Origin of the sequence: Streptomyces thermoalcalitolerans, from assembly GCF_039525155.1 — a bacterium.
Taxonomy (GTDB): Bacteria; Actinomycetota; Actinomycetes; order Streptomycetales; family Streptomycetaceae; genus Streptomyces; species Streptomyces thermovulgaris.
In genome coordinates this window covers 170893-228563 of sequence record NZ_BAAAHG010000002.1, presented here as the reverse complement: position 1 = coordinate 228563, position 57671 = coordinate 170893, and the positions used below count along the sequence as shown (strand labels likewise).

At 70.5% G+C, this 57671-nt stretch carries 44 protein-coding genes and 1 pseudogene; 23 read left to right on the top strand and 22 right to left on the bottom strand.

Annotated elements, in window-relative coordinates:
• Positions 1-66: 66 nt before the first annotated feature.
• On the bottom strand, positions 67-984 hold the full coding sequence (locus tag ABD224_RS02425) for an NAD(P)-dependent oxidoreductase (protein WP_344046149.1): 918 nt from the start codon (positions 982-984) through the stop codon (positions 67-69).
• A gap of 398 nt (positions 985-1382) precedes the next feature.
• On the opposite strand from ABD224_RS02425, the gene ABD224_RS02420 reads away from it, so the two are divergent.
• The 3 genes from ABD224_RS02420 to ABD224_RS02410 all read left to right on the top strand — a co-directional run bounded on the left by ABD224_RS02420 (position 1383) and on the right by ABD224_RS02410 (position 4453).
• Positions 1383-2132: a DUF4142 domain-containing protein gene (locus tag ABD224_RS02420; protein WP_344046147.1), complete on the top strand. Its 750-nt coding sequence runs from the start codon at positions 1383-1385 to the stop codon at positions 2130-2132.
• Between the two features lie 250 nt (positions 2133-2382).
• Complete coding sequence (locus ABD224_RS02415; protein ID WP_344046145.1) at positions 2383-3351, top strand: LAETG motif-containing sortase-dependent surface protein; 969 nt, start codon at positions 2383-2385, stop codon at positions 3349-3351.
• A gap of 343 nt (positions 3352-3694) precedes the next feature.
• Positions 3695-4453, top strand: coding sequence for a hypothetical protein (locus ABD224_RS02410; RefSeq protein WP_344046143.1), 759 nt, complete (start codon positions 3695-3697; stop codon positions 4451-4453).
• Between the two features lie 29 nt (positions 4454-4482).
• On the opposite strand, the gene ABD224_RS02405 is transcribed toward ABD224_RS02410, so the two are convergent.
• Together ABD224_RS02405 and ABD224_RS02400 are read right to left on the bottom strand one after the other, a co-directional pair.
• On the bottom strand, positions 4483-5214 hold the full coding sequence (locus tag ABD224_RS02405; protein ID WP_344046141.1) for a GAF and ANTAR domain-containing protein: 732 nt from the start codon (positions 5212-5214) through the stop codon (positions 4483-4485).
• Positions 5215-5522: 308 nt separating this feature from the next.
• A complete protein-coding gene (locus tag ABD224_RS02400) occupies positions 5523-6866 on the bottom strand; it encodes a helix-turn-helix domain-containing protein (RefSeq protein WP_344046139.1) in 1344 nt (447 codons plus the stop codon).
• A 188-nt stretch (positions 6867-7054) separates the two neighbouring features.
• Here ABD224_RS02400 and ABD224_RS02395 point away from each other — a divergent pair, with 188 nt between their 5' ends.
• Together ABD224_RS02395 and ABD224_RS02390 are read left to right on the top strand one after the other, a co-directional pair.
• The gene (locus ABD224_RS02395; protein WP_344046137.1) at positions 7055-7225 is read left to right on the top strand and encodes a hypothetical protein; all 171 of its coding nucleotides are present in this window, start codon (positions 7055-7057) and stop codon (positions 7223-7225) included.
• A gap of 507 nt (positions 7226-7732) precedes the next feature.
• Entirely contained in the window at positions 7733-9172 is a 1440-nt protein-coding gene (locus tag ABD224_RS02390) for a DUF1254 domain-containing protein (RefSeq protein ID WP_344046135.1), read from the top strand.
• A 153-nt stretch (positions 9173-9325) separates the two neighbouring features.
• Here ABD224_RS02390 and ABD224_RS02385 read toward each other — a convergent pair whose 3' ends face one another.
• From ABD224_RS02385 to ABD224_RS02370, 4 genes are all read right to left on the bottom strand, one after another.
• Positions 9326-10714 carry an extracellular solute-binding protein gene (locus tag ABD224_RS02385; protein ID WP_344046133.1) on the bottom strand — a complete coding sequence of 463 codons (1389 nt, stop codon included), beginning with the start codon at positions 10712-10714 and terminating at the stop codon, positions 9326-9328.
• On the bottom strand, positions 10714-13374 hold the full coding sequence (locus ABD224_RS02380; RefSeq protein ID WP_344046131.1) for a vWA domain-containing protein: 2661 nt from the start codon (positions 13372-13374) through the stop codon (positions 10714-10716). The genes ABD224_RS02385 and ABD224_RS02380 overlap by 1 nt, the downstream gene beginning before the upstream one ends.
• A 4-nt stretch (positions 13375-13378) precedes the next feature.
• On the bottom strand, positions 13379-13741 hold the full coding sequence (locus ABD224_RS02375; protein ID WP_344046129.1) for an effector-associated constant component EACC1: 363 nt from the start codon (positions 13739-13741) through the stop codon (positions 13379-13381).
• 196 nt (positions 13742-13937) lie between these two features.
• Positions 13938-14999: a serine/threonine-protein kinase gene (locus ABD224_RS02370; RefSeq protein ID WP_344046127.1), complete on the bottom strand. Its 1062-nt coding sequence runs from the start codon at positions 14997-14999 to the stop codon at positions 13938-13940.
• 211 nt (positions 15000-15210) lie between these two features.
• Here ABD224_RS02370 and ABD224_RS02365 point away from each other — a divergent pair, with 211 nt between their 5' ends.
• Both ABD224_RS02365 and ABD224_RS02360 read left to right on the top strand, forming a co-directional pair.
• Positions 15211-15654: a hypothetical protein gene (locus ABD224_RS02365; RefSeq protein ID WP_344046125.1), complete on the top strand. Its 444-nt coding sequence runs from the start codon at positions 15211-15213 to the stop codon at positions 15652-15654.
• A gap of 183 nt (positions 15655-15837) precedes the next feature.
• Positions 15838-16773: a hypothetical protein gene (locus ABD224_RS02360; protein WP_344046123.1), complete on the top strand. Its 936-nt coding sequence runs from the start codon at positions 15838-15840 to the stop codon at positions 16771-16773.
• Positions 16774-16965: 192 nt separating this feature from the next.
• On the opposite strand, the gene ABD224_RS02355 is transcribed toward ABD224_RS02360, so the two are convergent.
• Positions 16966-19044 carry a PhoX family protein gene (locus tag ABD224_RS02355; RefSeq protein ID WP_344046121.1) on the bottom strand — a complete coding sequence of 693 codons (2079 nt, stop codon included), beginning with the start codon at positions 19042-19044 and terminating at the stop codon, positions 16966-16968.
• A 282-nt stretch (positions 19045-19326) separates the two neighbouring features.
• On the opposite strand from ABD224_RS02355, the gene ABD224_RS02350 reads away from it, so the two are divergent.
• From ABD224_RS02350 to ABD224_RS02340, 3 genes and pseudogenes are all read left to right on the top strand, one after another.
• Entirely contained in the window at positions 19327-21123 is a 1797-nt protein-coding gene (locus ABD224_RS02350; RefSeq protein WP_344046119.1) for a VWA domain-containing protein, read from the top strand.
• Positions 21124-21233: 110 nt separating this feature from the next.
• Entirely contained in the window at positions 21234-22850 is a 1617-nt protein-coding gene (gene metG / locus ABD224_RS02345) for a methionine--tRNA ligase (RefSeq protein WP_344046117.1), read from the top strand.
• A 125-nt stretch (positions 22851-22975) separates the two neighbouring features.
• Positions 22976-23333, top strand: a pseudogene (locus ABD224_RS02340) (PH domain-containing protein); the annotation flags it as partial.
• Between the two features lie 37 nt (positions 23334-23370).
• On the opposite strand, the gene ABD224_RS02335 reads toward ABD224_RS02340, so the two are convergent.
• Genes ABD224_RS02335 through ABD224_RS02325 form a run of 3 tightly spaced genes read right to left on the bottom strand, consistent with a single transcriptional unit; the run spans position 23371 to position 25498 of the window.
• Positions 23371-24474: a hypothetical protein gene (locus ABD224_RS02335; RefSeq protein ID WP_344046115.1), complete on the bottom strand. Its 1104-nt coding sequence runs from the start codon at positions 24472-24474 to the stop codon at positions 23371-23373.
• Positions 24471-25070 carry a hypothetical protein gene (locus ABD224_RS02330; protein WP_344046113.1) on the bottom strand — a complete coding sequence of 200 codons (600 nt, stop codon included), beginning with the start codon at positions 25068-25070 and terminating at the stop codon, positions 24471-24473. Before ABD224_RS02330 ends, ABD224_RS02335 begins: the two co-directional genes overlap by 4 nt.
• The gene (locus ABD224_RS02325; protein ID WP_344046111.1) at positions 25067-25498 is read right to left on the bottom strand and encodes a hypothetical protein; all 432 of its coding nucleotides are present in this window, start codon (positions 25496-25498) and stop codon (positions 25067-25069) included. Before ABD224_RS02325 ends, ABD224_RS02330 begins: the two co-directional genes overlap by 4 nt.
• 124 nt (positions 25499-25622) lie before the next feature.
• On the opposite strand from ABD224_RS02325, the gene ABD224_RS02320 reads away from it, so the two are divergent.
• On the top strand, positions 25623-28145 hold the full coding sequence (locus ABD224_RS02320) for an ATP-binding protein (RefSeq protein WP_344046109.1): 2523 nt from the start codon (positions 25623-25625) through the stop codon (positions 28143-28145).
• Positions 28146-28504: 359 nt separating this feature from the next.
• Positions 28505-29254, top strand: a complete 750-nt coding sequence (locus ABD224_RS02315; protein WP_425580900.1) for a hypothetical protein — start codon at positions 28505-28507, stop codon at positions 29252-29254.
• A 223-nt stretch (positions 29255-29477) separates the two neighbouring features.
• On the opposite strand, the gene ABD224_RS02310 is transcribed toward ABD224_RS02315, so the two are convergent.
• A complete protein-coding gene (locus ABD224_RS02310; protein WP_344046107.1) occupies positions 29478-30263 on the bottom strand; it encodes a glycoside hydrolase family 25 protein in 786 nt (261 codons plus the stop codon).
• Positions 30264-30615: 352 nt separating this feature from the next.
• Between ABD224_RS02310 and ABD224_RS02305 the strand changes: the two genes are divergently transcribed.
• Positions 30616-31635 (top strand): peptidoglycan-binding protein, encoded by a 1020-nt coding sequence (locus ABD224_RS02305; protein WP_344046105.1) that lies wholly within the window; start codon positions 30616-30618, stop codon positions 31633-31635.
• A gap of 266 nt (positions 31636-31901) precedes the next feature.
• Positions 31902-32480, top strand: coding sequence for a L,D-transpeptidase family protein (locus ABD224_RS02300; RefSeq protein ID WP_344046103.1), 579 nt, complete (start codon positions 31902-31904; stop codon positions 32478-32480).
• Between the two features lie 119 nt (positions 32481-32599).
• On the opposite strand, the gene aspS is transcribed toward ABD224_RS02300, so the two are convergent.
• The gene (gene aspS / locus ABD224_RS02295; RefSeq protein WP_344046101.1) at positions 32600-34363 is read right to left on the bottom strand and encodes an aspartate--tRNA ligase; all 1764 of its coding nucleotides are present in this window, start codon (positions 34361-34363) and stop codon (positions 32600-32602) included.
• Between the two features lie 311 nt (positions 34364-34674).
• On the opposite strand from aspS, the gene ABD224_RS02290 reads away from it, so the two are divergent.
• The gene (locus ABD224_RS02290) at positions 34675-36819 is read left to right on the top strand and encodes a SpoIIE family protein phosphatase (protein ID WP_344046099.1); all 2145 of its coding nucleotides are present in this window, start codon (positions 34675-34677) and stop codon (positions 36817-36819) included.
• Between the two features lie 221 nt (positions 36820-37040).
• Here the strand turns inward: ABD224_RS02290 and ABD224_RS02285 are convergent, their stop codons facing one another.
• Positions 37041-38018 (bottom strand): pirin family protein, encoded by a 978-nt coding sequence (locus tag ABD224_RS02285; RefSeq protein WP_344046097.1) that lies wholly within the window; start codon positions 38016-38018, stop codon positions 37041-37043.
• 165 nt (positions 38019-38183) lie between these two features.
• Positions 38184-38666 (bottom strand): SseB family protein, encoded by a 483-nt coding sequence (locus ABD224_RS02280; RefSeq protein WP_067398164.1) that lies wholly within the window; start codon positions 38664-38666, stop codon positions 38184-38186.
• 169 nt (positions 38667-38835) lie between these two features.
• On the opposite strand from ABD224_RS02280, the gene ABD224_RS02275 reads away from it, so the two are divergent.
• The 5 genes from ABD224_RS02275 (at position 38836) to ABD224_RS02250 (ending at position 46203) form a co-directional block, all read left to right on the top strand.
• A complete protein-coding gene (locus ABD224_RS02275; protein WP_344046283.1) occupies positions 38836-40662 on the top strand; it encodes an acyl-CoA dehydrogenase in 1827 nt (608 codons plus the stop codon).
• 110 nt (positions 40663-40772) lie between these two features.
• Entirely contained in the window at positions 40773-42077 is a 1305-nt protein-coding gene (locus ABD224_RS02270) for a M18 family aminopeptidase (protein ID WP_344046093.1), read from the top strand.
• A gap of 529 nt (positions 42078-42606) precedes the next feature.
• A complete protein-coding gene (locus ABD224_RS02260) occupies positions 42607-42945 on the top strand; it encodes a hypothetical protein (protein WP_344046091.1) in 339 nt (112 codons plus the stop codon).
• 181 nt (positions 42946-43126) lie between these two features.
• Entirely contained in the window at positions 43127-43711 is a 585-nt protein-coding gene (locus ABD224_RS02255; RefSeq protein WP_344046089.1) for a hypothetical protein, read from the top strand.
• 125 nt (positions 43712-43836) lie between these two features.
• Positions 43837-46203, top strand: a complete 2367-nt coding sequence (locus tag ABD224_RS02250; protein ID WP_425580902.1) for a hypothetical protein — start codon at positions 43837-43839, stop codon at positions 46201-46203.
• 65 nt (positions 46204-46268) lie between these two features.
• Here the strand turns inward: ABD224_RS02250 and ABD224_RS02245 are convergent, their stop codons facing one another.
• Positions 46269-48107 carry an NHL domain-containing thioredoxin family protein gene (locus ABD224_RS02245; RefSeq protein WP_344046087.1) on the bottom strand — a complete coding sequence of 613 codons (1839 nt, stop codon included), beginning with the start codon at positions 48105-48107 and terminating at the stop codon, positions 46269-46271.
• A gap of 125 nt (positions 48108-48232) precedes the next feature.
• Between ABD224_RS02245 and ABD224_RS02240 the strand changes: the two genes are divergently transcribed.
• On the top strand, positions 48233-48727 hold the full coding sequence (locus ABD224_RS02240) for an LURP-one-related/scramblase family protein (RefSeq protein ID WP_344046084.1): 495 nt from the start codon (positions 48233-48235) through the stop codon (positions 48725-48727).
• 125 nt (positions 48728-48852) lie between these two features.
• Here the strand turns inward: ABD224_RS02240 and ABD224_RS02235 are convergent, their stop codons facing one another.
• Positions 48853-49647: a carbon-nitrogen family hydrolase gene (locus ABD224_RS02235; protein ID WP_344046082.1), complete on the bottom strand. Its 795-nt coding sequence runs from the start codon at positions 49645-49647 to the stop codon at positions 48853-48855.
• 182 nt (positions 49648-49829) lie between these two features.
• Here ABD224_RS02235 and ABD224_RS02230 point away from each other — a divergent pair, with 182 nt between their 5' ends.
• Complete coding sequence (locus ABD224_RS02230; RefSeq protein ID WP_344046080.1) at positions 49830-50654, top strand: maleylpyruvate isomerase family mycothiol-dependent enzyme; 825 nt, start codon at positions 49830-49832, stop codon at positions 50652-50654.
• A gap of 97 nt (positions 50655-50751) precedes the next feature.
• Here ABD224_RS02230 and ABD224_RS02225 read toward each other — a convergent pair whose 3' ends face one another.
• A complete protein-coding gene (locus ABD224_RS02225) occupies positions 50752-52068 on the bottom strand; it encodes an MFS transporter (RefSeq protein WP_344046078.1) in 1317 nt (438 codons plus the stop codon).
• Complete coding sequence (locus ABD224_RS02220; protein WP_344046076.1) at positions 52065-52715, bottom strand: GntR family transcriptional regulator; 651 nt, start codon at positions 52713-52715, stop codon at positions 52065-52067. Before ABD224_RS02220 ends, ABD224_RS02225 begins: the two co-directional genes overlap by 4 nt.
• 217 nt (positions 52716-52932) lie before the next feature.
• Here ABD224_RS02220 and ABD224_RS02215 point away from each other — a divergent pair, with 217 nt between their 5' ends.
• Positions 52933-53835, top strand: coding sequence for a D-alanyl-D-alanine carboxypeptidase family protein (locus ABD224_RS02215; RefSeq protein WP_344046074.1), 903 nt, complete (start codon positions 52933-52935; stop codon positions 53833-53835).
• A gap of 136 nt (positions 53836-53971) precedes the next feature.
• Here ABD224_RS02215 and ABD224_RS02210 read toward each other — a convergent pair whose 3' ends face one another.
• The 3 genes from ABD224_RS02210 to pdhA are packed head-to-tail and all read right to left on the bottom strand — an operon-like array spanning position 53972 to position 57609.
• The gene (locus ABD224_RS02210; RefSeq protein WP_344046072.1) at positions 53972-55402 is read right to left on the bottom strand and encodes a dihydrolipoamide acetyltransferase family protein; all 1431 of its coding nucleotides are present in this window, start codon (positions 55400-55402) and stop codon (positions 53972-53974) included.
• A gap of 9 nt (positions 55403-55411) precedes the next feature.
• The gene (locus ABD224_RS02205; RefSeq protein ID WP_344046070.1) at positions 55412-56392 is read right to left on the bottom strand and encodes an alpha-ketoacid dehydrogenase subunit beta; all 981 of its coding nucleotides are present in this window, start codon (positions 56390-56392) and stop codon (positions 55412-55414) included.
• A 2-nt stretch (positions 56393-56394) separates the two neighbouring features.
• Positions 56395-57609, bottom strand: a complete 1215-nt coding sequence (pdhA, locus tag ABD224_RS02200; RefSeq protein ID WP_344046068.1) for a pyruvate dehydrogenase (acetyl-transferring) E1 component subunit alpha — start codon at positions 57607-57609, stop codon at positions 56395-56397.
• Positions 57610-57671: the final 62 nt, after the last annotated feature.

Below are 57671 nucleotides of genomic sequence, written 5' to 3'. Positions count from 1 at the left end.
CGGACCGGAAGGGCCGGAAGAACCGCAAGGGCCGCAAGGACCGCAAGGAACCACCGGCGCGGAAGGTCACGGTTCCGCCCGCCCCCGGTCCGCCCCGGCCGGGCCCTGGCCGGTGAAGCTCGCGAAGTACGCCGCCGCCATGTCCTTCTCCCCGTGCCCCTGGGCGGCGGCACGGGCGAAGCGTTCGGCGTTCGCGGCGGCCACGTCGAGACGGACGCCGTGGCACTCGCCGGCCCGGAGGATCAGCCGGGCGTCCTTCTCCGCGGTGGTCACCGCGAAGCTCGGCGGGAGGAACCGGTCCTCGAGAATGACGCCCGCCTTGGCGTGCAGGTAGCCCATGTCGAGCGGGCCCCCCGCGACGAGGTCGAGGAAAGCCCGCGGGTCCACGCCCAGCCCTTCGGCCAGGGCCAGCGTCTCACCGACCGCGGCGGTGACCGCGACGACCCAGCTGTTGGCCACCAGCTTCAGCCGTGTGGCGGTGCCCGCCGCGGCATCCTCGCCGGTCCACACCGTACGCGTGCCGACCGCCTCGAACACCGGCGTCACCGTCTGCCGGCCCTCGACCGGCCCCGCCGCCAGCACGGTCAGCTGCCCGGCCTCGGCCGGCTGCCTGGTGCCCAGCACGGGAGCGTCGTAGAAGACCACGCCGTGCTCGTCGGCGAGGGCGGCCAGTTCGGCGACCGACTCCACCCCCACCGTGGTCGACTGTGCCCATACGGCGCCCCGGCGCAGCGCGGGGGCGGCCTCGCGCATGACGTCCAGGACCGTGCCGCCGTCGTAGAGCATCGTCAGGACCGCGTCGGCCCCGCGCACCGCCTCAAGGGGACTTCCGGCGACCTCGGCGCCGTCGGAGGCCAGCGGCTCGGCCTTGTCCCGGGTGCGGTTCCAGACACGGACGGTGTGTCCGGCGCGCACGAGGTTGCGGGCCATCGCCGCGCCCATGATCCCGGTGCCCAGAACGGCCACGGCAAGCGTGTCGGTCATGTCTCCACCTCCTGGTCGGCGCCGACGGTGCGGCGGGGGTGCGCGGGGCCGGGCCCGGCACCCGCACGGGCGGCGTACGGGTGCGGGTACCCGCTCCCGGCCGTTCTCCGAAGGAATGCTCAAGGAATACTCTCCGAAAGGCCGTTCTCCGAAGGAGCGGAACCGGCCAGTCCGGACGCCGATCTGACCGGGCGTCACCGAAGGCGCCACCGTCACGTGAGCGGCGTCACACCCCTCGGCGGCAAGTTTTTACCGAATCAAAAGATTCTTTACGCTTCCCCGTACGTATCTGTCGGTGTCCGAACCGCCTGTTGGGCGGGAACCTTGACCGCGCAGGAGGCATGGTGCGTTTTTCGCGGAACGCGGCGGGAACTCTCTTCGTGGGTGGTGCCCTCAGCATGACCCTTGCCGCGCTCGCCTACCCGAGCATGCTCGGTCTGAACAAGGTCACCACCGACGAGGGCCGGGTCATCGCCCAGACGCAGTGGGGACCGCTGACGGAGGCGGACCGGGACTTCGTGGTCAAGGTGCGTGCGGCCGGACTGTGGGAGTACCCCCTGGGTCAGATGGCCATAGAGAAGGGGACGACCCCGGAGGTCGTCAACGCGGGTGAGCACCTGGTCGACGGTCACGCCGCGCTGGACGCCAGCTGCCGCAAGATCGCCACCTTGCTGAACATCCCGCTGCCGAACGCGGCGAGCCCGCAGCAGGAGGGCTTCGTCACCACGATCTCGAGCAAGAGCGGCAAGGACTTCGACTCCGAGCTGGTCAACACCATGCGCATGACGCATGGCTCGATCTTCAACACCGTCGCGAAGATCCGCTCCACGACCAAGAACACCCTGATCCGCCAGCTCGCCAACCAGGCCAACGAGATCGTCCTGGACCACATCACGGTTCTGGAGGACACCGGGCTGGTCAACTTCGAGCAGACGCTGCACATGCAGACGGCCCCGCCGAAGCTGCCCGCGGAGGATGTCACCCCGCCGCCCCCGTCCGGCCGTCAGCCCCAGGTCGTGCTCACCCCGCCGCCGACCGCCACGTCGAGCCCGCTGGTACTTCCCGGCGAGTCGAACCCCGCCCCGAAGTCCCCCGACCCGAAGCAGGCCCCCGACCCGCAGCAGTCGGCCGGCCCGCAGGTGGGGTGAGACGCGGAGCATCGGGTTCCCCTTGTGCCACGGGTACGGCGGAGCAGCAACTCGGTTCAGTGGAACCGAAGTTGACATGCTCCGACCGTACCCATGACCATGAGCGCACACTGTGGCGCGTGTGACCGACGGGCCCTGTGTACTTCCTCTGTCCTTCACGGGCCCTGACCTGGTCCGTGCCGCAGTCCTGCGACCAGTCACTCCTGTGCACAGAACGGTTCACCCTGTGCACGAGCACGATGGGATCCCCATGTCCATAGCCAGACGTGTCACCGCCGGCCGCCTGTGGGGAACGGGCGCCGCGACACTCCTCCTGTGTGCCGCCTCCGTCGCCGGTGCCTCCGGTGCCTGGGCCCAGAGCGCACCCGGCGGTGACGGCTGGGAGAACGGCGGCAGCTACCGGCCCGGCACGGGCGCGGGCAAGGTCACCGAGAGCGACCGCTGCCAGTTCTCGCTGGACGGCGAGAACTTCTCCGACGCCGTCAAGGTCGACGACCAGAGCCTGCGGCCCGATCAGGACGGCAAGGTCCACATCAAGGTCCGTACCGCCCGCGACGCCACGACCTGCACCGCCTCCCTGGCCTCCTACCTCGCCCACGGCCCGTCCTTCGCCACCTCCGGCGAGCAGGTGTTCGTCGACTTCGACACGGTGACGGTCAAGCAGGGCCAGACCGACTCCCTCGACATCGCCGTGCCGGACGCCGGCTGCTTCGCACAGATCGACCTGTACCGCGGGGCGGTCAAGTTCGACGGCAAGCTGGACGCGAACGACGGCTTCGAGCACGGCGAGCTGCCCAAGGGCCCGGACCGCCCGGTCATCAAGGACAAGCTGATCGCGGCCTGGAACGGCGGCACCAAGGACTGCACGGCCGCCGAGCCCGAGCCCGAGGCCCCGTCCACCCCGCCGTCCTCGGCCTCCGCCGAGCCGTCGGCCCCGGCCGAGCCGTCCGCCCCGGCCGAGGACACGACGTCGCCGGCCGGCGAGACTCCCGCCGAGTCGCAGAGCCCGTCGTCGGACTCGAGCGGCAGCCCGGCCCCGTCGGCCTCCGAGTCCACCGCCGCCCCGGCCCCGTCCCCGAACGGCGGCGGCGGCGACCTGGCGGAGACCGGTGGCGGCAGCAACACCGGCCTGATCGCCGGCGGTGCCGCGATGCTGCTGGCCGGCGGCGCGGCGATCGTGTTCGCCACGCGGCGCCGGACGGCGACCCGCTCCTCGTAAGGACGGTCCCGCAGGACGTACGGAGCAGCACGCACGGGGCTGCCCAAGCAGACGGCGGCTCGGCCCGCCGCACGGTGCTCGGGCAGCCCTGTCGCCTTCTCGGGGACGCCCCGGCGCACCCGGCCTCCGGGGCGCCGGGCCGGGTGCGCCGCCGCCCGGATCCGGATGCCAGGACCGCCCCGCGCCTCGACGGGACGGACGCCCCCGCGCACGGTTCCCCCGGCACCGCTCACCCGGACGGACCGGCGCGCTGGTGGACAAGGCGGCCGGGTGGTGCGGTGAAGAGTGACCAAAGAGTGAACAGGGTGCACAAAGCCGGCACTCGACCCTCGGGAGGCTCCGTATGCTCCGTCCCCCGGCTCGTGTCCTGCTCGCCCCGGTCCTGACCGTGGTCGCCCTGCTGACCGCGGCGGCCTGCGCCCCCGGGCAAGCCGGCCGGGTCACCGAGGCCGCCGCCTCCCCGTCGGCGGCCCGCCCGAGCGCACCGGCCTTCGCGTCCCCGGCCTCCGCGCTCACCCAGGAGCAGGCGCAGAAGGCCCTGCTCACCGAGGCCGACCTGGGTCCGGCGTGGGGCCCCACCCAGGGGGCGGCGACCTGGCGGGACGGCGTGCTCAAGGCGTGGACCGAGATGCCCGAGTGCCAACGTCTGCTGGAGGCTCTCTACACCGACGAACCGCTCGGCGCCCCCTCGGGAGCGCACGCGGTGGTCGCCTTCGACGACCGCTACGGCGAGGCCCAGCTGCGCCACCAGGTGCTCGCACTGCGCGCCGAGGACGTGGACCGCGCCCTGGCCTGGCTCGGCACCCTGCCGCGGACCTGCCCCCGCTTCACGGCGACGACCACCCGGTCCGGCGTCCAGAACGTCCAGGTCATGGACCTCGCCCTGCCGGACGTCGGCGACGCCCGGCAGGGCCTGCGGGTGACGTTCACCGGCGTCTCGGCCGCCCTCACCGTCGATGTGGCCGTCGTACGCCTCGGCGACGACGCCGTCGTCCTCACCACCGGCACCCTCGGCACCCCGCCGGAGGACACCGCCGAGTCCCTCCGCCGGGGCGTGGACCGTCTCATGGAGGTCCGCAACCAGGAACGGCTCCAGGCCTGAGGAACCGGCGGGCGGCTCCCGTCACGGCATCAGTCGCGGTCGAGCCTGGTCCTGTGCGTGATCACCTCGTGGGCCACGGCGAGTGCGGTACGGCCCTGGGCGAAGGCGGAGGCGCGCAACCGTGCCAGCGCCTCCTCGGCGCCCACTCCGAGGTGGGCCATGATCATGCCGATGGCCTGGTAGATCTCGTCCTGGTCCGTGGTGAGCCCGCTCAGCCAGGACGTTCCTCCTGCGCTCTCGCCGTCCTCCTCGTGGGGCAGGGACATCAGGGCCAGGGTCATCAGATCGGCCAGGTGCCGGGCGGTGTGCAGCTCCTCCCTGGTGAGCTCGTGGGGGACGTCGCCGTACAGGTCGAACATGCCCACGCAGACGGCGTCGTCGCCGAGCGGAAAGGAGTACACCGCCCGGACTCCGGCCTCGGCCGCCTGCTGGGCGAACACCGGCCAGCGCCGGGCGTCGCGGCCCGTGGTCAGGTCGAAGGCCAGGACGGGCGCGCCGATCTCCGCGGCGTACAGCGACGGCCCGTCGCCCAGGGTGGCCTGGATCTCGGCCATCCGGGCGGCCGCGTCGTCACTGGCGCTCATCCGTACGGGCATGCCGTTGCCGCGCAGCGAGACGCTCGCACCGGTCACCGGCAGCAGCTCGACCGCGACCACGCACAGCCGGTGCGGGACCTCGGCGGGCGCCTCGCCCCTGATGCCCTCGGCGATCGCGTCGACGGCGTTCACCGGGGCATGCGCGCGGTTCCGCTCCGAGGCCACCTCGATCCCGTGGTTCCTCCCGTGACGGTGAAGGCGGCGATCCCGGAAACAGCCGTCTTCCGGGCCGCGCCGGCCGGGTTCGTCGCCCGGGGCGCCGAGGCCGCCGTCCCTGAGCCGCACGGCCACCGCCTCCTCATCCCACTCGGCACCCCATCGGCGCGGTCATCGTCCTCCGCGGTTCCCGGGAGCAGAGGTGCGCCCGCCGTACGAGGAGCCGTCTCACCGCGGGCCACCTGCCCGGACCGGCCCGTCGGGTACCCGCGCCCCTCCCCCGAAAACCCACGGGAGCACCAGGTGCTCGCCCACCGTCACAGCGGCGGCTGGGCCGGGGCCGGGCCCAGGGTGGTCGTGCCGGGGGCCGTACGGTGGCCGAGGCCCGTGCGGTAGGCGTCCAGGGCCGCCTCCACACGGCCGGTGCGGCGGAGCAGATCGCCGAGGAGGCGGCACAGATCGGCGAGGTCACCGGCCGCGCCCGCGCGTTCCAGCAGGCTCAGCGCACGCACATAGTGCTCCTCGGCGGCCTCCGTGTCGCGGGCGTCCTCCGCGATGATGCCGAGCAGCCGGTGCGCGGCGGCGGCGTGGACGGCGCCCCGCTCGGAGGAGAGGTCCCCGAGGACCTGCCGGAGCAGTCCGGCGGCCTCCTCCGACTTGCCGCGCCGGTGCAGGACGTCGGCCAGCTCGACCGCGACCTGACTGGTGTAGAGCGCGGCGCGCTTGGCCGACAGCATGGTCTGCGCGATCCGCAACTCCTCCTCCGCGCGCTCCAGTTCGCCGTTCTGCGCACAGACGTAGCCGCGCATCCAGTGGCAGTTGGCGAGTTCGGTGCGCAGGTGCAGCTGCCGGTAGAGCTCGGCCGCCTTGGCGAGCGAGGCGTCGGCCTCGGCGATGCGTCCCTCGGCGAGCAGGGTGCGGGCCACCGACCGGTGCATCCGGGCCACCAGCGCCGGGTCGCCCGCCTGCGGGGCGAGCGCGAGGGCGAACTCGGCCGCCTGGGCGGCCCGCGCGTGCGCCCCCATGTCCATGTACGGCCCGATGACGCTCGCGTACAGCAGGAGCAGGGCGTCCGGGTCGTGCAGTCCGCCCCGGTTGAGCTCGTCGAGGGTGGACTCGAACAGGTAGACGGCGTACCGCAGTTCGCCCGCCAGGTAGTGGGCGACGGCCCGGCCGCGCAGCGCGGGCACCCGGGCGGGCAGCGGCGCCTCGGCGAGGATCTGCTCGGAGCGCTCGAAGAACCGCCGGCCGCTCTCCAGCTCGCCGGTCTCCAGGGCGCACTCGCCGAGCCCGAGCAGGGCCTCGGCCTGGAGATCGGTGAGCTCGTGCTTCTCGGCCTCGGCGAGCAGCCGGGCGTACTGCTCGGCCGCCTTCCTGGCCTCCCCGGTGGCCAGGGTGCGCTGCGCCTCGGTCAGTCCGAGCCGCAGATCGGTGGCGAGACGGGCGGGGCGTCCGGTGGCGAGTTCCTCGTAGGTGACCCCGAGCCGCTCGGCGATGTGCCTCAGCGCCTCGTCGGAGGGACGGACCCGGCCCGCCTCAAGGGTGGAGATATAGGCAGGGGTGTACGCCGGTTCCGCCAACTGCCTCTGGGTCAGGCCTCGTTCGCGTCGTAAGCGCTGTACTCTGCGCCCGATGGTCTCCGGGTCGTCCCGTTTCGCCATGCACTTCATCATGCCAGCCGGCCCGCTGGTGACGAGGGGTGCGCGTCGCCCGGGAACCGGCACCGGATCTTCCGCCCATGAGGGATCAACTCACCTCGGCGCTCTTCCCGTTGAGCCGTTCGACCCCCTAGTTTGGGACATGCGTTAAGCGTGCTTAATTCATCGCTGTCGTTGCGAGGTCGGTTGCCGTGCTCGGACGTACTGTCGCGCGCCAAGGGGTCGGATTCCTCTCCGCACGTCTCGTCAGGGGACTCGGCGCAGCCGTCATAGCCGTGGCGGGCCTCATCGCGGCGGCCAACGCGGGCCCGGCGCAGACCCCCGACCCGGTACCGGCCCAGGAGGTCGCCCAGAGCGACTGAGAACCACGGGACGACACCGGGAGCCGCTGGACGGAGAAGTCCGAAGCCGGTGCGTGCGGAAGGCAAAAGACGCGTCGGCCCGTCGGCGGCGACCGGCCTCGCCCTCCCTCCCGCCTGCGCCGCACGTGAAGGCCGGCGGCTCTCCGGCCCTCCGGCGGAACCGCGTCGACAAAGCCGCCCACCGCTCACCCTTCGGACCGCTCACCCTTCGGGCCGGTCACCGTTCCCGGGGACGACGCGGCGACGGGCGGCCACCCGCTCATGGCCGACCTCCTTCCCGCTGCCCGCACACGCACCGGAACCGGCGCCTCCCACACGCTTTCCCGCAGGACGTCACTCGAACTGCCGCACGACGTCACTCGAACGACCGTGCGCGATTGCTCCGCCCTGACGATCAATGCAGCGTGAGGCCGAGTGCGCGCCCGTCCCCGCGGGGAGCCGGCCGCTCGCTCTCGTGCCCGGGACCCTTCGGTGCCCGCGCCTCCCCGACCGAGGAGGAAGCCGTCCATGAGTTCCGCACAGCCCCTTCGCCTCCGAAGACTGCGGAAGAGCGCGATTGCCGGTGCGGCAGCCGCTCTGCTGCTCTCGGCCGGCGCCGTCGACGCAGGCGCCGCCCAGCAGGCGCCCTTCGGCGGCGCGTCCGTCGCCGCCGACGCGGTCGACGCCTACGTCTACGGCTATCCGCTGGTTCTGATGCAGGCCACCAAGCAGCTCTCCACCAATGTCACCCGCCCGGACTCCGCCACCATCCAGGCACCGGTGAACCAGTTCGCCAAGGCGGAGAGCATTCCCGGACCCCAGTCCACCACGGTGGTCTCGCCCAACGTGGACACCCTCTACACCTCGGCCTGGCTGGACCTGAAGGACGAGCCGGTGGTCCTGCACCTGCCGGACACCCACGGCCGGTACTACCTGATGCCGATCCTCGACGCGTGGACGAACGTCATCGCCTCACCGGGCAAGCGCACCACGGGCACCACGGCCGGTGACTTCGCGATCACCGGCCCCGACTGGCACGGCACACTCCCCGCCGGGGTGAAGCAGATCAAGTCCCCGACCAACACGGCCTGGATCCTGGGCCGTACCCAGCTCAACGGCCCCTCCGACCTTCCCGCGGTCCGTGACCTGGTGGCCCGGTACACCCTCAAGCCGCTCAGTGCCTACGGCCGCTCCTACGAGCCGCCTCCCGGACGGGTCGACCCGGCCGTGCCCGCCATGTCGCCGCCGGACCGCGTCAACCGGATGGACGCCCGGACGTTCTTCTCCCAGCTCGCCTCCGCCATGGCGGACAACCCGCCCAGCCCCGCGGACGCCCCCATGGTCGCCACCCTGGCCAGGCTCGGCATCAGCCCCGGCAAACCGTTCGACATCGACGCCAAGGGCCCGGCCACCGCCCAGGCGCTGCGGCAGGCCGTCAGCGCGGGCCGGCAGCGGATCCGGCAAGCCGTCTCCACCATCGGGAAGGACGTCAACGGCTGGCGCGTCGCGCTCGATCTCGGCCGCTACGGCACCGACTACCTGCGCCGGGCCGCCACGGCCTGGCAGGGCCTGGGCGCCAACCTGCCCCAGGACGCGGTGTACCCCTTGGTCCTGACCGACAGCGAGGGCCGGCAGCTGAACGGCGCGCACCGGTACACCCTCCGCTTCGCCCCGGGCAGCACTCCGCCCGCCAACGCCTTCTGGTCCGTCACGATGTACGACCAGAAAGGCTTCCTGGTGCCCAACTCCCTCAACCGGTACGCGATCGGCCACGCGGTCGAGCCCAGGGCCAACAGCGACGGATCGGTGGAGATCTACATCCAGCACGACCCGCCGCCCTCCGACAAGCAGTCCAACTGGCTGCCCGCGCCCACCGGCCGGTTCAACATGATCCTCCGCATGTACTGGCCCCAGCAGGCCGTCCTGAACGGCACATGGTCCCCGCCCCCGGTCACCATGGCCGGCTGAGCACAGAACACGGAACACACAGCACAGAACACGGAACGAGGTCCGGGTGACGCCGCCGGTCCGTGACCGCCTCGCGGGCCGGCGGCCTTCGGGCACTCACCCGCGCAGTGCGGGGACAAGCACCGGCGGTGACGCGGGTCCCGTGTCCCCGGCTCAGTGCGGCAGTGCCCGCCGCAGTGCCCTGTCCAGCCGGCGGGCCAGCTCCGCGTCGCCGGCCGGATCACCGGCGAGCAGGTCGTCCAGCTGCGCGGTGAGGGTCTGGGTGAAGGCCCCGTAGAACGGGGTGCGGGGACGGGAGACCGCCCGTTGCAGGGCGGGGAGCAGGATGGTGCGGGCGTAGCCGGGCCGGCCGGCCCTGTCCCGGGGCATGTGGTCGGTGCGCTCGTCGGTGGACGACGCCGGCGGTGCGCCCTTGGCGGCGGGCACCGCCGTGCACCGGACCCGGTCGTCCTGGTACGCCGAGACGCGCGTCGCGGCGAATCCCGCGTCCAGCAGACACCGTTCGCTCTGGGGACTGGTCAGGAATGCGATCAGCTCGGTCGCCTTCCGGGCCCGCTGCGAGGACCGGGTCACCGCCAGGTTCTGCCCGCCGAGCACCGCCCGGCCGGGCAGCGGGGCCACCCCGAGCTGCCGGGGGGTGAAGGTCTGGTGGAGCGTGCCGTAGGCGTACGGCCAGTGCCGCAGGAAGGCCGTGCGGCCGTCCGCGAAGTCGCTGAGCGAGGCGGCCTCGTCGGAGCTCGTGGCACGGCCCAGGAGATACGGCGAGTCGGTGCGGCGCCGCAGCTCGGCGATGCCGTCGGTCAGCTCCCGCAGACCGGCGGTGTAGCGGCCGGAGGAGTCGGTGAGCGTGAAGTCCTTCGTCGCCGAGGCGAAGGCCTCGACGGCGTTGACCGTGCGTCCCTCGTAGGCGGCGAGCTGGGTGGTCCACAGCTTCTCGTACCCCCGGGGCGGACGGCTGTCCAGGATGTCGCGGAATTCGCGCAGCCGCTGCCAGGTGACGTCGGTGCCGAGGTCGGTCTGCTGCACTCCCGCCTCGCGCAGATGGTCGCGCCGGTAGTAGAGCAGCCCCACGTCGCTGTTGAACGGCACCGCGTGGACCCGGCCCTTCCAGCGGGCCGTGCCGGCCACCGACGCGATGACGTCGCCGTCGACCAGGTGGTCGGGCAGCGGCCGGATCAGCCCCGCCTCGGCGAACTCCGGCACCCAGGTCACGTCCAGGTTGACCACGTCGTAGTCGGCGCTGCCCGACTGCAGGGCGCCCAGGAGCTGGCTGCGCTGCTCGTCGGCCGAGCCCGGCAGCTCCACCAGCCGGGCCCGGTAGACGGAGTTCTGTTTCTGCTGCTGCCGGTTCCAGGCGTCGATGAGCTGCCGGCGGATGCCGTTCTTGCCGGTCACGTCCCGGCCGCTGGCCACCACGATCGTGCCGGGCACATCGGGGGGAGCCGGCTCCGGCTCCGGCGGGCCACCGGTGCAGGCGGTGGCCGTCAGCAGCAGCGGCAGCACCAGCAGACGTGCGAGCGCCGCCGCCGGTCCTCGGGCCATCACTCCTCCTTCATCCCCACCCGTGCGACCTCGTCGTACAGGCCCCTGCCGAGGTCCTCGTCCGCGTCCAGGCAGCGGCCACCGCTCGCCTCGGCGATCCGGGCGTCCGGGCGGCCCGGGTCGCAGGAGCCGGCGACCAGCGAGACCATGACCACCGGCACCCTCACCTGCCGTGCCCGGGTCAGCACCTCGTCCAGATTCCTGCCGGTCAGCCGGTTGTTGTCCTCGTCGTCGGTGATGTGGACGATCAGCCGCGGCCGTTCGTCGTCGGCACCGCGGCCGGCCATGTCGTCGAGCGCGGCGAGCAGGGCCGCGTGCGGGTCGGCCTCGGCGTCCCGCACCCCCGCCCCGGCCTCGACGACCCGTGCGGCCTCGGCGCGGCGATGGTGTCCGAAGGGCAGCAGGACCTCGTACGGCCGGGCGCCCAAGGTGCCGTACACCGCCCACACCCCGTACTCGTCCCGTGTGCCGAGCCCGCCCAGGGACTGGCTCAGGACGCCGGGGCCACCGCCGGGCCCGTCCCACCCCCGGGCCCCCTCCTGGTCCATCGAGCTGGAGCTGTCGAGGAGGTACAGGACCCGGCCGGGTCCCCGGGCTCTGCGGTACTGCTCGAGCGCCGACTCCACCGACGTCCGCTCGGCGGGGGCCGGCAGCGGGCGGGGGAGACGCAGCACGCCCGTGCCGACGTGCTCGTCGTCGAGCAGCGGATAGCCGAATTCCGTCGCGTGCCGAAAGCCCGCCTCGCCGAACACGGCCCGGCCCTTTGTGCCGGTCAGCCAGGTGCGGAACCGCTGGACGGCGGCGTCGCGCGCCGCCGCGTCCCGGTCGCCGTCCTGCCAGCGGACCCGGACGAAGGTGGGCACCAGCGCCGGTACGTCACCGGGGTACTCGGCGGTGCGCGGCACCCGTGTGTTCCGGGCGCAGTCCACCCCGCTCTTGAGCAGGAACTCCGGGACGAGCACGGCGGTGCGGGCGTCCGCGGCCCGGTCGGCCGGCAGGGTGCAGAGCAGTTCCGCCGCGGTCGGCGAGAGCCGCCCGGCGGGACGCACGCTCTGCTCGGCGGTCCGCGGATCGGCGGTGCCGCTGTACAGGCCGACGGTCGCCAGCAGGGCGGAGTCGGTGAACTCGGGGTCGGGACGCAGCACGCGGGCACCCGGGTCCCTGCGCCGCAGATCCTCGATCAGCCGGGACAGCGGAAGCCCGACGCGCTCCCCCAGGCCCTCCCCCGCGAGGTCCTGAGGGACGGCCAGCACCACCGGGGAGTACGCCAGCGGCTCGCCCTGCTCGAGCACGACGAGGCTGCGGGCGGCCTGGTCGGCGATGACCCGGAACGCCTCGGTGGCCGAGGCGGGGATCCAGACGTCCGGCTGCGGCCCGATGTCCCGCTGCGGATTGAGGTCCTCCGTGGAAGGGTCCTGCCAGGCGTCGGTGTGCCGGCGCAGCGCGGTGACCACACTGCTCATCTTCGCGCTGTAGACCGTGATGCCGGTACGGCGGCAGCCGCGTTCGGTGGTGTTGGCGTCCGAGACGAGATACCGGTCGGCGGCGGCGCGGACCGTCGGCTCCAGTTCGGGATCGGTCAGCAGGCGCAGTTCGAGCGGCGGCGCGCAGGAGTGGTCGTCGCCGGGGCCGATGAGTTGGTAACCGCCGAGTCCGAGGCCGGCGAGCGCGAGCACCAGCAGCGTGCTCACCGCGACCCGGACCCGTCTGCGCAGCCCGCCGAACCAGCGGACGACGGTACCGGCCCGGTCCCGGAGCCGGACGAGGCGGATGCCCGGACCCCGCGGCGGACGGCACGCGTGCGGGCGCGGGCTCCCGTCGTCCTCCGGCACGGCCCCGCCGGACGCGGCGGCCCCCTCCTCCGATCCGGTGTGCGACAGCTGTCCGGAAAGCCGCGCCGGCTCTTCCTCCCGCGCCGTCCCCAGCAGCACGTCCATGCCCGGCTCACCGGCGAACTGCGGCTCCCACGGGTCCTCGAGCGTGGTGACACGGCCCGCCTCGGCCATCGCCCCGCGCACCTGCTCGAAGATCTCGAGAAGCGACAACTCCCCGCCCGAGTCGAGGAGTCGTACGAGCTCTTCGGTGAACGGGGTCGCTCTCGTACCGTCGCCGGAATCGATGAGCCGATTGGCCTGCACGCTCATCAGCAGCAGGATCTTCTGCCGGCCGCCGGTGAAGTCGTGCCACACCTTGGCGGCGTTGCCCGCGTAGCAGCAGTCGAGGATCACCACGATCCGCTCGGCACGGCTCCCGGCGAGCACGGTGAGCACCGCGCTGAACGCGTCCGCGCCCGGGAACACCGCCCGGCCGCCCGCGACCACGCGCGCGTTGCGCATCTGCAGGAACAATTCGTCGCCCGCGCTCGGCACGGCACCGTGTCCCGCGAAGTAGCACAGCAGCAACCCCTCCGCCCGGTGGGCGGCGGTGTGCAGCTCCTCGCTGAACTCGTCCAGGGAGGGCGAGCGGCAGACGGTGATCCCGTCCTCGCCGAACAGTCCGCCGCGCCGCAGTACGTCCTCCAGCCGCTCCAGGTTGTGCCGGACGGCGGGCAGATCGCCGGGGACGCCGTCCGACTCGGCCGGTTTGGTGTGGTCGTACTCCGAGACACCGACCAGCAGGGCCCGGTTCACCCGCCCGCGCGGGTCGAAACGGCCGTCCACGGGACTATTCCTCGTCGCGGTGCACCGGATCGACGCGGGCCTCGGGCGCGTGTCCGGGCTCCACCCGGCGGTGGTTCTCCAGCCAGGCTTCCACGGCCCGTCTGGTCTGGGTCAGCAGCTCCCCGGCCAGGGCCTGGGCGCCCGCGCCGATCAGCACCAGCAGAATCTCCATGCCGGCGCCCATGTGGCCGGGCGGTCCGTCCGAACGCGGCCGCTCCAGAATCCGCAGCCGTCCGTCGCGGACGAGTTCCTCCAGCGGTCTCTCCCGCTCCAGCCACGCCTTCAGCGCGCCGATGTCCTTGTTGCTCGCGTTTCCGTCCAGCCGGACCCGGATGTCGGGGCCGACCACGCTGTCCCCCTCAGCCATAACGCGCCATTCTGGCATCACGGCAAGCACACACGGGAGGGTGTATATCGGCCATACACCACCTTCCGTGCGCCGTGTCCCACACCCCGCGCGCGCCGCACACCTCGCGAGCACCGTGGGCGCTGTATGGGTCGTGGGCGCTGTATGGGTCGTGGGCGCTGTATGGGTCGTGGATGCTCAAGCGCCATGGGCGCTGTCAGTCCTGCGCCTGCAACTGCCGCAGATGCTGCCGCACATGGTCCAGCGCACCCCGGCGCCGGCCGGGCACCCGCTCGCGCAGCTCCGCGAGCACCGGCCCGAGTTCGCGGGCCGTCCCGGGATCGGTGATCCGTCCCCACTGGTGGTGCGCCCGGTCGACGGCGGCCTCGACCTCCGGGGCGTCGGCGGGCTGTCCCATGGCCAGACGGGTGGCGGCCACGGTCAGCCAGGTCCGGCAGCTGCGGACCGCGTCGCCGGCGAACATCGCCAGGTCCGCGCGGACCTCGGCCCAGTGCAGCGCCTCCTCGGAGGCGGCTCCCCAGGCGCGTACGGCGGCCTGCTCCCAGCGGGCGGCGAGCGCGTCGGCGTCGCCGTGCCGCCCGGCCCGGACACAGGCCGTGATGGCCGCGTGCGGGTCGGCCGGCGCCGACTGGGGGGCGGTGAACACGAGCCCGGGCCCGACGCCCTCGTCGGCCAGCCGCGCCAGCGCCTGCTGGTGCAGCTCCTGAAGGGGCGGCCGGCGGCCGCTGCGCAGAATCGTCGCCACCGCCCTCATGTACGCCGGTGTCGCCACCGTGCGCCGGGCGGGCGGCGGTGCGAGACGGCCGTACACGGCAATGTTGCGGCCCGAGTCCAGGGGGTGGCGCCGCAGCAGGTCCCAGCTCTCCGCGTCCGCGTGCAGATCGGCCACGATCGTGGTCGTGCCGTCCGGGCGCAGCCGCAGCTCCTCGCGCAGCCAGTGCCAGGGCAGCCCCGTGTAGCGGACGGTCGCCGGGGTGGTGCGGGCCAGCGCCAGGTGGGGCAGGCGCTGACGGCGGTCCAGCTGGAGCTGGCCGGTGACGAACACGGTCAGCGGGCCGGGGGCCGCCGCGACGGCGCGCAGCCGGGTGAGCACGGTCTGCGGCTGGACCGGGTCGGCGAGTTCGACGACGGTCGCGCTGTCCGTGCCGGACAGCACCGAGGGCGGTACGGCGGCCAGCACGGGAAGCACGGACGCCGCGTCCACCAGGCGCCCTCTGCCCACAGGCGCGGCCGCGAGCAGCAGCACGGTTCCGAACATCGTCCCCCCGCGTCGGTGATCCGGTCGCCTGTGTCCACACACGGTAGGCACACGGTAACGGCTTCATCGAGTTGCCAGGGCCTCTTCTCCGGTGTGCTCTGGTAGGCGAGAGACAAGGGTGGGGCAAGGGTGAGGGGCGAGAAAAGGACGGAAAGAGGACGAGCAGAGGACGAGAAGAGAGCGAGCAGAGGACGAGGAGAGGAGCAGTCCCATGGCTCACGCGGCATCCACGTACAAGCGCATCCCTCGTGACGGCACCCGCGACCTCAACCTGTTCAGCCCGCGCGTCCACGCCGTCGGCCGGTGGGCGATCCCTCTCGTGCTGGGGCTGATCTACGGCTGCTGGGCGGCGACCAACCGGCGCTACGGCGGACCGATCACGACCGGGAACCTCGTGTTCGGCTTCGTCACCGCCCTCGTGTTCGCGGTGCTCATGGCGGGCATCCTGATGCTCGCCCCGCGCCTGCGGCGCGAGATGCGGGCCCTGCTCTGGTTCGCCTTCAGCGGCGCGGCGCTCGGCTTCCTCCTCAGCCAGACCAGCCACTCGCCCCTGTTCATCGTCGTCCTGTCCCTGCTGACCGGCGCGGCCGTGGGACTCGGCTGCCTCTACTGGTTCTCCATGCACGAGGACGCGCAGGGGAACCGCCCCACCTGACCGCACCCGGCCCGCGCCCTGTCGCCCCCGTACCCCGTCATCCTCGTCCCCGCATACCGTCACCGTCGTCCCCCATCACCCCGTCGCCCTCGCCCCCCGTCACCCCGTCACAGTCACCCTCGCCGTCACCCGAATGCCCTTGCTCCGCTCGCGAGGCCCCTGCGGGCGGCCTTGGCTGGACATGTGTCCCGACGACTGCGAAGCGGCCTGTCGGCCGTACTGATCGTCCTCTCGTGCCTGTTCACACCGCTCGGCGTGGTGTCGGCCTGGGCGGCGTACGACCTGGCCGACACCGGCCGTTACGTCACCACGATGGCGCCGCTCGCCGACGATCCGGACGTGCGCGACGCCATCGTGGACACCGTCGGGGACGGGATCATGCGCGAGATCGGCCAGGACCTGGACACCGGCGTCCTGCACGGCAGCGTCGCCCCCTTCGTGCACGACGCGGTGCGTTCGTTCACCCGAACGGAGGCCTTCCGGGCGGCGTGGAACGAGGGCAACCGGGCCGCCCACGACGCCGTCCTGCGCGCTCTGCGCGACGACCGCGGCGGGTCCGGACGCCCGGTGACCGTCGACCTCGCGCCGGTCACCGCCCAGGTCAAGGCACGGCTCGCCGAGGAGCGCGTGCCGCTCGCCGGCCGCATCCCCGTCCAGCACACCGAGGTCGACCTGCTTCCGGCCCAGCGCCTGGGCCATCTGCGGAAGGGGTTCCACGTGCTCGAAGTCGCCGGTTTCTGGCTCCCGATGGGGGCCGTCGTGTTCGCCGTCGCCGGCCTCGCCCTGGCCGTCCGCCGCCGCCGTGCGCTGACCGCCGCCGCGCTCGGTACCGCCCTGGGCGGCGCGCTGCTCATCCTGGCCCTTTCCATCGGCCGCAGCATGACCCTCGCCGACCTGCCCGCCGAGGTCTCCCAGCCGGCCGCCGGCGCCGTCTACGACGCCCTCACCGCCACTTTGCGCACCACCTCCTGGTTCCTGATCGCCCTCGGTCTGACGGTGGCCGCCCTGACCTGGCTCACCCGTCGCCGGCGCCCTTTCCGCCTCGTACGCCGCCGCGCGTCGGAGGCCCCGCCCACCCCGCCCCGCGACCAGCAGCCGCCGCCCCGGGTCCAGGTCTGAGGCCGCCCCGGGCCCACCGCACCGGCCGGGTGGAGGCGGTGCGGGGAGGCGAAACGGGGGAGGCGAAACGGGGAGGCGAGACGGGGGAAGCGGCGCGGGTGGAGGTGCGGGCACCCCGATGTGCTCGGTCGGGGTGCCCGTGGGATGCCCGTAAGGGCCCATGGGCCCAGGGGGCCCGTGCCGGGCGGCGTCTCACACGCCGATGGCGCCCCCGTCCGCCCGCCACACCGCGACCACGGCCGGCCGGGTGCAGGTACCGGGACCGTCGGGCCAGGTGCTGGCCGGTTTCTCCACCGACGCCCCGTCCACCTCGCCCGGGTGCTGCACGGCGACCAGCACGCGCCGGTCCTGGATGACCGGACCGCAGGTCTCCGCCCCCCTCGGCACGGTCAGGAACTGCCTCAGCTCACCGCGCCGGTCCCCGCGCGTGGCGACGCCGAACAGGCCGTCGTGGGAGCCGAGGGCATTGCCGTCGGTGGCGATCCACAGATTGCCGTGGGCGTCGAAGGCAACGTTGTCCGGGCAGGAGATGGGGCTGACGGAGTCCTTCGGGAACCCGGCGAAGTAGGTCGACGGGTCCTTCGGGTCGCCCGCGACCAGGAACAGCGACCAGGCGAACCGTGTGCTCTCCGGCCGGTTCCAGCGCTCGGTCAGCTCCAGGACGTGGCCGTGCTTGTTGGCGTTGCGCGGGTTGGCCTCGTCCGCCGCGGGGTAGGAGCCGACACCGCGGCGGGAGTTGTTGGTCAGCGCGACGTAGACCTTGCCGGTGACCGGGTTGGGCTCGACGTCCTCGGGCCGGTCCATCTTCGTGGCGCCCGCCTTGTCGGCGGCGAGGCGGGTGAAGACGAAGACCTCCTCGGCGGTCATGCCCTCGACGTGCGAGACGGCGCCGTCGGCGGTGGCGGTGGCCAGCGGGATCCACTCGCCGCTGCCGTCGAACTCGCCGTCCTCCGGGAGCGTGCCGCTGCCGTCGATCTCGAAGGCGGGCGAGTCGCCGGTGAGCCTGGCGACGTACAGCGTGCCCTCGTCGAGCAGCGTCAGGTTGTGCTCCCGCACGGAGCGGCCGGTGCCGTGCCGCATCCGCTTGCTGCCGACGAACTTGTAGAAGTACTCGAAGCGCTCGTCGTCCCCGGAGTACACGACCGGCCGCCCGTCGTGCGTCAGCCGCACGGTCGCCCCCTCGTGCTTGAACCGTCCGAGCGCGGTGTGCTTGCGCGGCGTGGACGTCGGGTCGTACGGGTCGAGCTCGACCACGTACCCGAACCGGTGCACCTCGTTCGGCTCCTGGGCGAGGTCGAACCGCTTGTCGAACCGCTCCCACTTGCGCCCGGTGGCGCCGGTTCCGATGCCGTACCGCTTGTCCGTCTCCCGGCTGCCGTTCGCGAAGTACTGGTTGAAGTTCTCCTCGCCGTGCAGGGTCGTGCCCCACGGCGTCGTACCGCCGGCGCAGTTGTTGAGCGTGCCGAGCACCCTGGTGCCGCCCGGGTCGACGGAGGTCTTCACCAGGTCCGACCCGGCGACGGGTCCGGTGAGGCGGAACTTGGAGGTGGCGGTGAGGCGCCGGTTGAGCGGGTGCCGCGGGACGGGGGTGAGCTTGCCGCTCCTGGGGTCCTCCTCGACGACGACCACGGACAGCCCGTGCGCGGCCCAGGAGATCTCGGCCTGTTCGCGGGTGGGGTTCTCGGAGTCGTACCCGCGGAACATCAAGGTCTCGTTGGTGTACTCGTGGTTGGCGACGAGCAGATGACGGCCGCGCTCACCCTTGAGGGGCAGCAGCGCCAAAAAGTCACAGTTGTACCCGAACTGCCCGGCCTGCGCCTTGGCGCTCTGTCTCTCCGGGTCGAAGGCGGGCACCCCGCGCAGAATCGGGTCTCCCCAGCGGATGACGACGCTCTGGCGGTACCCCTCGGGGACGGTGACGGTGTCGGCCGTGTTGGGCGGGACCGGTGTGAACCGCAGTCCGCGTGCGGCGGAGGGCATCTTCCGGGCGGACGCGGGGGACACCGGGCGGTGGGCCGCGGCCTCGGCCGGCGTGGCTCCGGCAACGGCGGCCGTGCCGGTCGCGGCGGCGACGGTGACGACCGCGGCGGCCCGCAGCATCGAGCGGCGTGCGAGCGCACCGGCGATCACATCGCCGACGTACTCGTTGGAGCTGGTGTTGGGCACCTCGTGGAAGCAGGCGTCACCACACCGGAAACGACAGGTCAGGGCGGACCGTCCGCCGGGGTGCGAAGCGGAGGGTGTTCCGATCAACGGCAGCGGTTTGCGCATGGGTTCTCTCCTTGGGTGCCCGGGATGCCGACGCGAACCGTAGGAGTGCATATGTGCGGCAGCCGGGCGCCAGGATGAACGATGAGTGAAGAACCCGCAGCGTCATCGGGGAAGTTGGCCGGAGAGCGCCGTACAGCGCCGTACGAGGGCCGGATGCCGCTCTTGACAGCCGCGGCACCAAACACCCCACCCTGCCCAAGATCGCCCATGAGGGCAGCTAACCTTACGTGTCCGTCCTGGCCAGGGATTGACGGGCTTCGACTCATGCGAAGGGTTGCGCACATGGGCATTCTCACTCTCTTGCGGAACGCGTTCGGGCGGTCACGTAGAGCGAGGACCGCCGAGGCGGAGGGTGCGGCGCAGGCCGCCGAGACGCGCGATGCGGCCGAGGCCGCCCCGGCGCCGCCCGAGCCGGCCCCGGAGCCGACCACGGCCGCGACCCCGAAGCTCCCGTCGCCGTCCTCCCCCGCGCCCTCGTCCCCGTCCCCCTCCTCCTCGTCCCCCTCGTCCCCCTCGTCCCCCTCGTCCCCCTCCTCCTCGTCCCCCTCGTCCCCCTCGTCCCCCTCCTCCTCGTCCTCCGAGGCCGCACCGAAGCCCACACCCTCCGTCCCGGAACCCCGCGACGAGCACGACCTCGTCTCGGCGGCCTTCGACAAGGTGGCGGTGCCGAAGCCCGCCCGCCCGACGGACCAGCCGGCACCGGAGGCATCGCCCGAGGCACCGTCCAAGGCGTCGACCGAGGCGTCGGCCGAGGCGTCACCCGAAGCATCGACCGAGGCACCGTCCGAGACATCGACCGAGGTGTCGGCCACCGAAGAGGCGCCGGCGGAAACGCCCGCCACCGAGGAAACGTCGCCCGTCGCCGAGGAGGCAGCGCCTGCCACCGAGGAGACGGCGCCGCAGACCGCCCCGGACGCACCGCCGGCCCCTGAGCCGGAGCCCCAGCCCGACACCACGGCCGAGCCGGCGGCGGAAACCGAGCCGGTGACGGAAGCCAAGCCGGCGACGGAAACCGAGTCGGCGACGGAAGAGGGCAAGCCGGCGGAAACAGAGCCCCAGCCGGCCGCTCCGGAACCCGCTGCCGCAGCCACCGACGACAAGGACGTCCCCCAGGAGCCGTCCGCGCCCGCCCACGAAGCCCGCACGGACAGCGCGGAGGAGAACGCCCCCGCCGAAGGCGAGGCCGAGACACCCGAACCGGCTCCGCTTCCGCAGGAGACCGCCGAGGCCGCCGCCCCCGCCCAGGCCCCCCAGGAAACCCCTGAGGAAACCCCTGAGGCAGCCGACCCCGCCCCGGCCTCGCAGGACTCGCGGGAAACCGCCGAAGCAGCCGACCCCACCCCGGCACCGCAGGAGTCGCAGGAAACCCCCGAAGCAGCCGACCCCACCCCGTCGGCCAAGGCGGCCGCCGCCCCCGCCACCTCCCTCGCCCGTGTGAAGTCCCGCGCTCCCGGCCTCACCACCGCCTACAAGGCCGCCGGAGCCGTCCTCAAGAAGTACGGCCTCACCGGCACCCGGGCCAAGGTCTACCTCGTCCTGGACCGCTCCGCCTCCATGCGCCCGTACTACAAGGACGGTTCCGCCCAGGCCCTCGGCGAGCAGACCCTCGCCCTCGCCGCCCACCTCGACCCCGAGGCGTCGGTCCACGTCACGTTCTTCTCCACGGACGTGGACGGCACCGGTGAACTCACCCTCACCGACCACGAGAACAAGATCGACGAGCTGCACGGCTCCCTCGGCCGCATGGGCCGTACGAGCTACCACGTGGCCGTGGAAGCCGTACTGGACCAGCACAGGAAGTCGGTGGACGACCCGGCCGGCCCCGCCCTGGTGATCTTCCAGACGGACGGTGCCCCGGACGCCAAGACCCCGGCCACCCGGGCCCTCACCGAGGCGGCGGAGAAGCACCCCTCCGTCTTCTTCTCCTTCGTCGCCTTCGGCGAGCACGACAACAAGGCCTTCGACTACCTCCGCAAGCTGAAGACCGACACCTCCTCCTTCTTCCACGCGGGCCCGGCCCCGCGCGAACTCACGGACAAGGAGTTCTACGAGGGCGTCCTGGCGAACTGGCGCCCGTAACCCACCGGCACAACCCGCGTGCGGACGGTGGCCGATATACTGCGGCGGCCACCGTCCGCACCGCGAAACGCGGGTGAGTAGATCTCCAGTGGGCCAGTAGGATTTCGACCATGGCGGCCACTGGATCAGAGAAGCAGGGTGAAAAGGCGTTCTACGTCACCACCCCCATTTACTACGTCAACGATGCTCCTCACCTGGGCCACGCCTATACGACCGTCGCGGGCGACGTGCTCACGCGCTGGCACCGCCAGCGCGGCGAGAAGGTGTGGTTCCTCACCGGCACGGACGAGCACGGTCAGAAAATCATGCGCACGGCCGACGCCAACGGGGTCTCCCCCCAGGAGTGGGCCGACAAGCTCGTCTCCGAATCCTGGGTGCCCCTCTGGGAGCACCTGGGGATCGCGAACGACGATTTCATCCGCACCACGCAGAAGCGGCACACCGATCGCGTCCAGGAATTCGTCCAGGATCTCTACGACAAGGGCGAGATCTACAAGGGCGGTTACGAAGGTCCGTACTGCGTGGGCTGCGAGGAGTACAAGCTCCCCGGCGAGCTGCTCGACGGCGAGGGCGAGTACGCGGGCCAGAAGCTGTGCCCGATCCACAAGAAACCGGTGGAAAACCTCAGCGAGGAGAACTACTTCTTCAAGCTGAGCGAGTACACCGACAAACTGCTCGCCCACTACGAGGCGAACCCCGACTTCATCCAGCCCGAATCGGCGCGCAACGAGGTCGTGAACTTCGTCCGCCAGGGCCTTCAGGACCTGTCCATCTCCCGCTCGACCTTCGACTGGGGCGTCCCGATCCCCTGGGACCCGAAGCACGTGATCTACGTGTGGGTCGACGCGCTGCTCAACTACGCCACGGCGGTCGGCTACAACGAGAACCCGCAGAAGTTCGAGTCGACCTTCCCGGCCGATGTGCACCTGGTGGGCAAGGACATCCTGCGGTTCCACGCGGTCATCTGGCCGGCGATGCTCATGGCCCAGGGCCTGCCGCTGCCCCGCCGGGTCGTGGCCAACGGCTGGCTGATGGTCGGCGGCGAGAAGATGTCGAAGTCGAACCTGACCGGCATCAAGCCCCAGGACCTGACCGCGCACTTCGGTGTGGACGCCTACCGCTGGTACTTCCTGCGGGCGATCGCCTTCGGCCAGGACGGCTCCTTCTCCTGGGAGGACTTCTCCGCCCGCTACACCAGTGAGCTGGCCAACGACTACGGCAACCTCGCCTCGCGTGTGACGGCCATGGTCGGCAAGTACTTCGGCGGCACGCTGCCGGAGGCGACGGCGGCCGGCGACGCGGAGAAGGCGATCCAGGACGGCCTGGCGAAGGCGGTCGCGGAGGCCGACCGCCGCATCGGCGAGGAGCTGGACTTCCAGGGCGGCATCCTGGCCGTCTTCGACTTCATCAAGCAGGTCAACCTCTATCTCACGGAGCAGGAGCCGTGGAAGGTCGCCAAGGACACCAGTGACGAGGGCAGGGCCCGCCTGGCCACGATCCTCTACACCGCGGCGGAGTCCCTCCGCGCGATCGCCGTCCTGCTGAACCCGGTCATGCCGGAGACCTCCCGGAAGCTGTGGGACTCCCTGGGCGCGGAAGCCTCCCTGGGCGCCCTGGCGGACCAGAGGATCCAGGAGGCGGGCGAGTGGGGCAAGCTCCCCGCGGGCGCGACCGTCACCAAGGGCGCGATCCTCTTCCCCCGCCTGGAGGAGAAGCCCACCGCGTGACCCGCACGCCGCAGAAGGGCCCCGAGGGAAGGACGCCCCTTCCCTCGGGGCCCTTCACTTGGCAAAGATCGCACCACGGCACCCGAAGTCCGGTCGCTCACTGCTCCGTGCGAGGGAATTGCTCCATGGCACTGTTCAGCAACGCGCACGGCATCGACTCAGCCAAGGCTCAGGAGGAGTACGCCCAGACTCCTGGGCCATGGTGAGCAGGTGCAGGCGGCCCTCCTGCTCCTCCGCGACACCATCCTGTTCACGGACCGTCGTCTGATCCTGATCGACAAGCAGGGCATCACCGGCAAGAAGACCGAGTACCACTCGATCCCGTACCGCAGCATCGCCCACTCCTCAGTGGAAACGGCCGGTCACTTCGGCCTCGATGCCGAACTGAAGGTCTGGTTCTCCGGCTCGGCCATGCCCGTCGAGAAGACCTTCACCAAGGGCGTGGACATCTACGAGGCCCAGGCCATCCTCGCCCGGCTCGTCCACCCGGTAGACCGCGTGCACTCCCCCACGAGCCCGTCTACGCGAGGAAGGACGGTCCCTCCACGCCGCCCTTCTTCTCCCGGAGCATCATGCGGACGGCATCGGCAACCGCCTGGAAGTCGGGGTCGCTGCCCTGGTAGACCACTCCGTCCTTGCCGGACTTCCGGAACTTCGTGGTCTCGCGGTGGGTGAGCCCGGTCACGATGCGCAGCCTGACTCCGCCCGAAACGATGAGCTCGAAGCACCGCTCGGTTCCCGGAGGGAAGAGGTGCCTCTGCGACTCACGTGGTTCGATCTCAATGCTGCGACCGGGATCGGGGTCGGAGTGCGTGCGGACGGTGACGACGTCCTGGTAATGCATCTCCATGGTGCTTTCGTTGTTCAGCTGTCCCGTGAAGAAGTCGAGAACGCACCGGTAGACCGCAATGTGGTAGCGGGTGGTACAGATGACCATGACCGAGTAGCGCCCGTAGCGCCGCCGGCCGTCCTTGCCCACCGCGGACAAAACCTTCAAGCCCTCGCCGAACGCAGGACCGTAGACGACAAAAGGCTCCTGCGAATCACTGGAGTTGTAGGGCGACCAATCGGTCTTGTCAGGTGATCCGCTGTAGGATGGCCTGACGAGGTCACCGGGCGATAGGAAGAGACTACGCATCGCACGCTTGCGAATGGCCGCAATGTCCCCGGCGAGCGTCTGATCCATCATGTCGTCGCTGGGCTTGGGCTCGGCAAGGTCGTACAGCCGCTGATACTCGCGCATGGCCGCTTGAGCTTTCTGGATCTCCTTCTTGGCAGCAGCAGCCCTCCCCTTCGCCCACTCTTCGGCTCCCTTGGCATAGGCTCGTGGCCTGGTAAACGCTTTCACCACAAGGACCAGCACGGTGAACACCAGTGGGTAGCCGAGCCAGTCCTCGTCCTTGATCACGCTCACACACAGCAGGATCAGACACAGTCCGGCAGCGATGAGGCGCCGGAGACGCATCCTGCGGCACTCGGCCGATACGGCGCTGGTATCGCCCGCCTTCACCAGCGCGGTGTTGGCCTCGGCCAGTTGCTTCTGGGCCGCAAGCAGAATCGCGGGGTCCGGCGGGTCGATGAAATACTTGCGCACCTCGGACTCGGGCAGCCGGGATCGGCTCATGAACAGCTCCTCCTTCTGGGCGGCTTGTGTAACCGCTGAGCCGAGGCGCTTGCGGCTCGGCCAGGGGATCGGCCGTCGCCGGCGACCCGGGCCAACTCCTGCCACAGCACGCTTTCCCGAGCGGGGATGTGCTTGATCAGCATGGCTGCCGCGCCTCGCTTCACCTGGTTCAGCAGACGCAGGTCCTTCTTGGTGGGCCGACGGCGCTGAGCGCTCCACCGGAACAGTTCGGCGTCGCGCACCAGCAGGAGAGCCAGCCGCGGGTTCGGCGAGCGGGGGGCCAAGCGCTGCGCATGCATGAGGTGCGCCTTGACCTGCTCCAGAGTCCGCACATCGCAGCGGCAGGGATGACGTCCTTCCAAGAGGGACAGCGCGAGCCCGAGTCGTAGTCCGGCGTCATCCGGATGTTTCACGAGCAGGTCACCGAACACCCGCGCCGCCAACGCGTATTGATCATTCTCCAATGCCTTGAAGCCCTCATTCCGGCTCGGCGCGGGCATGTGCAGTTTGTAGGTGACGTTCTGCGTGCCCGAGCCCAGAACCGGAGAACATTCGAACGTGCCGGTGGCCGAGAAGCTCCTCGACTTCTCGCTCACCGCGGCGGCCCGTCAACAGAACCGGAGCCATAGGAGATGTTCTGCACGCCGCTGCCTTGCACCGGTGAGTTGTGCAAGGATCCGGATGCCACGACAGAGGGCCCCTGAGCTTCCGGTGCGCCGAACTCCTTGACGAAGAAACGCAGCTCGTCCGCCAATGCGGGGTCCGCTTCCACAGCACGGCGCAGAACTGCTCTCCACTTGAGCTCGATACTGGCCACGGTGTCGGCATCTCCTCCCGCACGCGCGGTGACCACTTCACGCTGGTCGGTGTCCAGGCGTTCGAGAACTGCCTCATCGCGATCGCCGGCACCACGACCGAGCACTCGGGCGAACCGCTCACGGGCACGAGCCCATGCATCGGTGGCCATGAGATTGACAAGGGTGGCTGCAGCACCTTGCAGGAGCGCCACTACTTCAGGAGACATCAGTGATCTCTTTCTCGTGGAACACAGTGTTCCCGAGCATCCGTGTCGGCGAAGTTTGTTCACCACTTCGCAGGCGCGGCCATAATCAATGAATCAATAGGGACTTCCGGGAAGGCAGGAGCACTTGGCAGGCAGGCCGGGGCGCCGTGAGCGACCACTGGATCCACAGGCCGGGCCATTGGAGCGCTTCGCTTCAAAGCTGCGAGCCCTGCGCGAGCGTGCCGGACTGACTTATGCGGAGATGGCCAGGGTCTCCCACTTCTCCTCCACCACGCTGTCGCAGGCTGCCGCCGGACACCGGCTTCCCACCCGGGACGTCCTCCTCGCCTACGTCTCGGCGTGCGGCGGAGATATCCACGAGTGGGAGAGACGCTGGGAGCACCTGCGTGCCGAAATCCACGCATCGGACCGCCGGATCGCGGTCGGCGCTCACCTGGACGCTCCGGATGACCCAGAGGCCACCAGCTTCGTGGGACGCGAGGACGAACTGGAGTCCTGTGCCGAGCTCCTGGACACGTTCAGACTGGTCACGCTGACCGGGGTCGGTGGAGTGGGCAAGACCCGTCTGGCGAAGCGGGTCGCCCAGAACGCCGCGAAGCGATTCACGGGCGGCGTGTACTGGGTCGAGCTGGCCGACCTCTCCGACGAACATGCCATCGCCGATGCCATTGCCGCGTCCGTGGGCATCCCGATCGCCTCGGGTCAGGACCCGGTGTCCGCGCTGTCCGAGGTGCTGCGGAACCGGAAGGTCCTGCTGCTTCTGGACAACTGCGAGCATCTGCTCACCGGATGCGCCCGTACGGTGAAGGACCTGCTCGCGCGGCTGCCCCATGTGCACGTCCTCGCCACCAGTCGGCAGCCTCTCGACATCGGTCCCGAACACGTCCTGCCGGTCAAGCCGCTGGCCGTGCCGAGGACGCATCTCGCCCCGGACCTACAGGGATCCACATCCCACGAACGTGCGACGCCCCCGGCCATGGTCCTCTTCGCGGACCGGGCCAGGTCGGCCTCCCCCGCCTTCTCCCTCACCGAGGAGAACTGGGCCCTGGTCGCCCATGTATGCCGGAAGCTGGACGGCCTGCCACTCGCCCTGGAGATCGCCGCACGGCGGCTCCGCATGGTGACGCTCGAAGAGCTCGCTGAACGGCTCGACCGCCGACTTCCCCTGCTCGGGCGCGGCGGCGCGGAGCGCACCGCACATGCCCGGCAGCAGACACTGCGCGCGCTCTTCGACTGGAGCTATGAACTGTGCACCGAAGCGGAGCGAGAAGCCTGGCAGCAGCTGGCCCTGTGCTCCGGCGGGGTACTGCTGACGGACGCCGAGCACCTGTGCGGGCAAGGACCATATGACGGGAACAGCCAGACAGCAGAGGTCTCGGACGATGTCTTCGAGGCTCTGGCCGGACTGGTGGACAAATCACTGCTCACAAGGAGCACAACCGGGACTCGGACGCGCCTTCACATGCTCGAGACCGTTCGTGCCTACGGGCAGGAACGTCTCACGGAGAGCGGCCGGGCACAGCAGGCCCTGCTCCGTCACCGCGCGTGGTACTTGGGCCTCGCCGCACGGGCCGGGACGGCCTACGGAACCCCCGACGAGGCCGGCTGGCTCCGCCGCCTGCGGGCCGAACACGCCAACTTACGGTTGATCGTCACTGCACCGCCGCCCTCCGACGAGCCGCCGGAGATGGTGCTGCGCGCGTCCTTGGGCTTCTGGCTGCACTGCCTCACCTCGGCGAACGTAGGGGAAGGGGCGAGGTGGATGCGGACGATTCTTGAACGCCATCCCCGCCCACCGTCCGCCGAGTCCACCGTCGTCTGGTGCCAGGCCGTGTGGGTGGCCTGCTTCCTGCTCACGCTCCACGGAGACTACGACGGTGCCCACGACCTGATCGAACGCGGAGAGCAGGCCGTGGCCGGCACGACTTCCGGCACCGGTGCGGCCACCCCCGCGGTCGGCCGACCTGACAGGGACGAACTCTCTGCTGCCTACCTGCAGATGCGCGGCTTGCTCGCCCTGGTCGTGGGGGACATGGAGGCAGCAGTGAAGTACACTCGCGCGGCCCTGGCGGTGGGGCGTTTCTCCACCGCGTTGCTGACCGAGCCGCAGTGTGTCGCCCAACTCGGATTCGCGGCCGTCCTGCAGGGCGACCGGAGTCGCTCCACCTCACTCCTCGAGCAGGCGCTGGAGATGTCCGAAGCCCGGGGAGACTCGTGGCACCGGTGCTACCTTCTGTGGTCCCTCGCTGTGGATCATGGCGAGGCCGAACGGTACGAGACCGCCCTGCGATTCCTCCGTCGCGCCCTTCGGCACATGAGGGAGATCGACGAACACCTGGGAGAAGCGACGCTGGGTGAGACCCTGGCATGGCTCTTGTCCCAGCGTGGTGACCCCCGTCTGGCCACCGTTCTGCTGGGAGCCGTGGACCAGGCATGGCACCCGGCAGGGGCCCCTCGTCTCTTCGGTTTCGCCCGCCTGACCGCTCACCGAGAGCGCTGTGATCGTCATGCTCGCGCGGCGCTCGGGTCTGACCAGTACACGCGTGCCTATCAGGAAGGCCAGCGCCTCGGTATCCGCCAAGCCCTGGAGCTCGCGCTCGGGAAGGGCTCGATAGGCTCGGTAAGCAGCACCAGCTCGCACGAGTGATCGGTCGGGTTCGTTCTCCGCCTCCAGCGACCAGCCTGACCACTTTCTCCAGACCCACGACGGCTGCGAAGGCAGGTGCCTCTGCTGTGTGACCAGCGCGTCATGAGGGTCCCGGAGCACGACACCTCTCCATGGCCCGCGCTCATCTTCGATACGCGTACGCCACGAACCGTACCCACGCTCCCTGCGCGAGGGCGTGATGCGGACTGGCACCCCAACACCTCGACTCCCGGACGTGAACGGTGCCGGGGGTCAGGATCGATCGCCCCGCAGGACTCACCGTCACCATTGTTGCCGTAGGTGACAGTACGGGCACGGCGGTCGCCGTCAGGGGTGGGGTCTGGCAGAGTGCTGCAGCCGTGAGGGATCTGATCGCCGCGCATCTGCGGCTCGTCACCGACGCCGTCACCGCCGGGGGACCGCATCTGCTCGTGCTGGCCGGTGGGTACGCGCTGCAGGCGCATGGGCTGATCGAGCGGCCGCACGGGAACGTGGACCTGGCGACGGAGAGCCCGGAGCCGATGAGCGTCATCGCCGAGCAGCTCGCCACGGCACTGCGCGTGGGCGGACGGTTGGTGACCGTGGGTACAGTCACCCCGCTGTCGGCCGAACTGACGATCGGCGATCTTGACAGCGGGGAGCCGTGCGCGCTGGTCCTCCACAAGGAGGCGTTCTGGCAGCCTCCCGTTCTTACCCGATACGGCCTGACGCTGGGCGTCGACGACGCGGTCGGCACGAAGATCCGTGCCCTGTACGACCGGGGCGCCGCCGTGGATCTGATCGATGCCCGTGCCGCGGCTGCCCGGTACTCCTTTCCCGACCTGGAGGACCTGGGCCGCCGCCACGCCCACGACCCGTTCGACCTGCCGACCCTCCAGTCCCGGCTAACCGGCACCGACTGGTACCCGGACCACGCCTTTACCCGCTATAGCCTCGCCGAGGCGGACATCGCGGTCCTGCGCACCTGGGCGGAGCACTGGTCGACGGACATCGCCGAACGACTCCTGGAGGACGGGGCGTCACCCGACACCGCCGACCCGGTGGAGCCGGACGACCAGGAGGAGCCGGAAGAGCAGGACAGGCTGGAGGAACGAGCGGACGGGCGGTGAGAACGGGGCGGGCCTTCGCCGTGGTCGGCACCGTCTCCTCGGCGAAGAAGAACCGGCTGGCGCGGCAGATGCGCCTGCCCCGTAGCCGGAGTCGGCCCACGCGCCGTCCATACGCACCTTGGTGTGAATGCGGACGCAGCTGCTCCGGTACCAGCCAGGGAAGATCGTCTGAAGGTTCCGCACTGGTCGGCATGTCCGGAGTCGATCACCGTGATGCGCCGGGTCAGCGGCCGGCGAGTGCCCGTAGTTCGGCGAGCGAGCCGCGGAAGACGTTGAGGTCGACGGGGCCCGTGATCCCGGCGACCTTGCCCTCCTTGGAGTGCTGCCAGAAGGTCCAGGACCGGTCCGTGCCCGGCAGCCGCCGCGGCTCCTGCTGGGCGTTGTACCGGGCCAGCCACTGCACATGCCCGGACAGGGCCTGGCCCTTGCCCTTCATGCAGGTGTTCACGAAGTTCGCGTTGGTGTAGACGATCGGCGCCACACCGAAGGCCTTCTTCACCTCCGCCAGGAAGGCCCGGATCTGGTCGGACCGCAGCGCCGACGGGCACCGGTTCTTCACCATCTCGATGTCGACGGCGGGCGGTAACTGCCCGGCCGACGGGCCCCGGTAGCCGGCCGCCCTGGCCACCCGGATGAAATGCCGGGCCTGGGCGGTGCCGTCGGTGGTGTTCTTCGGGTCGAAGAAGTGGTACGGGGCGTGCAGCAGGGACGTCTTCTCCACCGCGGCGAAGTCCTGCCGGAAGTCCGGGTCCGTGTGCGTCGTGCCCTGGGTCGCCTTGTGGAAGACGAACGCATGGGACCGTGCGACCGCGGACCACGAAATGGAGGTCTTCCTGCCGCCTTCCTCGTGCTGGTGGCGGCTGGTGTCGATGCCCTTCACCTTGTACGAGGACGCGGGCGCGGCGGCCCGGTTCGGGGCCGCGGGCGCGACGGTCCCGGTGGAAGCCGCGGGCGTGGCGGCGGCCGATCCCACGACCGCGGCGAGGGCGACACCGACGGCCGTGAACACGCGGGCCGCACGTCCCCGTTGTACGCGCCCCACACGTTCGGGTGAAAGATCAACCATACGGAGTGTTCCTTCCTCACGGCTGACGCCGGCCGCGTCCGCGGGAGTCCGGCCCGTTTGCGCAGGCAGAGTCGTCCGGGGACGGGGGCGTCGAGAAGTGTGCTGGTGCGGGGCGTGATCGCCGGCCGCGTCAGAAGCGTGCAGCAAGATCCACGGCTGTCGCTACGATCTGCGACATATGCAGCCAATGCATCGATGCGGGCCCATATGCAGGGGCTTGACCTGTGATGATGCCGTCGGCTGGTCCGGATGCACGGCTGCGAGGCATCGCCAGGGCGGGGGGAGACGACAGGCAGTGACGCACGTACGCGACGACGCAGGTGGGCGGTCGCCCGGGGCGGCCCTCAGCGAGCTGCTCCGTGGATGGTGGGAAGCGGCCGGCGAGCCCGGCGGGCGGGGCAGACCGACCCAGCAGGCACTGGCGGTCCGGTTACGGATCGACCAGACCACCCTCTCCCGCTATCTGAACCCCCGGCATCCCTCGATCGCACCGCTGCGGATCGTCGAAGCGCTCCATGCCCACCTCGGGGCGCCCGCCGATGAACTGGAGCGGGCGCGGGAACTGTGCCGCGCCGCCCTCGAGAACCAGCGCGGACAGCGGGCGGGCGAGACCACGCCGACCGCCGGCGAGGGTGGGACGGCGGCCGAGGGGCGGACCGAGGACGACTCGGGCCGGGAGCGGGCATCCGCTTCGGCGTCCCGGCGTACGACGATGAAGCTGCTGGGGCTCGTGGCCACGGTGGTCTGCGCGTTCCTCGCCGGGCTGGGAGTGGCCCGCCTGGCCGGGGAACCGGCGGAGACGACCGACGCCAAGGCGGCGGGAACCCGCACGCCGAGGCCGGAGCCGAGCTGGCTGCTGGTCTACCGGATGCCGGGCGACCAGCTCTGGCGGAGCCGCACCGTCCAGTACCTGCTGCGGCACCACGGCTACGACGTACCGGTCGACGGCCGCTTCGACGCCCGCACCGAGGCCGCGGTCAAGGCACTCCAGCGCAGGGAGCACCTGCCGCAGGACGGCAAGGTCGGCCGGAAGACCTGGCCCCTCCTCGTCGTCGAGCTCCGGGTGGGAGACAAGGGCGATGCCGTCATGGCGTTGCAGAGTCTCCTCGACAACGTCGGCCAGGGCGGCACCGCGGTCACCGGGACGTTCGGGCACGACACCTTGGAAGACCTCCGCCACTTCCAGCAGGTCCACGGTCTGCGCCCCACCGGTGTCGCCGATGTCGACACCTGGCGCTATCTGATGGCCTTCCAGGAGCCGCCGATGCGCTCGACGCCCCTCTACACAGCACCGGGCGGTGTGCCCTTTCCGTGACAAGGGCGCCGGGCCCCCTGCCCTCCCCGCAACGAGGGCACCGGCCGTCCCCGAGTCCGCCCGCCCCAGAGATGCGGCACGGTGTGCAGTCCCTTCCGCATGACGGCATCACCGCAGGTCGGCGAGCCGGCATAGGCAGTGCATCCATGCTCCTTGGCAGGCAGCGGCAAGAGCTTCCTCACGCTCCGCGCACCCCAGCAGTCTGATGGCGCGTCACCACGACGGGACGCTCGGCGAAGCCGCCGCAGAAGAACTCGAGGAGAAACATGAACCTGGGCAAGAACACCGTTCGCGGCATCGTGACAGCGGGCGCGCTGGCCCTCGCCACGGCCCTGGTCCCGGCCACCACCTCCACGGCCGGTGAGCTCGCGCAGCGCCCGGCCGCCGCGGCGGCGACCACGCTCGTGTTCGACAAGAACCAGCAGGCCCCGACCAACTCGAGGCTGCTCGTGTACAAGGGCGGCAAGCTCCAGGCCTCGTACCGGGCGGGTTCGGGCCTGGGCGTCAAGAACCCCTGCGTCACCAACAAGGGCTGGATCCCGAACGGGAACTGGAAGATCAGGTCCAAGACCAGGTCCCACAACGGCCGCGTGATCAAGGGGTACGCCGTCCATCTGGAGGACATGTGGTGTTCTCCCGCCCGCAAGACCAAGCGCACGGAGATGTTCATCCACTCGGAGATGAACCGCGACGGCAGCCAGGGCCGCATCGAGTCGCGCCGGTGGGACGGTCCCCGTGACTACAGGTCCAACGGCTGTGTGAAGCTGCACCCGAACGACATCAAGAAGATGTTCAACCTGCTGGACCGCATCGGGTGGCCGAGCCACCTGCGTGTGATCTCCTGACCCGCCCGCCCCGCCCCTGACGGGCAGGGCAGCAGGGGCCGTGAAACCGCGAAGGCCGGCCGGGACGTGCACGTCCCGGCCGGCCTTCGCGGCATGGGCGCCTTCGCGGCGTGGGTGCCTTACCTCGGCTGCGGCTTGCGCACCGACAGGTGCAGTTCCTTCAGCCGCGCCTCGTCCAGCTCCGTGGGCGCCCCCATCATCAGGTCCTGGGCGTTTCCGTTGAGCGGGAAGGCGATGGTCTCGCGGATGTTGGGCTCGTCGGCCAGCAGCATGACGATGCGGTCGATGCCCGGGGCGATGCCGCCGTGCGGCGGGGCGCCGTAGCGGAGGGCGCGGAGCATGCCAGCGAACTTCTCCTCCACCGTCTCGCGGTCGTAGCCCGCGATCTCGAAGGCCTTGATCATGATCTCGGGGTCGTGGTTCCGGATGGCACCGGAGGACAGCTCGACACCGTTGCAGACGATGTCGTACTGCCAGCCCAGGATGTCCAGCGGGTCCTGGGTCTGCAGGGCCTCCAGACCGCCCTGCGGCATGGAGAACGGGTTGTGGGAGAAGTCGATCCCGCCGGTCTCCTCGTCCTTCTCGTACATCGGGAAGTCGACGATCCAGCAGAAGCGGAACACGTTCTCCTCGAAGTGGCCCGCCCGGCGCGCGGCCTCCACCCGCACCGCGCCCATGATCTTCGAGACCTCGTCGAACTCTCCCGCGCCGAAGAACACCGCGTGGCCGGGGACCAGCGCCAGGCGCTTGGTCAGCTCGGCGACGTTCTCCTCGGTCAGGAACTTCGCGATCGGGCCCGACAGCGAGCCGTCCTCGCCGACCCGCACCCACGCCAGGCCCTTCGCGCCCAGCGAGACCGCGAACTCACCCAGCTGGTCGAAGAACCTGCGCGGCTGGTCCTGGACCGCCGGCACCGGCAGCGCCCGCACGTGCTTGCCCGCGAACGCCTTGAACTGGGAGTTCTCGAAGACGTCGGTGACGTCGACGAGCTCCAGCGTGGCACGCAGGTCCGGCTTGTCGGAGCCGTACTTCAGCATCGCCTCGCGGAACGGGATCCGCGGGAAGGGGGACGTCACATGACGGCCGCCCCCGAACTCCTCGAACAGCTCCGTCATCAGCTTCTCGATCGGCTGGAAGACGTCCTCCTGCTCGACGAAGCTCATCTCGACGTCGAGCTGGTAGAACTCGCCGGGCGAGCGGTCCGCGCGCGCGTCCTCGTCGCGGAAGCAGGGCGCGATCTGGAAGTAGCGGTCGAAGCCGGAGATCATCAGCAGCTGCTTGAACTGCTGCGGCGCCTGCGGAAGGGCGTAGAACTTGCCCGGGTGCAGCCGGGAGGGGACCACGTAGTCGCGGGCGCCCTCGGGGGAGGTGGCGGACAGGATCGGCGTCGCCATCTCGTTGAAGCCCATCGCCGCCATCTTCTGGCGGATCGCCGAGATCACCGCCGTGCGCAGCATGATGTTGCGGTGCATGCGCTCACGGCGCAGGTCCAGGAAGCGGTACTCCAGGCGCCGCTCCTCGTTGACCCCGTCCTCGGTGTTGATCGTGAAGGGGAGCGGGGCCGCCGCGCCGAGCACCTCGACCTCGCCGACCTCGACCTCGACCTCACCGGTCGCCAGATCCGGGTTGACGTTCTCCTCGCCGCGGGAGACGACCTTGCCGTCGACGCGGATCACCGTCTCCTTGGACAGCTTGTCCAGCGCCTCGTACGCGGGCGTGCCGGGGCGGGCGACGAGCTGCGTGATGCCGTAGTGGTCGCGCAGATCGATGAAGAGGATGCCGCCCAGGTCGCGCCGATTGTGCAGCCACCCGCTGAGCCGGACGTCGGTGCCGACGTCAGAGGCACGGAGTTCGCCGCAGGTGTGGGACCTGTACCGGTGCATCGTCGTTCATCGTCCTTCGGTTCGGGTGGGGGCCGGGACGACTGTCCTCGGCGTGATCGGGCACGCGATCGGTCACGGCCCGGACCCACCAAGGGTACCGGCCGCCCGGCCCCGGCCCCCCACCCATGAAGGCGGACCCATGAAGGCGGACCCATGAAGGCGGACCCATGAAGGCGACCCCACGAGAGCGGCCCCACGAGAGCGGCCCCATGAGGGCGGCCCCATGAGGGCGGCACGGCACCGCCGCACGGGATCGCCCGCCCGCACATCATCGGTGGCAGCGGTCGAACACCTCTTCTTACAGTGGGCCCATGCGCACTGGTGAGCCCTTGCCCGCCGTCCGGGACGTACTCGCCGCTCTCGCGACCGGCATGTGGCGCTGGGACACCGCCACGGGAACGGTGACGGTCGACGCCGAGACCGCTCGACTGCTCGGACTGCCCCCCGAGCCGGCCGTCCTCACCGAGGCTCGGGTGCGGGCCCGTCTTCACCCGGCCGACTGGAACGAGATCATGGGTGTGGTGCAGCTCGCCGCCGCCGAGAACACCCTCGCCGAGGTACGCGTCCGGATCATGGACGAGCAGAACCGGATCATCCGGGTGGTGCGCAGCCGTTCCAAGCCGACCTACGACCGCCGGCGGAAGGCGTACGAGCTGATCGGCACCCTGCAGGAGGTCGCCGAGCCGATCCCGGGCTCCCCGGCCGGGCGCAGCACGGTCACCGGCGACTGGCGGCGCTCCCGCGAGGCGTTCCTGCTGGACGCCGGACGGGCGCTGGCCGAGGCCCGCTCCACGGCGGAGGTGCTGCGGGTCGCGGCGAACCTGTCGATGCCCGGGTTCTCGCCGGACGGCATGGCCGTCTTCAGAGTGGAGGGCGACCGGCTGACCGTGATCGGCCACCACGGGCACCGGCCCGGCGACGAGGCCCCCTTTCTGAACATGGCCCTGGACACGGACTATCCGGCCGCCGAGGTGGTGCGCACCGGACGGGCGGTCTATCTGTCCTCCCCCGAGGAGTACCGGTCCCGCTATCCGCTCACCTGGCCGCTCGCCCAGCGTTTCAACCGCCGGTCCTGGGCCTTTCTCCCGCTGATCGTCTCGGGCCGCACGATGGGCGCCTGGATGGCCGCCTTCGGCCACCCGGTGGCCTTCACGCCCGACGAGCGCTCGGTCCTGACCACGGTGGCCCGGATGCTCGCCCAGGCCCTGGCCCGTGCCGGCACCGCCGAGACCCAGCGGGAGCTGAGCGAGAACCTGCAGCGCTCGATGATGCCCTCGCTGGGCCCCGAAGTCCCCGGCATGGAGGTGGCCGCCCGCTACATCCCCACCGGCGGCGGCCTCCAGGTCGGCGGCGACTGGTACGACATGATCCCGCTGCCCAAGAGCACCTCGCGCTCCGGCACGAGGTCCGGGACGGACCGTTTCGCCCTGGTCATAGGGGACGTCCAGGGTCACGACGTACGTGCCGCGGGTCTGATGGGCCAGCTGCGCGTCGCGCTGCGCGCCTACGCCGCCGAGGGGCACCCGCCGGACGCGGTGCTCTCCCGCGCCTCCCGCTTTCTGTACGGCATGACCGACGACGGCGACGGTGACGGGGGCGACTGCGCCGACTCGCGCTTCGCGACCTGTCTGTACGCCGAGGTCGACCCCCACAGCGGCGTGGTGGAGATCGCTCGCGCGGGCCACCCGGACCCGGTGATCCGCATGGCGGACGGCACGGTGCTGCTGCGGCTGACGGCGGGCGGGCTGCCCCTGGGCATCGACCCGGACGCCGACTACCCGACCACCCGGTTCGCCCTGGAGCCGGGCGAGACGATGATGTTCTGCACGGACGGCCTGATCGAGACCGGCGGCCACGACCTGGACACCGGCTGGCAGCGGATCCGTACGGTCCTGGAGGAGCACAAGGGCACCACCGAGGAACTCGCCGACGCACTCGTCCAGGCCGTGCACGGGCCCTCCTCGCACTACACCACGGGGCCGCTGATCGACCGGCGCGAGGACGACATCGCCGTACTGCTGCTGAGCCGGCGCAGCGAGGCCAGGGCCCTCCCGATGGCACGGCGCACCCTGCTGACGGTCGCCCAGGCCGAGCCCGAGCGTGTGGCGGTCGCCCGGCGGCAGCTGCGCGAGGTGCTGCACGACTGGGCGTCCGAGGACCAGGTGGACTCGGCGGTGCTGCTGCTGTCGGAGATGCTCACCAACGTCCTCGTGCACACCGACGCCGACGCGCTGCTGCTGGCCGAGGTGCAGGGGGAGAAGGGCGAGCGGCGGCTGCGGGTGGAGGTCACCGACGCCGGCGACGACCTGCCGCACAAGCGCCGGCCCGGGGAAATGGCCTCCTCCGGCCGTGGCCTGGTGCTGATCGAGATGCTCGCGGACTCGTGGGGCGTCGTGCCGCGGGGGCAGGGCAAGAGCACCTGGTTCGAGCTGCACGAACGTCCGATGAGCGCGTGAGGACCGCCCACGGCCGCGGCACCAGGCGGGGGCCGCCCCGGAAAGCGCCGGGCCCGCCCGGGTCCGCCCGGGTTCGCCTGAAGCCGCCCGGGTTCGCCTGAAGCCGCCCGGCGGCACCGGCGATCCCCGGCGACGGCTGGCGGCGGCTGGCGGCCGCCGGACTTCCCTGGAGCCGCCCCTTTCGCCGGGCGGCTCCGGAAAGTCCGGCCGTCGTCCGTCCGTCAGTCCTGCGGGCCCTTCTCCGTCATGCCGTGGACCGCCGGAATGGTGCCCAGGCGGCCCTTGCGGAAGTCCTCGAACGCCTGCACGAGCTCTTCACGGGTGTTCATGACGAAGGGGCCGTAGTGGGCCATCGGCTCGCGGATCGGCCGGCCGCCGAGGAGGACGACCTCCAGGTCGGGCGTGCGGGAGTCCTGCTTCTCGTCCGCGCGGACGGTCAGCGAGGAGCCGGCGCCGAAGACGGCGGTCTGGCCGAGGTGGACCGGCCGGCGCTCGGTGCCCACCGTGCCGCGGCCGGCGAGGACGTACGCCAGGCCGTTGAAGTCCTGCCGCCAGGGCAGGGTGACCTCGGCACCGGGGGCCAGCGTCGCGTGGATCATCGTGATCGGTGTGTGCGTGATGCCGGGGCCCTTGTGGCCGTCCAGCTCACCGGCGATGACCCGCAGCAGCGCGCCGCCGTCGGGGGAGGTCAGCAGCTGGACGGAGCCGGCGCGGATGTCCTGGTAGCGCGGCGCCATCATCTTGTCCTTGGCCGGGAGGTTCACCCACAGCTGCAGCCCGTGGAAGAGACCGCCGGACATGACCAGGTGCTCCGGCGGCGCCTCGATGTGCAGCAGGCCGCTGCCCGCCGTCATCCACTGGGTGTCGCCGTTGGTGATGGTGCCGCCACCGCCGTGGGAGTCCTGGTGCTCGAAGACCCCGTCGATGATGTAGGTGACCGTCTCGAAGCCGCGGTGCGGGTGCCAGGGGGTGCCCTTGGGCTCGCCCGGCGCGTACTCCACCTCACCCATCTGGTCCATCATGATGAACGGGTCGAGATAGCGGTAGTTGATCCCCGCGAACGCCCGGCGCACCGGGAAACCCTCACCCTCGAAGCCGCTCGGCGCGGTCGTGACGGCGAGCACGGGACGGGCCACGGCATCGGCCGGGGCGGTCACACGGGGCAGGGTCAGCGGGTTCTCGACGGTCACTGCGGGCATGTCGGTTCCTCTCCTGTGCGCCCATAATAGTTGAGCGTTGAACTTTCTGCCGGTTGCAACAAAAGGAGCCCGGGGAACATTCCTCCGGGCTCCGGACGCCGAGCGCGCCGCCCCGCGGGGTCGATCGTCCGCACGGCGTGACGTCTCACCTCTGACGCCTGACGTCTAGCCGTACATCCGGCGCATCGCGAATTCCACCATCTGCTCGACCGCCTTGGCGTCGAACACGATCCGGTGGTCACCCTCCATGTCCAGGACGAAGCCGTAGCCGGTCGGCAGCAGGTCGATCACCTCGGCACCGGTGATCACGAAGTACTTGGACTCCTTGCCCGCGTACCGCCGCAGCTCCTTGAGGGAGGTGAACATCGGGATCACCGGCTGCTGGGTGTTGTGCAGCGCGAGGAACCCGGGGTTGTCCCCGCGCGGGCAGTACACCTTGGAGGTCGCGAAGATCTGCTGGAAGTCCTCCGCGGTGATCTGCCCCGTGGTGAAGGCGCGCACCGCGTCCGCGAGCGAGGGCGGCGACGGCTCGGGATAGAGCGGCGCCTGCTGGCCGTACCCACCGACGCCACCGGGCATCTGCTGCTGCGGGGGGACGTAACCCTGCTGTGCTGCCCCATTGCCCATCGGCTGGCCGTATCCGTACATGCACCACAGCGTACTGACCCCGACGAGGACTGAGTCACAGTGACCCGGATCAGGGTTGCTTCTTATTACCGGCGGGTAGCATCATCGGAGCTACTGGTTGGTATACGAACCAACGTGAGCCGAAAGCGAGGAGTCAGTGCCTCGCGAGTCATCGACGGGAGCCGTGGCCATGGGGCACTACAAGTCGAATCTCCGCGACATCGAATTCAACCTGTTCGAAGTCCTCGGGCGGGACGAGCTGTACGGCACCGGCCCGTTCGAGGAGATGGACACCGAGACCGCCAAGAGCATCCTCGAGGAGCTGGCCCGTCTCGCGGAGAACGAGCTGGCCGAGTCCTTCGCGGACGCCGACCGCAACCCGCCGGTGTTCGACCCCGAGACCAACACCGCGCCGATCCCGGAGAGCTTCAAGAAGAGCTACCGGGCCTTCATGGACTCCGAGTACTGGCGGCTCGGTCTGCCCGAGGCCATCGGCGGCACCACCGCCCCGCCCTCGCTGATCTGGGCGTACGCCGAGCTCGTCCTGGGCGCCAACCCGGCCGTGTGGATGTACTCCTCCGGCCCGGCGTTCGCCGGGATCCTCTACGACGAGGGCAACGAGGTCCAGAAGAGGATCGCCCAGATCGCGGTCGAGAAGCAGTGGGGCTCCACCATGGTCCTCACCGAGCCGGACGCCGGCTCGGACGTGGGCGCCGGCCGCACCAAGGCGATCCAGCAGGAGGACGGCTCCTGGCACATCGAGGGCGTGAAGCGCTTCATCACCTCCGGTGAGCACGACATGGCGGAGAACATCCTCCACTACGTGCTCGCCCGCCCCGAGGGCGCCGGCCCCGGCACCAAGGGCCTGTCCCTCTTCCTCGTCCCGAAGTACCTCTTCGACTTCGAGACCGGCGAGCTGGGCGAGCGCAACGGTGTCTACGCCACCAACGTCGAGCACAAGATGGGCCTGAAGGTCTCCAACACCTGCGAGCTGACCTTCGGCGACAAGCACCCCGCCAAGGGCTGGCTGATCGGCGACAAGCACGACGGCATCCGCCAGATGTTCCGCATCATCGAGTTCGCCCGCATGATGGTCGGCACGAAGGCGATCTCCACCCTGTCGACCGGCTACCTCAACGCGCTGGAGTACGCCAAGGAGCGCGTCCAGGGTCCGGACCTGGCGAACTTCATGGACAAGACCGCGCCCAAGGTCACCATCACCCACCACCCCGACGTGCGCCGCTCGCTGATGACGCAGAAGGCGTACGCCGAGGGCATGCGCGCCCTCGTCCTCTACACCGCCTCCGTCCAGGACACAATCGCGGTCAAGGAGGCGAACGGCGAGGACGCGTCGGCGGAGCACGCGCTCAACGACCTGCTCCTGCCCATCGTCAAGGGCTACGGCTCCGAGAAGGGCTACGAGCAGCTCGCCCAGTCCCTGCAGATCTTCGGTGGCTCCGGCTTCCTGCAGGAGTACCCGATCGAGCAGTACATCCGCGACTCCAAGATCGACACCCTGTACGAGGGCACCACGGCGATCCAGGGCCAGGACTTCTTCTTCCGGAAGATCGTCCGCAACCAGGGTGCCGCGCTGAACGCGCTCGCCGAGGAGATCAAGAAGTTCCTGGCGCTCGAGACCGGCGGCGAGGAGCTGGCCGGCGCCCGCGAGCACCTCGCCAAGGCGGCCGTCGAGCTGGAGGCCGTCGTCGGCCAGATGCTGAACGACCTCGCGGCCACCGAGCAGGACGTCAAGAACATCTACAAGGTGGGCCTCAACACCACCAACCTGCTGCTCGCCGCCGGTGACGTGGTCGTCGGCTACCTGCTGCTCAAGGGCGCGGCGGTCGCCCTCGAGAAGCTCCCGTCGGCATCGGGCAAGGACAAGCCGTTCTACCAGGGCAAGATCGCGGCGGCGAAGTTCTTCGCGGCCAACGTCCTGCCGGGCGTCACCCTGGCGCGCAAGATCGCCCAGAACGTGGACCTGGAGCTGATGGAGCTGGACGAGGCCGCGTTCTAGTCCCCGGCCGGTCTCCCGGCAACCACTGTCCTCACGAGGGTCCGCTCCCGCCGACGGGAGCGGACCCTCCGCGCGTCGTTGGACCCTCCTTGCGTCGTTAAGGTGAACCCATGAGTACACGCCAGCGCTTCGACCGCGGCCACACCGACGATCTGATGTCCTTCCTGGCAGCGAGCCCATCGCCGTACCACGCCGCGGCGAACGCGGCCGAACGGCTGGAGAAGGCCGGATTCCGCCGGGTCGCCGAGACGGATGCCTGGGACGGCACGAGCGGCGGAAAGTATGTGCTGCGCGGCGGGGCGATCGTGGCCTGGTACGTCCCCGAGGGTGCCGCCCCCCACACCCCGTTCCGCATCGTCGGCGCCCACACCGACTCCCCGAACCTGCGGGTCAAGCCGCTGCCCGACACCGGGGCGCACGGCTGGCGCCAGGTCGCCGTGGAGATCTACGGCGGCCCGCTGCTGAACTCCTGGCTCGACCGCGACCTGGGTCTGGCCGGCCGGCTCACGCTCCGGGACGGCTCCAGCCACCTGGTGAACATCGACCGCCCGCTGCTCCGCGTCCCCCAGCTGGCGATCCACCTGGACCGCTCGGTCACCACGGAGGGCCTCAAGCTCGACAAGCAGCGTCATCTGCAGCCGGTGTGGGGGCTGGGCGACGACGTCCGCGACGGCGATCTGATCGCCTTCCTGGAGCAGGAGGCCGGAATCCCCGCGGGCGAGGTGGCCGGCTGGGACCTGATGACCCACTCCGTGGAACCGCCCGCCTACCTGGGCCGGGACCGCGAGCTGGTGGCGGGCCCCCGCATGGACAACCTGCTGTCGGTGCACGCCGGCACGGCGGCGCTGGCGGCCGTGGCGACCGGCCCGGGGGCGGCGGAGCTGCCGTACATCCCGGTGCTGGCCGCCTTCGACCACGAGGAGAACGGCTCCCAGTCGGACACCGGCGCGGACGGCCCGCTGCTCGGAACGGTGCTGGAGCGTTCGGTGTTCGCACGCTCGGGGTCGTACGAGGACCGGGCGCGCGCCTTCGCCGGCACGATCTGCCTGTCCTCCGACACGGGGCACGCCGTCCACCCCAACTACGCCGAGCGGCACGACCCGACCCACCACCCGCGCGCGGGCGGCGGCCCCATTCTCAAGGTCAACGTCAACAACCGCTACGCCACGGACGGTTCGGGACGCGCGGTCTGGGCGGCGGCCTGCGAGAAGGCCCAAGTCCCCTTCCAGTCCTTCGTCTCCAACAACTCCATGCCCTGCGGCACGACCATCGGCCCCATCACCGCGGCCCGGCACGGCATCCGCACCGTCGACATCGGCGTGGCGATCCTCTCCATGCACAGCGCCCGCGAACTGTGCGCCGCGAACGACCCGTTCATGCTGGCGAACGCCCTGGCGGCCTTCCTGGAGGGCTGACCCGGAGGGCCGAGAAAACCGACCGCCGAGCCCGTGAGGGCCGCCTCCGCATGGTCACTTCGCCTTCGGGTACCAGGGGTTGACCGGAAGGAACCGGAACGGACCAGAGAGCGGACCGGAACCACCGAACGGACACCGCCAAGGAGGCGCCCCTCATGGGGCATGGGATCCCCCTGCTCGAATGAAGCCGAGAGCTCGGGGGAGAATGCACCATCTCCATGGTCGTGGGGCCATCCTCGCGTTCGCGACCAACTGACACCTGCGGGGCGTCCCCCTCGACCTGGTCAGCATCAGCATCATCCTGATGGCCGTCGGTCTGACCGGCGTGACGACGTTCACCAGCATCGCGCACAGTCGCCGCATGCTGGTGCCTCCCACGACAGCAGTCGCCGAAGAGGACCGCCACCCATCGCACGCGCGACGGCTGCAACGATAGGTACGGCGTCTGAGAGTTGGGGGCCATCTGCTCGCCAGGCGGCCCCAACTATTCTCTTCATAACCTGATACTAACTCAGTAATATACTGAGTCGTGGACTTCACAATTATCAAGCACGCAGTCGAAGTTGATCACGGCATCAAGCGCTTGTCGATGCGCTTCATCAAGAAGCACGCGGCACCGGAGCGAGCCCGACTCAGCACCGAGCTGTGTACTCAGATCAGTGAAGAGCTCGAACGGATCGGACTCACTACGTTGCCTCGCACGCTGCCGCGTTCCGAAAACGAGTTCGTCTGGGTCGTCCAGCGAGACAGCCTCCTCGGTGAGGTGGTGGCCGTCGCCACTGTACTGACGAACTTGGACGTGTTGGGCGTAAGCCCAGTACCACAACTTTTTGACAACTACCCAGGTGCCAAGCAGGCGTTGACGTAAAGATGAGCCGGTCTGCGACGTCTGCAAGCACCCGTCTACGTCGATGATCGTATTTACGCCTCAGTAAGCCACCCAAACCGCACGGACTCCAGGGGTGCCTCCCTAAAACTCCATCTGCAACCGGAGTTTCAGCTGCTACTGTGCGGCCCAAAACAAGAACGCCAGCCAAAAGGAGGTGCCCGTGGAGACATCGATATTGATCATCGGGATGAGTGGCAAGCTGCCGGAGCGGTGGGCCGCCATCCTGGATCTGGCCGTCAGCGAGATCCCGCTGGTCACCCAGCAGCTGGACTGCGCCACGGGTGACTGGCTGAAAAAAGCCCGCGCGCGGCCTTTACCACATCCCAGCCGACTTGTCAAGGGAAAATGGCCGCTCCGAGTCAGCACCGGCTCCCCCCGCGGCGACCGGGCCCTTAGCGCGCTGCTGTACCGACGGATCGCCGATATCCTGTCCACTTTGCCCAGGACAATGACAGCGGTCCATCTGAGCAAGTGTCATATCCACCAGACCCCGGACCACTTGCTCGACTTGTGCGCCAAACTCCTTGGCAGGCGGCCCTCCGCGCTCGTCGTCCTCGTCACCTCGCAGGGCGTCCAGTGGCACCAACTCACCCCTGCGGGCCCTGACCCACAGCAGCTCACGCCCGATTCGATCCCCTGCACCGAGTCCGAGATCGAATCGCTGCTGACACTTGCTCGGCTGGCCGCCTACGAGTGCCACCGTCGCCGTTCCAGCCTGCCGGGCATGACGTTCTTCCGCATCTGAGATCGCGGCCCCACGTACATCCAGGCCAACAGCCCGTGGGGCCGCTGCTTTACGCCATCAGCCCATTACGGGGGCGAGTTCATACCGCTCGCCCCCCCCGTACCCAATTCCAGAGGATCCTTCCCATGTCCAGTGACTTCTCCACAGTGTCCCTCGACGTTTCCTGGGGCAGCGAAAACGTCCACGTCACCAACGTGCCCCGCCGCCTCCCCCCTGACTCCACGCAGGCCCACGTCCGTACGGTGACCGAGGCAGGCCAGGCCAACCCGAGCGTCCGGCTCCCGGACGGCGCCTGGGAAGCCATTGCACGAGCCACGCCTCGCCCTGACGCGCTCGCGGTCCAGCTCCGCCCCACGCCGGACGAGCCCTCGGGGCTTCTGATGGTCGAGAACGTCGAGGGGGCCACCCTCCGGTCGGTCGTCACCCGGGTGTTGCTCAGCGAGCTGTTCCCCGGTCCCCAGCCCCGCACGGGCATGGAGGTCTCAGAGATCGCCGACCCGCAGGTGCACGGAATTGTCCACGACGGCCGTCCTGACGCGATCGTGCAGTACCGCTACCGGGACATCAACCACCTGCGAGACCACGTATGGCAGACCATCCACGCAACGCTGTGCTTGAACAGCTACGCGACGTCCATCCTCACGCGCTCCGTCACCCGCAATCTGATCACCCATCCAGTCGAAATTGCCTTCGAGGACGGCACAGAGTCGTTTCACGTGCTCGCCGTCCGTGACGGCATCACTCGGCTCGCCAGCGCCTGGGCAGTCCTTGCCGGGGAAGACGCGGACCCCGCTGAGACAGCAAGCCTGGCGAGGGACGTGCTGCTCGGCGAAGCCGTCACTTGTGCCCCCGGCGAAAAGGGTCTCGGACAGCGCCTCGCTGAAAGCCGGGCTCGTTGGCGGCAGAAGCTCCGGGAAAAGTTCGATACCGAGATGAGCAGCGCCGCACCGGGGATCCGGGCCGCTCAGATCGCGCAGTCATATATCGTCCCGGCCCAGATCGCCGTGGGTGTCGAAGGGCACGAGGGCCAAGTGCTCTCCCCCGAGGACATTTTCGACGATGCCATCCGCTCTGTACTCGCCTCAATCCACGTTGAGTTCAAGCAGTGGGAGCCGGCAGCCCAGAACGTCGAGGTCATCACCCGCGCTCTGAAGCGGATCATCCAGCAGGACGACCCTCGCTGGAGCACCGCCGAACTGCAGGCTGTCTACGGCCTGGCCGTCGGCCGTATTCCGGTGACGGAGCTTCCGCAGGTCTTCGGTGGTGCCCAGTCCCCGCCCGCCACCGCACTGTGGCGGGCGGTGTACCTGGTCAACGCCCTGACCCAACCGGATCTCCTGGATCTGCTCAAAGAGCAGGCCAAGACCATCAAGGGCGATCGGCGGATGAGCGTGAAGGGGCTCAGTGGGCTGCTCGGACCGATCATCGACTTGCCCTGGCGTGCCAAGAAGAAGCTCGTCACCAAGCAGGCGCGCAACGCCTGGAACAATGGCGGTGTCCTCTCGGAGGACGTCACCAAAGGCTGGAAGCCGGTGCCGACCGAGGACTTCACCACACTGATCAAGCCGGCGATGAACGGGGACAACGACGCCCGGTGCACTCTGGCGGTGGCCGGCGGCGTGGCGCTGATCGCCGACAAGCTGCTCACCCGGAACGTCGGCTCCTCCCTGGGCGTCCGGAAGGAAAAAGGCGGGGTACCGTTCCGGGCGGACGTGCACAAGGTCATCGAGGGGCTGTCCCGTCCGGACAACGAGTTGGGCCTGTGGACCCTGGCGTTGGCCGCCAACACATTCCGCAGCGACAGCCTGCCCCAGAACTCCGTGCCCAAGCAGAGCCTCACGGGCAAGGACCCGGCCTCCTCCGAGGAGTCTCCGTACGTCTACTTCAAGGTCGACCTGGACGCCGAGGACCACATCGCCCGCGACAACGACGGTGTGCCAGTTCCGCTGTACGAGTGGGACGTTGTCGCAGCCTCCGATCCGGAGCGAGCCGCGCGCATGGCGCCGGCGAAGACGTCCGCTGCCCTGACGACCACGTCAGTACCGCTCACGGCACCGTCGGCGCCGAACGGTGACACCCCGCCGCCGGAGGAGGCCGGGGCAAAGAACGGAACGCCCCTCACCGGCGCATCCGAGAAACCATCCGGCACCGAGGGTGCCGGAGCGCCCCTGTTCCAGTACGGCACCGAAACCCAGGACGCCCTGCCTCTCCCTAACCCTCGGGAGAAGGAGACCCCGGCGCCGCCCAGCCAGCGCGCTGCCGCTCACCGCAAGGCCCTCCGCCTCGGGGTGCAGGCCGCCCGGGACGCCCTCGACCATCTGCATGAGCTGGAGCCCGAAGTGGGGGGCCACACCCCCATCGTCCCGGTGGACCAGCTGAACGACCTTCACCAGCTGCTCGTCGGCATCCTGACCGACGTGGAGAACCTGCGCCGCAGGGTCACCGAGCAACAGGCACAGGAGGACGGTGAGGAGGAGGCCGAGGAAGCCTAACGAGGAGGACCCGGAGGCCTGATCCGGCCTGGTGCCTGGTACGGCGGGGTCTCCGGGCCCCCTCGCTAGTTCTGTCCCGGCATGGACGGCTCGTCCATGCCGGCCAGGACCAGGGGCAGGCGGTTCGCGCCGCCCTCGATCAGCCGGACCGGGACGCCCCAGTCCTGCTGGTGCACATGGCAGGCGGGGTACTCGTTCGCCGGGTCGTCGTCGCAGGACGCGGCCATGGCGGAGACGTGCAGGACGCCCCCCGGGACGTCCGGGTCGAGCTCCAGGGTGCGGGACAGGTCCGTGCCCGTGCCCTCCCCGGAGCGCAGCAGCTCGGGCGGGGTGGAGGAGACCAGCAGACGGGTGGACGGGCCGTAGCGCGTGTCCAGCTTCTGGCCCGCCGGGGCCTGGAAGATCACGTCCAGCCGGAGTGCGCCGGGCGCCACCTCCGTCGCCTCCCGCTGGGTGCGGTGGGCGGCCCCCTCGACCCGTACCGCCTCCTCCGGCAGACGCAGCCGGGTCAGCCGGTGCCGGGCCGACTCCACCACCACGATGTCCCCGCCGACGAGCACCGCGTCGCTGGGCTCGCGCAGATCGGTGGCGAGCGTGGTGACCTCGCCGGTCGCCGGGTCGTAGCGGCGCAGGGCGTGGTTGTAGGTGTCGCTGACGGCGACCGAGCCGTCGGGGAGGGCGGTCACGCCCAACGGATGCTGGAACAGGGCCTGTCCGGCGGAGCCGTCCCGGTGGCCGAAGTCGAACAGGCCGGTGCCGACGGCCGTGTGGACGGCACCGTCGAGATCCACCCAGCGCAGTGCGGACGTCTCGGAGTCGGCGAGCCACAACCGGTCGGGCGTGGCCGCGAGCCCGGAGGGCTGTGCGAACCAGGCCTGGTCGCCGGGGCCGTCGACGAGTCCTTCGTTCGTGGTCCCGGCGGTGACGGAAACGGTGTCGTCGGCCGGGTCGTACGCCCACAGCTGGTGCACACCGGCCATGGCGATCCACACCTTGCCGTTCCACCAGGCCACGTCCCAGGGCGAGGACAGGTCGACCTCGCGGGCCGGACCGGACGTCGCGGACCCCTGCCACCACTGCCGGCCCGTTCCGGCCAGGGTGGTCACCTCGCCGGTGGCGAGGTCGAGGCGGCGCAGCGCGTGATTGACCGTGTCGGCGACGACGACCGACCCGTCCTCCAGGAGGGCGAGTCCCTGCGGCTCGTTGAAGGACGCCGTCCGTGCGTCCCCGTCGGTGAATCCGCGTGTCCCGGACCCGATCCGCCGCACCACGGTCTCGCCGTCCTCCGCCAGCTCCACCAGCTGGTGCCGGGTGGTGTCGCTGACCAGGAAGGTGCCGGACGGCAGCAGCAGGGCCTTGCCCGGGAAGCGCAGCGTGGTGGGTTCCGGCTCCGGCGGCACGTACGGCCCGTCCCCGCGCCGCAGCGTGCCCTTCGCCTCGTGCTCGGCCTCCAGCTCCTCCACCAGCCGTTCGATCGCGTGCGCGTGCCCCTCGCCGGCGTGCTGCGCGACGACGTACCCCTCGGGATCGATGACCACGAGCGTCGGCCACGCACGCACGGCGTACTGCTTCCAGGTGGCGAGTTCGGGGTCGTCCAGCACCGGATGCTCGACCCCGTACCGCTCCACGGCGTCCACGACCGCCTGGTGGTCGGCCTCGTGCACGAACTTCGGCGAGTGCACCCCGATGATCACCACGGTGTCCCGGTGCTTCCGCTCCAGCTCCCGCAGCTCGTCGAGAACGTGCAGACAGTTCACGCAGCAGAACGTCCAGAAGTCCAGGATGACGATGCGGCCTCGCAGGTCGGCGAGGGTGTACTGCCTGCCGCCCGTGTTCAGCCAGCCGCCCTTGCCGATCAGCTCGGGGGCACGGACACGGGCACGTCGGGGTGCTGAGTCGCTCATGGCACCAGGGTGCCACCGTTTCGCGGCCCTTCTCCGTCCGGCCCCGCCGGCCGGGCGCGAGACGGCGTTCGGCCCGTCGGACCACCGGCGGCGTTTCTGGGACGGCGCCGGGGAAGCGGTGAGGCATGAGATTTCTTGTGCGGGACCGGACCCTCGGCATCGGTGACGACTACTGGATCGAGGACGAGCACGGCACCAAGGTCTTCCTGGTCGACGGGAAGGCGCTGCGGCTGCGGGACACCTTCGAGCTGAAGGACGCCCAGGGCCGGGTCCTGGTCGACATCCGTCAGAAGATGTCCGCCCTGCGGGACACGATGGTGATCGAGCGGGGCGGTGAGCCCCTGGCGAGGATCCGGCGCAAGCGGCTGTCGCTGCTGCGCAACCACTACCGGGTGTCCCTGGTGGACGGCACCGAGCTCGATGTCAGCGGCAAGATCCTCGACCGGGAGTTCGCCGTCGAGTACGACGGGGAGCTGCTGGCGGTGATCTCCCGGCGCTGGCTGAGCGTCAGGGAGACCTACGGCGTGGACATCGTGCGGGACGACGCCGATCCGGCCCTGCTGATCGCCGTGGCGGTGTGCGTGATCCACATGGCGGAGAGGGAACGGGACGAGCGGTAGACACCCGGCACGGCGGACGTCCGGCACAGTGGCCGCTCGGCACGGTGAGCACGGCGGACGCTCGGCACGGCGAGCACCCACCCCGACGAGCACCCACCCCGGCGAGCACCCGGCACGGCCCACGCTCAGCGGCGCGGCGGCTCCAGGCCCAGGACCCGGTCCTTCAGGGCCGGGAACTGTTCGCGGGTGGCCGTGACCCTCGCCGGGTCGAGATCGGCCGTCAGGACCTCCTCGCCGGGGCCCGCCTCGGCCAGGACCTCGCCCCAGGGATCCACCACGATCGAGTGTCCCGCCTGCGGAACCCCGGCGTGCGTCCCGGCCGTCCCGCAGGCGAGGACGAACGCCTGGTCCTCCACCGCTCGCGCCCGGGCCAGCAGCGTCCAGTGCGCGCGCCGGCGCTCGGGCCAGCCCGCCGGAACCACCAGGGTCTGGGCACCGGCGTCGACGAGCCCGCGGAAGAGTTCGGGGAAGCGGAGGTCGTAACAGGTCGCCAGGCCGAGGGTCGTCTCCGGCAGACGCACCGTCACCAGGTCCCGGCCCGCGCTCATCAGCACGGCCTCGCCCTTGTCGAAGCCGAAGCGGTGGATCTTGCGGTAGGCGGCGGCCAGGTCGCCGGAGGGGGTGAAGACGAGGGAGGTGTTGTAGAGAGGTCCCTCGGGATCGCGTTCGGGGATCGAGCCCGCGTGCAGCCATACGCCCGCGTCGCTCGCCGCCTTCGCCATGGCCTCGTACGTGGGCCCCTCCAGCGGCTCGGCCTCGCGCCCGAACTCCTCGAAGGCGAAGGCCCCGGTGGTCCACAGCTCCGGCAGGACGACCAGATCGGCGCCGGCCTGCTCACGGACCAGCGCGGCCGCCCGCCGCCGCCGCGATTCGACTGATTCGCCCTCGTTCACGGCAATCTGGATCAGTGAAACGCGCACACTACCACCGCCCTGGCACTCGACTTTCCCCGGGGGGCCTACGATCGTCACACGAAAGCACTGCCGGGGCGTCTTGGAGCAGCGTAACTTAACGCCTCAGGACGCCCACCGACTGCAGCCACCTCCCGCTGGCAATGCCGAGACAACCTGCCCGTGTACCAACCGCCGAGGGGTACTGTTCCGTGAGTCTGCATCCCACCCTCCAGCCCTACGCCGATGCCTGGGCCCACTCCGTCGAGGCGATATCCGAGTTGGTGCAGCCCCTTGTGGAGGGCGACTGGAACCGACGGACCCCGTGCCCCGGCTGGTCGGTCCGTGACGTGGTCTCGCACGTCATCGGCATGGACTGCGAGATGCTGGGCGACCCGCGCCCCATTCACACGCTCCCGCGCGACCTGTTCCACGTCACCACCGCGCACCAGCGCTACATGGAGATGCAGGTCGACGTCCGCCGTCATCACACGGCGCCGGAGATGACCTCCGAGCTGGAGTACACGATCATCCGCCGCAACCGTCAGCTGCGGAACGAGTCCCGCGACCCCGGCACCAAGGTGCGCGGTCCGCTCGGGGTGGAGATCACCCTCGAGGAGGCCATGCGCTACCGCGCCTTCGACATCTGGGTGCACGAGCAGGACCTGCGCACGGCCCTCGGCCAGCCCGGCAACCTCGACTCGCCCGGCGCCCATGTCACCCGGGACTACCTGCTGGACGCCCTCCCGGAGGTGGTCGCGACCCGGGCGGAGGCCCCGCGCAGCTCGGCGATCGTCTTCGACGTCCACGGCCCGGTGGAGTTCCTGCGCACCGTCCGTGTCGACATCAAGGGCCGCGGCACCCTGGAGACGGCCCCCGCTCTCGGTCCGGTCGTGGCCCTCTCCCTCGACTGGGAGACCTACGTCCGCCTGGCCTGCGGCCGCGTGACCCCGGAGGCGGTGGCGGACCGGGTGAAGACGGAGGGCGACCAGGACCTGGCGGCCGCCATCCTGAAGAACTTCGTGGTGACGAAATAGCCACGGGCAGGCGTGCCGCCCCAACGGCACGGGGGGCGCAACGGCCCCCCGAGCGAGGCAGGCGGAGCACCCCCGCCCGCACCGGCGCGGGACGCCGTCACGCAGGAACGTGCATCGTCTGCACCCTGCTGGCGACCATCCGCTCCCGCTCCCGCCGAGCCGCTCGCCCGCGCAGCCGCAGGATCTGGCTCACGCCGAGCGCCTGAAGAACGAACACCGCGGAGAAGGCGGTCGTGTAGTCGCCCCCCGTCCCGTCCAGCAGCACGCCTGTCGCGAGCAACGCCGTCATGGAGGCGATGAAGCCCCCCATGTTGGTGATGCCGGAGGCAGTCCCCTGGCGCTCCGGCGGATTCGCCGGCCTCGCGAAGTCGAATCCGATCATCGAGGCCGGCCCGCACGCACCGAGCACCACGCACAGCACCACCAGCAGCCACATCGGCGCCGGCCCACCGGGATGTGCCAGGGTCGCCGCCCACATGACCGCGGTTCCCGCGACCGTGCCGAGCACCAGCGGCAGCCGCGCCGCGTGGTGCCGGGCGACGATCTGCCCGTACACCGGGCCGACGACCATGTTGGACACCACCACGAGCGTGAGCAGCTCCCCGGCGGTCGTCCGGGTGAGCCCCTGTGCCTCGACGAGGAACGGCAGTCCCCACAGCAGCAGGAACACCATCGCCGGGAACTGCGTGGTGAAGTGCACCCACAGCCCCAGCCGTGTCCCCGGCTCCCGCCAGGCGGCGGCGATCTGCCGTCGTACGGACGCCGCGCCCCGGTGCGGCGGCGGCTCCGGCTCATGGCCCTCGGGGTGGTCCTCGAGGAACAGGAGCACCAGCGCCAGCACCACCACTCCGGCCAGCGCGCTGCCCGTGAAGGCCGCCGTCCAGCCCACCGTGTGCAGCAGCCGGGCCAGCACCAGCGTGGACACCAGGTTGCCGGCCATGCCGGCCAGCGCGGCGAACTGGGCGATCAGCGGCCCGCGCCGGGCGGGGAACCACCGGCCGCCCAGCCGCAGCACGCTGATGAACGTCATGGCGTCGCCGCAGCCCAGCAGTGCCCGGGCGGCGAGCGCGGTGCCGTACGACGGCGAGAGCGCGAAGCCGAGCTGACCGGCCGTGAAGAGGACGGCGCCGATGGCCAGCACCTTCTTGGTGCCGAGCCGGTCGACGAGCAGCCCCACGGGTATCTGCATACCGGCGTAGACGAGCAGCTGCAGGATCGAGAACGTCGACAGCGCCGAGGCGCTCACCTGGAAGCGCTCGACGGCGTCGAGGCCGGCGACGCCCAGGGACGTACGGAAGATGACGGCGACGAAGTAGACGGCGACGCCGACGCCCCAGACGACGAGGGCACGCCGGCCGCCGGGCGGATCGCCGGGCCGGGAGACGGGCGCGGCGGAACGCGACGGAGCACTCACCGGGCCTCACCCCGCGCCAGGTGGGAGAACCAGCTGATGTGCCGGTGCACGGCGTCGACGGCCGCCTCGGCGTCCCCGGAGCGCAGCGCGTTCAGGATCTCCTCGTGCTCGGCGAGCGTCTTGGCGACCCGGTCGGGGTGGGAGTGCATGACGGCGACGCCCATGCGCAGCTGGCGGTCGCGCAGCTGGTCGTACAGCCGCGACAGGATCTCGTTCCCGCCGCTGCGGACGATCTCGGCGTGGAAGCAGCGGTCGGTGACGGCGGCCTCGGCGAACTCGCCGGCGGCGGCCTGCCTCTTCTGCTGCTCGAGCAGTTCCTCGAGGCGCTCGACGAGCCCGGGCGGTGCGGGTACGGCCTTTCTGACCGCGTGTTCCTCGACCAGTTGCCGGGTCTCGACGACATCGGCGATCTCCTGGGCGGAGACCGGCAGGACGAGGGCTCCCTTCTTCGGGTAGAGCTTGAGGAGCCCCTCGGCCTCCAGCCGCAGCAGCGCCTCGCGCACGGGCGTGCGCGAGACCCCGACGACCTCGGCCAGCTCACCCTCGGTCAGCAGGGTCCCGCCCTCGTAGCGGCGGTCCAGGACGGCCTGCTTGACATGGGTGTAGACACGGTCGGCGGCGGGGGGTTGCTTCACGGCCAGGCTCATGCCCACAGGATAGATACAACAGGTACCCATGGCGTATTCCGTCCGGCATACGGACGACGGACGCGTCGGACGGCTCTCCGGAAAAACTGTCCCCGCAACCGCACAACCATCACTCGCGGTTGTGCGTCAGACAGACGCGGCACCACCTCATGGACACTCAATGGGCACTCAACTCTGCCGCATCGAAGGGCCATTCGACACAATCGGGGTAACTCTCTTGAAAACCGGCATCCAGGGCACCCGTCTTCGCAGAGCCGTCGCCGTCGCCATGACCGCCGGGGCCGTCCTCGCCACCGGGGCCCTCACCGCGGCCCCCGCGCAGGCCGCCGCCGCGCCGTCGATCGGGGCCAAGGGCGGCTTCGTGATGGACAACGCGTCCGGCAAGTCGCTCTACTCCAAGGCCGCGGACACCAGGCGCTCCACCGGCTCCACCACGAAGATCATGACCGCCAAGGTCGTCCTGTCGGACCCCAAGCTGAACCTCGACGCCAAGGTCACCATCCAGAAGGCGTACAGCGACTACGTCGTCAAGAACAACGCCTCCCTGGCCCGCCTGATCGTGGGTGACAAGGTGACCGTCCGTCAGCTGCTGTACGGCCTGATGCTGCCCTCGGGCTGCGACGCCGCATACGCGCTGGCCGACAAGTTCGGCTCGGGCTCGACGCGGGAGGCGCGGGTGAAGTCGTTCATCGCCAAGATGAACAGCACCGCCAAGAGCCTCGGCATGAAGAACACGCACTTCGACTCGTTCGACGGCATCGGCAAGGGCAACAACTACTCGACGCCGCGCGACCTGACGATCCTCACGCGCAGTGCGATGAAGAACTCCACCTTCCGCACGATCGTGAAGACGAAGTCGTACACGGCCAAGACCATCACCAAGACGGGCAGCACCCGCACGATGGCCCCGTGGAAGAACACCAACCCGCTGCTGAGCAGCTACAAGGGCGCCATCGGTGTGAAGACCGGCTCCGGCCCGCAGTCCAAGTACTGCCTGGTCTTCGCCGCCACCCGCAACGGCAGGACGGTCATCGGCACCGTCCTCGCCTCCCCGTCCGCCGCACAGCGCAGCACGGACGCCACCAAGCTCCTGAACTACGGCTTCGCCAGGCTGGGCTGAGCCGTCCGCCCGCCCATGCGCCGGGCCCGCCGCTGACGGTCAGCGACGGGCCCGAGTCGTATCCGGCGAACGCCGGGGCGGGCCGTTCCGTACCGGTGCGCCCGCCCCGGATCGTCCGGGTGCCGTGCCGGGGCGGCTACGCCCAGGTGATCAGCCGCTTCGGCCGTTCCAGGATCGCCGCCACGTCCGCCAGGACCTTGGAGCCCAGCTCGCCGTCCACCAGACGGTGGTCGAAGGAGAGGGCCAGGGTGGTGACCTGGCGGGGCTTGACCTTGCCCTTGTGGACCCACGGCTGGGGCTTGATCGCACCGACGGCGAGGATCGCGGACTCGCCGGGGTTGAGGATCGGCGTGCCGGTGTCGACGCCGAAGACGCCGACGTTGGTGATCGTGATCGTGCCGCCCTGCATGTCGGCGGGGGACGTCCTGCCCTCCCTCGCCGTCGTCACCAGTTCGCCCAGCGCCTTCGCCAGCTGCGGAAGCGTCTTGGTGTGGGCGTCCTTGATGTTCGGGACGATCAGGCCGCGCGGGGTGGCCGCGGCGATGCCCAGGTTGACGTAGTGCTTGACCACGATCTCCTGGGCCGCCTCGTCCCAGGAGGCGTTGATGTCCGGATTGCGCTTGACGGCGACCAGCAGCGCCTTGGCGATCAGCAGCAGGGGGCTCACGCGCAGGCCCGCGAACTCCTTGTCCTGCTTCAGCTCCTCGACGAGCCTCATCGTGCGTGTCACGTCCACCGTCACGAACTCCGTGACGTGCGGCGCGGTGAAGGCCGAGCCGACCATCGCCGCCGCCGTCGCCTTGCGGACGCCCTTGACGGGGATGCGGGTCTCGCGGGCCGGGTCGTACGACGGCGCGGACGTGGGGACCCGGGGCTCCACGGCCGGTGCCGGAGCGGGCTCCGGGGCCGGCGCCGGGGGAGCGGCTGCCGCCGCCACCGCCGCGTGCACGTCCTCGCGGGTGATGATGCCGCCCGGGCCGGTCGGGACCACCGTCGCCAGGTCCACGCCCAGGTCCTTGGCCAGCTTGCGCACCGGCGGCTTCGCCAGCGGGCGGGGTCCGGCCCCGGCGGCGGGGGCCGGGGCGCCATGGCCGTTCAGCTCGGTGGGGGCCGCCGGCGCCGAGGGGACCGCGACCTGCGGGCCCTTGCGCGGGCGGCGCCGGGTGGCGGAGGCCGAGACGCCGTACCCCACCAGGACCGGCCGGCGGTCCTCCGCCTTCGGCTCCTGCTCCTGCTCCGGCTCCGGCTTCCGCTCCGTCTCCGGCTCGGCCGCCGGGGCCTGCGCCGGACCCTGCGCCGGCGCCGCACCCGCCACCTCCACCGCGATGATGGGGGTGCCCACGTCCACCGTGGCACCCTCGGCGAAGTGCAGCTCGCGCACCACGCCGTCGTAGGGGATCGGCAGTTCGACGGCTGCCTTGGCCGTCTCGACCTCGCAGATCACCTGGCCGTCGGTGACCCGGTCACCCGGCTTGACGTACCACGTGAGGATCTCCGCCTCGGTCAGCCCCTCGCCGACGTCCGGCATTCTGAACTCGCGCACGGACGTTTCGGTCATCGTCGTCACGTCCCCTCCTCAGTACGCCAGCGAGCGGTCGACGGCGTCGAGCACGCGGTCCAGGTCCGGCAGGTACGTTTCCTCCAGGCGGGCCGGCGGGTACGGCGCGTGGTAGCCGCCGACCCGCAGCACCGGGGCCTCCAGGTGGTAGAAGCACCGCTCGGTGATCCGGGCGGCGATCTCCGCGCCGGTGCCGAAGAACACCGGTGCCTCGTGGACCACCACCAGGCGGCGGGTCTTCTCCACCGACGCCTGGATCGAGTCGAAGTCCAGCGGGGAGACCGAGCGCAGGTCCAGGACCTCCAGGGACTTGCCCTCCTCGGCCGCCGCGGCGGCGACCTCCTGACAGAGCTTCACCATCGGGCCGTAGGCCACCAGGGTCAGGTCCGTGCCCTCGCGGACGACCCGCGCCTTGTGCAGCGGGCCCGGGATGGCCTCCGTGTTGACCTCGCCCTTGTCCCAGTAGCGCCGCTTGGGCTCGAAGAAGATCACCGGGTCGTCGCTCTGGATGGCCTGCTGCAGCATCCAGTACGCGTCCGAGGCGTTGGAGGGAGAGACGATCTTCAGGCCCGCCACATGGGCGAAGAGGGCTTCCGGCGACTCCGAGTGGTGCTCGACCGCGCCGATGCCGCCGCCGTAGGGGATGCGGACGACGACCGGCAGCTTGACCTTGCCCAGCGAGCGGGCGTGCATCTTCGCCAGCTGCGTGACGATCTGGTCGTACGCCGGGAAGACGAAGCCGTCGAACTGGATCTCCGCCACCGGGCGGTAACCGCGCAGGGCGAGACCGATCGCGGTGCCGATGATGCCGGACTCGGCCAGAGGGGTGTCGATGACGCGTTCCTCGCCGAAGTCCTTGTACAGGCCGTCCGTCACCCGGAACACGCCGCCGAGCTTGCCGACGTCCTCGCCCATGATCAGGACCTTGGGGTCGGACTCCAGGGCGCGGCGCAGCGACTCGTTGATCGCCTTGGCCAGGGCCATCTTCTCCGCTGCCATGATCAGACCCCCTCTGCGTCCGCGAACGACGCCTGGTAGGCGGCGAACTGGGCGCGCTCCTCGTCGACGAGCGCGTGCCCGTCCGCGTACACGTTCTCGAAGATGGCGAAGCCGTCCGGGTCGGGCATCGAGCGGACCGCCTCGCGCACCCGCTTGCCCAGCGCCTCGCTCTCGGCCTCGATGTCCGCGAAGAACTTCTCGTCCGTGCGGTGTGCGGTCTCCAGGTGGCGGCGAAGGCGCAGGATCGGGTCCTTCGCCTCCCAGGCCAGGCGCTCCTCCTCGCTCCGGTAGCGGGTGGGGTCGTCGGAGGTGGTGTGGGCGCCCATGCGGTAGGTGTACGCCTCGACCAGGGTGGGGCCCTCACCGCCGCGGGCGCGCTCCAGCGCCCACTTGGTGACCGCGAGGCAGGCCAGCACGTCGTTGCCGTCGACGCGGACGCCGGGGAAGCCGAAGCCCCGCGCGCGCTGGTAGAGCGGCACACGGGTCTGCTTCTCGGTCGGCTCGGAGATCGCCCACTGGTTGTTCTGGCAGAAGAACACCACGGGGGCGTTGTAGACCGCGGAGTAGGTGAAGGACTCGGCCACGTCGCCCTGGCTGGACGCGCCGTCGCCGAAGTAGGCGATGACCGCGGAGTCCGCGCCGTCCTTGGCGACGCCCATCGCGTAGCCGGTGGCGTGCAGCGTCTGGGAGCCGATGACGATCGTGTAGAGGTGGAAGTTGTTGCTGTTCGGGTCCCAGCCGCCGTTGTTCACCCCCCGGAACATGCCGAGCAGGTTGACGGGGTCGACCCCGCGGCACCAGGCGACGCCGTGCTCGCGGTAGGTCGGGAAGACGTAGTCGTCGTCGCGCAGCGCCCGGCCGGAGCCGATCTGGGCGGCCTCCTGGCCGAGCAGCGAGGCCCACAGGCCCAGTTCGCCCTGGCGCTGCAGGGAGGTGGCCTCGGCGTCGAAGCGGCGGGTGAGCACCATGTCGCGGTACAGACCGCGGAGCTCCTCGGCGGTGATGCCGGCGACGTACGTGTCGTACTCGGCGTTCTTGACGCGCTTGCCCTCGGGCGTCAGCAGCTGTACGAGTTCGGGGTCGGCGCTCTTCCTGGTGCCGGAGCTCTTCCTGGTCCCGGCGCGGCTCCTGGCGCCGGCGGTCTTCGTGCCGGTCGTGCCGGTCTTGCTTCTGGTGCTGCGTCGTGGTGTGCGCGCGGTAGTGCTCTCCACGGTCACGTGTGCTCCTCCGTCGGTCCGGCCCCCGGGATTGCCGGTGGACCAGTACGGCTCTCACCTGT

Coding starts and splice junctions, on each gene's coding strand:
- ABD224_RS02425 (WP_344046149.1), bottom strand. CDS start 984: ATGACCGACACGCTTGCCGTGGCCGTTCTGGGCACCGGGATCATGGGC.
- ABD224_RS02420 (WP_344046147.1), top strand. CDS start 1,383: ATGACCCTTGCCGCGCTCGCCTACCCGAGCATGCTCGGTCTGAACAAG.
- ABD224_RS02415 (WP_344046145.1), top strand. CDS start 2,383: ATGTCCATAGCCAGACGTGTCACCGCCGGCCGCCTGTGGGGAACGGGC.
- ABD224_RS02410 (WP_344046143.1), top strand. CDS start 3,695: ATGCTCCGTCCCCCGGCTCGTGTCCTGCTCGCCCCGGTCCTGACCGTG.
- ABD224_RS02400 (WP_344046139.1), bottom strand. CDS start 6,866: ATGGCGAAACGGGACGACCCGGAGACCATCGGGCGCAGAGTACAGCGC.
- ABD224_RS02390 (WP_344046135.1), top strand. CDS start 7,733: ATGAGTTCCGCACAGCCCCTTCGCCTCCGAAGACTGCGGAAGAGCGCG.
- ABD224_RS02385 (WP_344046133.1), bottom strand. CDS start 10,714: ATGGCCCGAGGACCGGCGGCGGCGCTCGCACGTCTGCTGGTGCTGCCG.
- ABD224_RS02375 (WP_344046129.1), bottom strand. CDS start 13,741: ATGGCTGAGGGGGACAGCGTGGTCGGCCCCGACATCCGGGTCCGGCTG.
- ABD224_RS02370 (WP_344046127.1), bottom strand. CDS start 14,999: ATGTTCGGAACCGTGCTGCTGCTCGCGGCCGCGCCTGTGGGCAGAGGG.
- ABD224_RS02365 (WP_344046125.1), top strand. CDS start 15,211: ATGGCTCACGCGGCATCCACGTACAAGCGCATCCCTCGTGACGGCACC.
- ABD224_RS02355 (WP_344046121.1), bottom strand. CDS start 19,044: ATGCGCAAACCGCTGCCGTTGATCGGAACACCCTCCGCTTCGCACCCC.
- ABD224_RS02350 (WP_344046119.1), top strand. CDS start 19,327: ATGGGCATTCTCACTCTCTTGCGGAACGCGTTCGGGCGGTCACGTAGA.
- metG (WP_344046117.1), top strand. CDS start 21,234: ATGGCGGCCACTGGATCAGAGAAGCAGGGTGAAAAGGCGTTCTACGTC.
- ABD224_RS02335 (WP_344046115.1), bottom strand. CDS start 24,474: ATGAGCCGATCCCGGCTGCCCGAGTCCGAGGTGCGCAAGTATTTCATC.
- ABD224_RS02325 (WP_344046111.1), bottom strand. CDS start 25,498: ATGTCTCCTGAAGTAGTGGCGCTCCTGCAAGGTGCTGCAGCCACCCTT.
- ABD224_RS02300 (WP_344046103.1), top strand. CDS start 31,902: ATGAACCTGGGCAAGAACACCGTTCGCGGCATCGTGACAGCGGGCGCG.
- aspS (WP_344046101.1), bottom strand. CDS start 34,363: ATGCACCGGTACAGGTCCCACACCTGCGGCGAACTCCGTGCCTCTGAC.
- ABD224_RS02290 (WP_344046099.1), top strand. CDS start 34,675: ATGCGCACTGGTGAGCCCTTGCCCGCCGTCCGGGACGTACTCGCCGCT.
- ABD224_RS02285 (WP_344046097.1), bottom strand. CDS start 38,018: ATGCCCGCAGTGACCGTCGAGAACCCGCTGACCCTGCCCCGTGTGACC.
- ABD224_RS02280 (WP_067398164.1), bottom strand. CDS start 38,666: ATGTACGGATACGGCCAGCCGATGGGCAATGGGGCAGCACAGCAGGGT.
- ABD224_RS02275 (WP_344046283.1), top strand. CDS start 38,836: ATGGGGCACTACAAGTCGAATCTCCGCGACATCGAATTCAACCTGTTC.
- ABD224_RS02270 (WP_344046093.1), top strand. CDS start 40,773: ATGAGTACACGCCAGCGCTTCGACCGCGGCCACACCGACGATCTGATG.
- ABD224_RS02250 (WP_425580902.1), top strand. CDS start 43,837: ATGTCCAGTGACTTCTCCACAGTGTCCCTCGACGTTTCCTGGGGCAGC.
- ABD224_RS02245 (WP_344046087.1), bottom strand. CDS start 48,107: ATGAGCGACTCAGCACCCCGACGTGCCCGTGTCCGTGCCCCCGAGCTG.
- ABD224_RS02240 (WP_344046084.1), top strand. CDS start 48,233: ATGAGATTTCTTGTGCGGGACCGGACCCTCGGCATCGGTGACGACTAC.
- ABD224_RS02220 (WP_344046076.1), bottom strand. CDS start 52,715: ATGAGCCTGGCCGTGAAGCAACCCCCCGCCGCCGACCGTGTCTACACC.
- ABD224_RS02205 (WP_344046070.1), bottom strand. CDS start 56,392: ATGGCAGCGGAGAAGATGGCCCTGGCCAAGGCGATCAACGAGTCGCTG.